The sequence below is a fragment of the Psychrobacter sp. Ps4 genome (genome assembly GCF_022129285.1).
Lineage (GTDB): Bacteria > Pseudomonadota > Gammaproteobacteria > Pseudomonadales > Moraxellaceae > Psychrobacter > Psychrobacter immobilis_A.
On sequence record NZ_JADQAK010000001.1, the window covers coordinates 230685 to 288355 of the forward strand.

General features: G+C 41.9%; 44 protein-coding genes and 1 pseudogene (1 of these 45 only partly in view). 25 read left to right on the forward strand and 20 right to left on the reverse strand.

The window, feature by feature from the left end; all coding sequences use genetic code 11:
* The 3 genes in view from I3252_RS00925 to I3252_RS00935 are tightly spaced (at most 59 nt apart) and all read right to left on the reverse strand, a layout consistent with a single transcriptional unit that may run on beyond the window.
* Positions 1 to 1402 carry the beginning of an AAA family ATPase gene (locus I3252_RS00925; protein WP_238033927.1) on the reverse strand. Its footprint begins 2594 nt before the window's first position, so the window shows 1402 of its 3996 coding nt (coding positions 1–1402); the start codon lies at positions 1400 to 1402; its stop codon lies off the left edge, out of view.
* Positions 1403 to 1461: 59 nt separating this feature from the next.
* A complete protein-coding gene (locus I3252_RS00930) occupies positions 1462 to 2976 on the reverse strand; it encodes a hypothetical protein (RefSeq protein ID WP_238033928.1) in 1515 nt (504 codons plus the stop codon).
* Complete coding sequence (locus I3252_RS00935) at positions 2976 to 4523, reverse strand: exonuclease SbcCD subunit D C-terminal domain-containing protein (RefSeq protein WP_198329906.1); 1548 nt, start codon at positions 4521 to 4523, stop codon at positions 2976 to 2978. Before I3252_RS00935 ends, I3252_RS00930 begins: the two co-directional genes overlap by 1 nt.
* 274 nt (positions 4524 to 4797) lie before the next feature.
* Between I3252_RS00935 and I3252_RS00940 the strand changes: the two genes are divergently transcribed.
* Positions 4798 to 5463, forward strand: a complete 666-nt coding sequence (locus tag I3252_RS00940) for a DUF4377 domain-containing protein (protein WP_198329907.1) — start codon at positions 4798 to 4800, stop codon at positions 5461 to 5463.
* Between the two features lie 104 nt (positions 5464 to 5567).
* Here the strand turns inward: I3252_RS00940 and cysG are convergent, their stop codons facing one another.
* Both cysG and I3252_RS00950 read right to left on the reverse strand, forming a co-directional pair.
* Entirely contained in the window at positions 5568 to 7172 is a 1605-nt protein-coding gene (gene cysG / locus I3252_RS00945; RefSeq protein WP_198329908.1) for a siroheme synthase CysG, read from the reverse strand.
* Between the two features lie 258 nt (positions 7173 to 7430).
* Positions 7431 to 8381, reverse strand: a complete 951-nt coding sequence (locus I3252_RS00950) for an acetyltransferase (protein ID WP_198329909.1) — start codon at positions 8379 to 8381, stop codon at positions 7431 to 7433.
* Between the two features lie 390 nt (positions 8382 to 8771).
* Between I3252_RS00950 and I3252_RS00955 the strand changes: the two genes are divergently transcribed.
* A complete protein-coding gene (locus I3252_RS00955; protein WP_238033929.1) occupies positions 8772 to 9587 on the forward strand; it encodes a DUF817 family protein in 816 nt (271 codons plus the stop codon).
* A 156-nt stretch (positions 9588 to 9743) separates the two neighbouring features.
* Here I3252_RS00955 and I3252_RS00960 read toward each other — a convergent pair whose 3' ends face one another.
* The 3 genes from I3252_RS00960 to I3252_RS00970 are packed head-to-tail and all read right to left on the reverse strand — an operon-like array spanning position 9744 to position 12702.
* Positions 9744 to 10382 (reverse strand): phosphoadenosine phosphosulfate reductase family protein, encoded by a 639-nt coding sequence (locus I3252_RS00960; RefSeq protein ID WP_238033930.1) that lies wholly within the window; start codon positions 10380 to 10382, stop codon positions 9744 to 9746.
* 51 nt (positions 10383 to 10433) lie between these two features.
* The gene (locus I3252_RS00965) at positions 10434 to 11024 is read right to left on the reverse strand and encodes a DUF934 domain-containing protein (protein ID WP_238033931.1); all 591 of its coding nucleotides are present in this window, start codon (positions 11022 to 11024) and stop codon (positions 10434 to 10436) included.
* The gene (locus tag I3252_RS00970; protein WP_238033932.1) at positions 11017 to 12702 is read right to left on the reverse strand and encodes a nitrite/sulfite reductase; all 1686 of its coding nucleotides are present in this window, start codon (positions 12700 to 12702) and stop codon (positions 11017 to 11019) included. Before I3252_RS00970 ends, I3252_RS00965 begins: the two co-directional genes overlap by 8 nt.
* Before the next feature lie 250 nt (positions 12703 to 12952).
* Between I3252_RS00970 and sat the strand changes: the two genes are divergently transcribed.
* Positions 12953 to 14206 (forward strand): sulfate adenylyltransferase, encoded by a 1254-nt coding sequence (gene sat / locus I3252_RS00975; protein WP_201501253.1) that lies wholly within the window; start codon positions 12953 to 12955, stop codon positions 14204 to 14206.
* Positions 14207 to 14323: 117 nt separating this feature from the next.
* Here the strand turns inward: sat and I3252_RS00980 are convergent, their stop codons facing one another.
* Both I3252_RS00980 and I3252_RS00985 read right to left on the reverse strand, forming a co-directional pair.
* Positions 14324 to 14845 carry a hypothetical protein gene (locus tag I3252_RS00980; RefSeq protein ID WP_045456193.1) on the reverse strand — a complete coding sequence of 174 codons (522 nt, stop codon included), beginning with the start codon at positions 14843 to 14845 and terminating at the stop codon, positions 14324 to 14326.
* A gap of 176 nt (positions 14846 to 15021) precedes the next feature.
* Positions 15022 to 16330: pseudogene (locus I3252_RS00985) on the reverse strand (transposase).
* Between the two features lie 74 nt (positions 16331 to 16404).
* Between I3252_RS00985 and tnpA the strand changes: the two are divergent.
* The 6 genes from tnpA (at position 16405) to cysA (ending at position 22470) form a co-directional block, all read left to right on the forward strand.
* The gene (gene tnpA / locus I3252_RS00990; RefSeq protein ID WP_109589807.1) at positions 16405 to 16803 is read left to right on the forward strand and encodes an IS200/IS605 family transposase; all 399 of its coding nucleotides are present in this window, start codon (positions 16405 to 16407) and stop codon (positions 16801 to 16803) included.
* 346 nt (positions 16804 to 17149) lie between these two features.
* Positions 17150 to 18160 (forward strand): sulfate ABC transporter substrate-binding protein, encoded by a 1011-nt coding sequence (locus I3252_RS00995; RefSeq protein WP_238033986.1) that lies wholly within the window; start codon positions 17150 to 17152, stop codon positions 18158 to 18160.
* Positions 18161 to 18409: 249 nt separating this feature from the next.
* On the forward strand, positions 18410 to 19504 hold the full coding sequence (locus I3252_RS01000) for a sulfate ABC transporter substrate-binding protein (protein ID WP_201501254.1): 1095 nt from the start codon (positions 18410 to 18412) through the stop codon (positions 19502 to 19504).
* 283 nt (positions 19505 to 19787) lie between these two features.
* The gene (gene cysT, locus I3252_RS01005; protein ID WP_045448154.1) at positions 19788 to 20672 is read left to right on the forward strand and encodes a sulfate ABC transporter permease subunit CysT; all 885 of its coding nucleotides are present in this window, start codon (positions 19788 to 19790) and stop codon (positions 20670 to 20672) included.
* Entirely contained in the window at positions 20672 to 21628 is a 957-nt protein-coding gene (gene cysW / locus I3252_RS01010; protein ID WP_201501256.1) for a sulfate ABC transporter permease subunit CysW, read from the forward strand. The genes cysT and cysW overlap by 1 nt, the downstream gene beginning before the upstream one ends.
* A gap of 119 nt (positions 21629 to 21747) precedes the next feature.
* The gene (gene cysA, locus I3252_RS01015; RefSeq protein ID WP_083475763.1) at positions 21748 to 22470 is read left to right on the forward strand and encodes a sulfate ABC transporter ATP-binding protein; all 723 of its coding nucleotides are present in this window, start codon (positions 21748 to 21750) and stop codon (positions 22468 to 22470) included.
* A gap of 150 nt (positions 22471 to 22620) precedes the next feature.
* Here the strand turns inward: cysA and I3252_RS01020 are convergent, their stop codons facing one another.
* On the reverse strand, positions 22621 to 22950 hold the full coding sequence (locus I3252_RS01020; RefSeq protein WP_045456178.1) for a metalloregulator ArsR/SmtB family transcription factor: 330 nt from the start codon (positions 22948 to 22950) through the stop codon (positions 22621 to 22623).
* A 378-nt stretch (positions 22951 to 23328) separates the two neighbouring features.
* Between I3252_RS01020 and I3252_RS01025 the strand changes: the two genes are divergently transcribed.
* From I3252_RS01025 to bfr (I3252_RS01035), 3 genes are all read left to right on the forward strand, one after another.
* Positions 23329 to 23520, forward strand: a complete 192-nt coding sequence (locus tag I3252_RS01025; RefSeq protein WP_045447323.1) for a (2Fe-2S)-binding protein — start codon at positions 23329 to 23331, stop codon at positions 23518 to 23520.
* A 436-nt stretch (positions 23521 to 23956) separates the two neighbouring features.
* On the forward strand, positions 23957 to 24445 hold the full coding sequence (gene bfr, locus I3252_RS01030; RefSeq protein WP_045447320.1) for a bacterioferritin: 489 nt from the start codon (positions 23957 to 23959) through the stop codon (positions 24443 to 24445).
* Positions 24446 to 24512: 67 nt separating this feature from the next.
* Positions 24513 to 24992 carry a bacterioferritin gene (gene bfr, locus I3252_RS01035; protein WP_201553836.1) on the forward strand — a complete coding sequence of 160 codons (480 nt, stop codon included), beginning with the start codon at positions 24513 to 24515 and terminating at the stop codon, positions 24990 to 24992.
* A 191-nt stretch (positions 24993 to 25183) separates the two neighbouring features.
* Here bfr (I3252_RS01035) and I3252_RS01040 read toward each other — a convergent pair whose 3' ends face one another.
* On the reverse strand, positions 25184 to 26560 hold the full coding sequence (locus tag I3252_RS01040; protein WP_198329923.1) for a DHA2 family efflux MFS transporter permease subunit: 1377 nt from the start codon (positions 26558 to 26560) through the stop codon (positions 25184 to 25186).
* A 355-nt stretch (positions 26561 to 26915) separates the two neighbouring features.
* Between I3252_RS01040 and yghU the strand changes: the two genes are divergently transcribed.
* From yghU to I3252_RS01090, 10 genes are all read left to right on the forward strand, one after another.
* Positions 26916 to 27770, forward strand: a complete 855-nt coding sequence (gene yghU / locus I3252_RS01045) for a glutathione-dependent disulfide-bond oxidoreductase (RefSeq protein ID WP_045447313.1) — start codon at positions 26916 to 26918, stop codon at positions 27768 to 27770.
* A gap of 359 nt (positions 27771 to 28129) precedes the next feature.
* A complete protein-coding gene (locus I3252_RS01050; protein ID WP_227697648.1) occupies positions 28130 to 29401 on the forward strand; it encodes a DUF1176 domain-containing protein in 1272 nt (423 codons plus the stop codon).
* Between the two features lie 583 nt (positions 29402 to 29984).
* The gene (locus tag I3252_RS01055) at positions 29985 to 31640 is read left to right on the forward strand and encodes a DEAD/DEAH box helicase (protein WP_238033933.1); all 1656 of its coding nucleotides are present in this window, start codon (positions 29985 to 29987) and stop codon (positions 31638 to 31640) included.
* 175 nt (positions 31641 to 31815) lie between these two features.
* A complete protein-coding gene (locus I3252_RS01060) occupies positions 31816 to 33060 on the forward strand; it encodes a DUF819 family protein (RefSeq protein WP_201553838.1) in 1245 nt (414 codons plus the stop codon).
* A 192-nt stretch (positions 33061 to 33252) separates the two neighbouring features.
* Positions 33253 to 33801, forward strand: a complete 549-nt coding sequence (locus tag I3252_RS01065) for a peroxiredoxin-like family protein (protein ID WP_201553839.1) — start codon at positions 33253 to 33255, stop codon at positions 33799 to 33801.
* Positions 33802 to 34219: 418 nt separating this feature from the next.
* Positions 34220 to 35983: a hydantoinase B/oxoprolinase family protein gene (locus I3252_RS01070; RefSeq protein ID WP_238033934.1), complete on the forward strand. Its 1764-nt coding sequence runs from the start codon at positions 34220 to 34222 to the stop codon at positions 35981 to 35983.
* 49 nt (positions 35984 to 36032) lie between these two features.
* Positions 36033 to 38114: a hydantoinase/oxoprolinase family protein gene (locus I3252_RS01075; protein WP_238033935.1), complete on the forward strand. Its 2082-nt coding sequence runs from the start codon at positions 36033 to 36035 to the stop codon at positions 38112 to 38114.
* 168 nt (positions 38115 to 38282) lie between these two features.
* Positions 38283 to 39347 carry a helix-turn-helix domain-containing protein gene (locus I3252_RS01080; RefSeq protein ID WP_238033936.1) on the forward strand — a complete coding sequence of 355 codons (1065 nt, stop codon included), beginning with the start codon at positions 38283 to 38285 and terminating at the stop codon, positions 39345 to 39347.
* A gap of 87 nt (positions 39348 to 39434) precedes the next feature.
* Positions 39435 to 40445: a RhuM family protein gene (gene rhuM, locus I3252_RS01085; RefSeq protein ID WP_238033937.1), complete on the forward strand. Its 1011-nt coding sequence runs from the start codon at positions 39435 to 39437 to the stop codon at positions 40443 to 40445.
* Between the two features lie 96 nt (positions 40446 to 40541).
* A complete protein-coding gene (locus tag I3252_RS01090) occupies positions 40542 to 41285 on the forward strand; it encodes a M90 family metallopeptidase (protein WP_238033938.1) in 744 nt (247 codons plus the stop codon).
* A 151-nt stretch (positions 41286 to 41436) separates the two neighbouring features.
* Here I3252_RS01090 and I3252_RS01095 read toward each other — a convergent pair whose 3' ends face one another.
* Positions 41437 to 42102, reverse strand: a complete 666-nt coding sequence (locus I3252_RS01095) for a hypothetical protein (protein WP_238033939.1) — start codon at positions 42100 to 42102, stop codon at positions 41437 to 41439.
* 222 nt (positions 42103 to 42324) lie between these two features.
* On the opposite strand from I3252_RS01095, the gene I3252_RS01100 reads away from it, so the two are divergent.
* The gene (locus tag I3252_RS01100) at positions 42325 to 42810 is read left to right on the forward strand and encodes a hypothetical protein (RefSeq protein WP_238033940.1); all 486 of its coding nucleotides are present in this window, start codon (positions 42325 to 42327) and stop codon (positions 42808 to 42810) included.
* A gap of 1217 nt (positions 42811 to 44027) precedes the next feature.
* Entirely contained in the window at positions 44028 to 45296 is a 1269-nt protein-coding gene (locus I3252_RS01105) for an integrase arm-type DNA-binding domain-containing protein (protein WP_193836979.1), read from the forward strand.
* A 246-nt stretch (positions 45297 to 45542) separates the two neighbouring features.
* Here I3252_RS01105 and lldD read toward each other — a convergent pair whose 3' ends face one another.
* The 3 genes from lldD to I3252_RS01120 form a co-directional block, all read right to left on the reverse strand.
* Positions 45543 to 46685 carry an FMN-dependent L-lactate dehydrogenase LldD gene (gene lldD / locus I3252_RS01110; protein ID WP_193836978.1) on the reverse strand — a complete coding sequence of 381 codons (1143 nt, stop codon included), beginning with the start codon at positions 46683 to 46685 and terminating at the stop codon, positions 45543 to 45545.
* 127 nt (positions 46686 to 46812) lie between these two features.
* A complete protein-coding gene (dld, locus tag I3252_RS01115) occupies positions 46813 to 48519 on the reverse strand; it encodes a D-lactate dehydrogenase (protein WP_198329965.1) in 1707 nt (568 codons plus the stop codon).
* Positions 48520 to 48581: 62 nt separating this feature from the next.
* Positions 48582 to 50288, reverse strand: a complete 1707-nt coding sequence (locus I3252_RS01120) for an L-lactate permease (protein WP_238033941.1) — start codon at positions 50286 to 50288, stop codon at positions 48582 to 48584.
* 294 nt (positions 50289 to 50582) lie between these two features.
* On the opposite strand from I3252_RS01120, the gene I3252_RS01125 reads away from it, so the two are divergent.
* Positions 50583 to 51488 (forward strand): LysR family transcriptional regulator, encoded by a 906-nt coding sequence (locus tag I3252_RS01125; protein WP_201501268.1) that lies wholly within the window; start codon positions 50583 to 50585, stop codon positions 51486 to 51488.
* Positions 51489 to 51665: 177 nt separating this feature from the next.
* On the opposite strand, the gene I3252_RS01130 is transcribed toward I3252_RS01125, so the two are convergent.
* From I3252_RS01130 to I3252_RS01145, 4 genes are read right to left on the reverse strand one after another with little or no spacing between them, the layout of a single operon-like run.
* The gene (locus I3252_RS01130) at positions 51666 to 52292 is read right to left on the reverse strand and encodes a hypothetical protein (RefSeq protein ID WP_193007399.1); all 627 of its coding nucleotides are present in this window, start codon (positions 52290 to 52292) and stop codon (positions 51666 to 51668) included.
* Positions 52293 to 52333: 41 nt separating this feature from the next.
* Complete coding sequence (locus tag I3252_RS01135) at positions 52334 to 53701, reverse strand: hypothetical protein (RefSeq protein ID WP_193007400.1); 1368 nt, start codon at positions 53699 to 53701, stop codon at positions 52334 to 52336.
* Complete coding sequence (locus tag I3252_RS01140; RefSeq protein WP_238033942.1) at positions 53691 to 56726, reverse strand: hypothetical protein; 3036 nt, start codon at positions 56724 to 56726, stop codon at positions 53691 to 53693. Before I3252_RS01140 ends, I3252_RS01135 begins: the two co-directional genes overlap by 11 nt.
* Positions 56727 to 56739: 13 nt before the next feature.
* Positions 56740 to 57528, reverse strand: a complete 789-nt coding sequence (locus I3252_RS01145) for a hypothetical protein (RefSeq protein WP_238033943.1) — start codon at positions 57526 to 57528, stop codon at positions 56740 to 56742.
* Positions 57529 to 57671: the final 143 nt, after the last annotated feature.

Genomic DNA, 57671 nt, shown 5'->3' on the forward strand with positions numbered 1-57671 from the left:
GAGTCGAAAGTTGTTGTTGCAACTGGCTATTTGAGTGTTGATACGCCTGTTTATTGTCACTTGATTGAATATTGCTCTGTAGCAATGATTTCATACGAGTGCAATTATTATTAAAGGTAATAATATCGCTATCAATATTATTTAGCGCACTACGCTCGCCTAGATAGCTTGCGATACGAGTCAGCTCGCTCTTAATATCTTGCTCTGCTGTTTGATGTATCATTATTTCTTGTGATAAGCGCTGGATACTCGATGATAAGATGTTTTTGCGCTGATTATCAGCGGCTAACGTATGTGTGTGCTGCTGTATTTTGGTATCGATTTTTCGCACGCTATCGATGATGGGCTGGGTATCGCGTAGCTCATTTTCCAGTTGGGATTCAGAGGTATTGGCAACGTTAAAAGTCGTGGTCGCTTGCTCTAATAATGTTGTTTGAGTAGGGATTTTATCAAGTAAATCCTGTTGTTCATTGCTGAGTTGTTTGCTTATATCACGACTGTGCGTCAGTGCTTGAAAAGCGCCTTCAATCTCAAGCGCCTTATTGGCCGCATTTAGACGCAAAGCATTGGGAACAAAGTCTTGCTCATCTTGTGTGGCGTTGGTCAGTGCGGTGAGATTTTGCGCTAAGCTTTGCTTTAATTTCGCAACGTCATCTAGCCAGCCCAGTTGCTTAGTGATGGTATCAAAGTCTTGCTGCTGCGTTGTTTGTAAGCTTTGCTGCGTTTGTAGTTCTGTTATCAGTTGTGCTTCGTTTTCAGCACTCAATAAGGGTAAGCTATCCACACCAGCTTGCAATTTAGCAAGCTCATGCTCCTTATCCCGTTTTTTCTCAAAGACATTTTTAGATATTTGCGCATAAATATCAGTGCCAGTTATTTTCTCTAAAATAGCGGCTCTTTCCCATGTATCTGATTTTAAAAAAGCAGCAAAACCACCTTGCGCCAACATAATTGAGCGCGTAAATTGGCTAAAATCCATGCCAATGAGTTCTTTGATAAACGGCGCTGTTTTAGACTTAGCATCCTCTAAGATATCACCTGTTTCAACGTCACTGATCTCATGGATAATAGAGGCAAGCTTGCCTTTGGGTTTTTTATGCGCGCGATGCTGATACCAAAAGCAGCGATAATGCTTACCGCCAATTTCTATAACCACTTCAGCTGAACACTCGCCAGTACCTTGGGTCATCATCTCATTAGATGCACCTGTGATATCACCCAGTCTCGGAGTCTGACTGTATAGCGCTAAGCAAATCGCATCCAAAATGGTAGTCTTGCCAGCGCCAGTATGTCCGGTAATGGCAAAAATACCTTCGCTAATAAAAGCGGGGTCGGTGAAGTCAATAAGCCACTCGCCTTTGAGCGAGTTTAGGTTTTTTAGGCGTAATTCTATTAGGCGCATGGCAGGGTCTTATAAAATTTGGTAGTAAAATTAGGGTGTTTTATTTTTTGTCATCATTATTAAGCAGGGATTCGCTTAAAAGGCTTGATAAAAAAACGGAAAATAAAATTACTTATAGATTTGAATATAGAGGGTTTGTAGTCATCCAAGATGACAATAAGGCTGGGTAACTGAATTAATTTTTGAAAGCTTTTAGGTAGCACTTTAATATTATTGTGTTCAAAATTAAGTACACTGAGGTTAGTTAGCTGGCCAATACTATCTGGAAACTCATTAAGTTGATTGTTGTCTAGTGTCAGTTGCTCTAACTCTATTAAATCACCAATGCTATCTGGAAGTTCAGTGAGTTGATTGTTGTCTAGTAAAAGAACTGCTAATTGATGGAGACAGCCTATATTACTAGGCAATGTGGTTATTTGATTGTTTTCGAGTGCTAGAACAGTCAACGTCGATATATTGCCAATACTGTCAGGTAATATGGATATTTTATTACCACTAAGTGTTAATAGACCTACTTGAATGTCATTTGGAAACTCAGTGATTTTATTATTATTCAACGACAATCCGTATAACTCAGAAAAATCCCTAAAACTATTGGGTAATCGCTCAATTTGGTTGTTATTTACGCTAAGCAGTGTTACTTGTGTGCATCTTGGAAGTTCAGTGAGCTGATTAAAATCCAGATTAAGCGTGTGTAATTGTGTCAAATTAGAGATATTAGATGTGATATTTGATATCTGATTATTAGGCAGATGAATATTTACTAGTGAAGGAACATTATACAAAGCTTCAGGAAATTGAGTAAGATTGTTATCGCTAGCATTAATGATAGATAGCTCGGTAAGCTTACTAATCTCATTAGGTATGTGAGACAGGTTGTTTTCAGAGATTTCAAGATGCTCTAATAGATAAAGCTCAGTAATGATTTCAGGGAATTGACTGAAGCTGTTGTTACCAATACTCAGTAGTGAAAGCTGGGTTAATTTGTTCATACTATCTGGTAATTCTTTGAGTTTATTGTCAGATAGCATCAGCTCGTCCAGCGCGGTGAGATCACCAATGCTATCAGGCAGAGAGGAGAGGTTATTTTCATGTACACTTAGTGTTTTTAGTTGCTGTAGTGCACCAATCCAGCTTGGTAGTTCAAGTAATCCACAATCAGAAGCTTCAAGAACTTCTAGTTTAGTAAGGTTGTAAATACAACTGGGTAAGTGTGTTAACGTATTATTTGCAAAAGCTAACTGAGTTAGTTGTGTCAGGCTAGCTATACTATCAGGCAGATTCTTCAAACTATTAAAATTCAGGTTAAGCTTAGTGAGATTAGTAAGGTTGCTAAAATTATCAGGTAAGGTCGTTAAGTTGTTAAGGCTCACATCAAGCGTAGTAAGGTTAATAAGATTGCCAAAACTATCGGGCAGATCATTTATTTGCTTGGACGCCATATTTATTTCTGTGACTTGATCCAATTGTCTGACGCTTCTTGGAATAATGTCTTCTGAAATATTATTTTTAATAGCCCAATCAATAATCGGTTTTAATTTTTCGTACTTTGTATCCCAATTTTGTTCGGTCATTATTCTGCTCTACTGTCTGTATGATGAATGGCATGCAGTATTTGCTCATAAGCGTCGCGTAGGCTCAGCTTCTGCGCGTCTGTTACCTCATTAAGCGTCAGACAGCGTTCAAATACTTCTAACTCATTTAAATCTTGTAAGGTTTCAGAGGCTGACTCTTGATTGAGCACCTTATCATAAGTGGAAAGGTTTTTGATTTTCAGTACCTCACATGGCAAGCCGTCTACTATAGCTTCTATTTGTTCACGCAGATTGGCAACAATGTCATCGCCAGTATAAATAACTTCAAGCCAAGTTGACTCTAACGATGAGCACGACTGCGTCAGCGTATGAATGGTTGTCTCAATGGTTTGCATATCACCTGAGACTTGCGCTAATGACTGAAAACAAGGAATGGGGACAGAGAGGACTTGCATGTCACGGTCAGTGTCGTGATGCAGCAATGTCGAATCTTTACTAGGGTTTTTATCTCTCGTAAGTTGAGGTAATAACTGGTGATTACTACTTAGAGGGTCGTTACTTTCTGATTCTGATAACGATATAATTTCCTCTTTAGAAGTATCTTCAAAGCCAAATAAGTCATCCATAAAGTCGTTATTGCTCTTAGTACTGCTCAAGGTTTTCTTATTTTCCGCAGGAGTAACTTCCGTTTGTAGGTCTGAGCTATTAATAACACTATCATTCATGAATTTTTCATTACCAAACTGTACCAGTAATACTTGCTTTTGTTGCTTAGCCTCACCAAATCCCATCGCGATTGGCGAGCCTGAATAGCGAATGCTCTCACGACCACCGACGCGTTGCGGTACGTGCAAATGTCCAAGTGCAACGTAGTCAAAAATTTCATCGAACATGTCAGCAGAAATTTTACCGAGTGAGCCGACATAAAGCTCACGCACACCATCATCATCAGTGGTGGTGCCACCAGCTGCAAATAGATGCCCTGTGGCAATGATGGGAATGTGATGCTGGTATACTTCAACTAATTGAGCTTGCTTCGCTTTAGCAATGCTAGCTACTTCATCATAATGGGCACGAATGCCTTTAATGACATTGGCGTCTTTGCTATCAGCCGACTCGCCAGCACTACTGCTACGGACATCACGATCACGCAAATAGGGAACAGCCGCAATAATACAATGCGGGTTTCCATTTGTATCGTCTAACACCAATACTTCATCGTTTAAGTCTTCACAAGCAGTACCAATAACATGGACGTTTAAAAACTTGAGTACGTTACTTGGTGCATCTAAAAATGTCGGCGAATCGTGGTTACCTGCGACGATAACGATATGTTGACAGCATGATTTTGAAACCTTACCTAAAAATCCATAATATAGCGCTTGAGCTCTATTGCTTGGGGTCATGGTGTCAAAGATATCACCAGCAACGATTAGTATATCCACTTTCTGTAGGCTAATGGTGTCTTGCAACCAATCTAAAAACGACTCAAATTCGGCATAACGCATTCGTCCATAAAGCCTGCGCCCCAAATGCCAGTCGGAAGTATGAAGGATAGTGAGAGGTTTGGTAGTAGATACAGGCATAATTGAGTTTCATGATGGATAAAAGACATCGATTATTCTAGCAAGAATTGGTGCGATTTGCTTTGTTATAAACTTACCAGTAAAGCAAAGTAGATAAGAATGAGTAGTGACATTTAGCCGTAAATGAAACGATGATCGTTTATTAAAAATAATGGCTATTTAAAAAAGCTGATTAACAAAGCGGATTTTTAATAGTATTAAGTAACAAATGAATGGTACTAGAAAAGGTCCATATTTAGTAACATCCAAGCCATTATTAATATAAGGGTATGTTATGTCGTTGATCAGATTATGCACATTGGCTTTAATTGCCACTTCCTCTTTGGCTGCTTGTAGCAGTTATGAGCAAGCAAATATGAATAATAAAACCAGTGTGAGTCAAATAAAAGATAGCACCGCGTTTTTCCATTCGATCAAACCGAGTCATTCTGACGCAATCATTGGTCAAGTGATTGACGTCATCTCGCAAGACAGAGAGCAGCAAAAAGTCACTATCGTCGCTCAGGATGGACAGACGTATACCGCAGAAATCAGTAAAGCCAACTTTGCTCAGAAAAACGCCCATCAAATGCAGAAATTAACCATAGGCGATTATGTTGAAGTGATGGGAGAGCAATCGACATCACAATCAGAGATAGATAGTAAGCGCCACATTACTGTCCATGCGATGCCTTATATTTTGCGTAAAATTATCATCGCTGACCATCAAGTAGACTGTGTCGGTGTTGCGCCGCAATCATGCTTACTGACTAAGCCTGCTGAACAAGCTAACGCCGACTGGGAGTATCGATATAGTGGTATAGAAGGTTTTGATTTTGAACCTAATTATGAATACACTTTGCTCATTAAGAATACACCTATTAGCAATCCGCCTGCTGACGCATCATCAATTCATAGCACGCTAATAAAAGTCATTGAGAAACAAAAGACCAAATCTTAATTGTTAAAAATGAATAGCTCATAAAAGATCAATAGCGTTATACTAAATACTAAAAAGCCCTACTAATCTACTGGCAGGGCTTTTTAGAAATTGAAGATCATACGTCAACCAATCACTAACTGCTCCAAACCATCATCAGCCGTTGCCAAATTAGCCACCATAGATAACGCATGGGCTTGCTGGCTAGTATGATTTGCCTTTGGTGTAGCCGCTGTGCCACCACGTAGCCAGTTACTAGCTGTGGTGTCACTATTGTTGTTTTTCTGCTGATTTTGCAAATTATACCAAGCCAAATCATGATGGAGTGCGACCACGTCTCCCATAATGAGCAAGGCTGGCGTGGGTAGCTGGTTTTTTTCTTGCAACTCAACGATGTCGGCAAGCGTTCCCGTTAATACCTGCTGATTGGGCATGCTGGCATTGGAGACAATGGCAATCGGGGTATCACTACTGCGCCCTGCATCAATCAAGCCTGTCGTCAAACGCGCCAGCGAATGCAATCCCATATAAAATACGACTGTTTCATCCGTATTCAAAAAGCTCTTAAAATTACTATTGGGCGCGCCAGCCTTTAAAAATCCAGTGACAAAACGTACCGACTGTGAATGGTCACGATGGGTCAGCGGAATGCCAGCATAGCTTGCGGCGGCATTGGCAGCGGTAATGCCGGGGACGACTTGATAAGGGATACTGTGCGCACGCAAGCTCTCAATTTCTTCGCCGCCCCGCCCAAAGATGAAGGGATCACCGCCTTTCAGACGCACCACACGGCGACCTTCTTTAGCACTATTGACCAACAATTCATTAATGCCTAATTGCGCTACTGCATGATTGCTGCGTTTTTTGCCAACAAATACTTTATCAGCATCACGGCGGCATAGATCTAACACTTGCGGTGAGACGAGCGCATCATAGTAGACGATATCCGCTTGTTGCATCAAACGCAGCGCTTTAAAAGTGAGCAGCTCTGGGTCACCTGGGCCTGCACCAACGATATAGACTTCGCCTACATTATTTTGTAGGGTTTGAGGTTCTGTGGATATATCATTCTCTGTATGTTTTTCAGTGATAATTGATGCTGTTTTATCTAAATCGGCTTGTAATTGTGCCGCCGCTTCATCTTCATTACCAGCAAACATCAGCTGACTGACTGGACCTTCAAATGCTTTTTCCCAAAACTGCCTGCGTCCTGTCAGCGTAGGTATTTTAGTTTTCACTTCGCTACGAAAATCCCCAGCAAGCTTTGCCAATTTACCATAGCCTTGTGGAATCAAGGTTTCGAGGCGAGCGCGTAATAGACGTGCCAACACTGGCGCTTTGCCGTTTGACGATATGCCAATCACGATTGGATTGCGATCAACAATCGCAGGGAAGATAAAATCGCATAAATGTGGCGTATCGACGACGTTTACAGGGATATTTAATGCCGTAGCATCGGCATGAATTTGATGGTTCAGCGCTTCGTCATCCGTGCCAGCGATAATGACGCGTGCGCCTGTCATATAAGTTTTATTATAATTCTCATAAATGAGTGCGTGCTTACTGTCACTGAGCAAGGCTTGTAGTTCAACACAGATATTTGGCGCAAGAACAGTGATGCACGCGCCAGCACGGCTGAGCAAATCTGCTTTACGTAGCGCCACATCACCGCCGCCAACAATGAGTACTTTACGGTCTTCTAATTTAAAAAATAATGGAAAGGTGTTCATAGGATTACCTGTAATTCATTCAATGTAAGGTATGTCGCTATTATGAGGTATCACAGGCATACGCTCACGTAGCGAATTGGCATTAGCATATTCGTTTTTGTCATGTTGGTGAGGGTTTTTGGTGTAAAAGGGAATAGGTAAGGCGTGAAATACAGAACTAAAAAAGCCACAGGCTTACGTCAAAGCTTGTGGCTGTCATGTAGATTAGATTTTTGCATTAGATATTAGCAATAATGAGATTTGACCACGTACAAAAACCTACTCAAACTCACTCAGCATCTTAGTCATACGGGCATCTTTTTGTTGCCAGATATCCTCTAACCAGTCAAACATCATTTTTTTGGTGGTTTCATCACGGTCATAGCCGCCGTCCATGATGGCAGCAAATAATTCATCTGGTATCTTTAAGCGAGTCACATCGACGCCCAAACGGCGAATATTACCTTTCCATAAATCATCATAGTCAGGCGCGCCGTCTGGGTAGACAATGGTCACGTCCAAGATAGAATCCAACTCATTGCCTAACGCATTAATGGCTAATGACAAACCGCCAGCCCGTGGTTTTAACAAATGCTGATAAGGGGATTTTTGCTGGTCGTGTTTTTCTGGGGTAAAGCGCGTGCCTTCCAAATAGTTTAATAGCGCGAAAGGTTTGTTTTTTAATTGACGACAGGCACGCTTAGCCTCAAGCAAGTTTTGTTTTTTAAGCTCTGGATTCTTGGCCATCGCTTTGGCAGAAAAGCGCTTCATCATCGGAAAGTCTAAGAAATAAAAGGCTTGACCGATAACAGGAATATAAATCAGATTAAACTTGGTAAAAAACCGTGTCAGAGGCAACGTATCTTGGCTGATATATTGCACAATGCTGGTATCAACCCATGATTGATGGTTGCTTACCAATAGATACTGTTTGTCTTCGCTCAGATCGTCAGGCAGGTTAATGCGCCAGTCTTTGTGAGGTAGGGCATGATCAATGACGGCGTTATTACTATTAATCCAGTATTTGGTAATCGCAATCAGCGCATCATCCGCAGCTTTTGCTCCTGTCAATACTTTTGCCGCTCCCAAAGTCCAGATGGGCAAGCCCACCATTGCACTATTGGCAGTAAGAACACTCGTACCAGTTAAAAAAGAGGCGGTCTTGCCTACCGCTGGTAGCTTATCGTGCAGTTTTTCATAGAGTGAATCGATTTTTTTTATAAAAGACATAATAAATATCCATATTAATGAGCGCGAGTGCCTATAAGGAAATAAAAAAGGATGAGTAACTTTGTCCATGATGTGGCTTTATAGCGTCGGTTTAATGCTGAGCAGCCACTGAGGCAAGCCATAGAATACCGCAATGTTAGACAATAAAACGTTCAAGAAACGTTAATTATTCAAATACTGACTTCTTTATACAGATAGAGATATTCAAAAATAATAGAAAATTGTCTATTAAGCGGAGTATTTGCTATAGTTTGGCGGCCTCTAATGAATACTTTATATAATAAGCTATTGTGAGGAATAGGAGGATGTATGTCATGGTTCACCATAGCGTATTAAGCGAGCTGTTAAAGCAATAAACGGTAGTCAATATGATTGTAGTGCTAATCTAAGGTGTTGAACATTATTCCGCGTGGCGCCGCGCTGAGTTTAGCGTCTGCTTTGTTTGGCATACTTTTATTATTGGCTTTTGTACTGACTCATCAAATAAGTTGGTCAATTTCTGGTATCTATCGCTATGATCTGTTGTTGGCTTATGCTTTGATTATTCAGGTTTTTTTGGTTTATTTCAAATTAGAGACACCGCGTGAGGTATGGGTCATTGCTATTTTTCATATTATGGCCATGGCAATGGAGCTGTTTTTAACCCATCCCAAAATTGGTTCTTGGTACTATCCTGAACCAGCAATTTTTAGAATTGCCACTGTGCCACTTTTCGCCGGATTTATGTATTCGGCAGTAGGTAGTTTTTTAGCGCGTGGCTTAAGATTGTTTAATGCCTCTTTTACCGACTTACCACGTTTACTATGGGTGAGTTTATTGGTTATTTTTTCTTATGCCAATTTCTTTACTAAGTTTTTTGTCCCTGATATTCGCAATATATTGTTCATCGCTTCAGTAGTTTTATTTTGGAAAACCAGAGTATTTTTTCAAATCCATCACAAAAATAATCTTCAATTGCGTGATACCAAGCAATATCAATGTCCATTTTTACCATTACTGTTGTTCCTCGCTTTTTTGGTTTGGTTGGCAGAAAATATTGCTACTTTTACCAATATTTGGCGTTATCCGTCACAAGCGAATGCATGGCATATGGTAGGTTGGGGTAAGCTGGGCTCTTGGTACTTATTACTGATGTTAAGTCTAGTGTTGGTTTTGGCAGTCATGGGTAAAAGGGATGAGAAAGGCGGTTGGCAGTTAGCTCGATAATTTTGATACTTGCGTGTGTTCTCATTGTTTTGGCAGTAGCGCTAGCACTTGGATTATAGATTCAAATTTTGTGGGACTGAATATTGAATCTACTATGACAATAAAAAAACACCTCTTATATCTAAGAAGTGTTTTTATCGTAAAGCTACGAAATACCTAAAGCTGCGTATGCAAGCCACACTCACGGCTTTCTTCTACCTTAGTTGGATCAAAGTAGTCATGCTCGTTTGGTAAGTTATGCTCTTCTAGATATACATCCAAATCAGCATCTGTTTTTTCAAACAATGGGGCTACTTTTAGTACGCCGTCTTTTGACAAGCTAAGTACGTCAAGACCTTGGCGGAATTCGGTTTGGTCTTTACGAATAGCATTGAACCACACATCTGGCTTTAGCTCATCTAAGGCACGGCGGAATGGCTCAAGTTTAACTTGCTCTGTGAACTCGTCATGCTGTGGGTTATCGATACCTGGGATGCCATTCATCGTCGCGTCACGGTGTGCAGCGGTCTGCTTAGGGATATAAGTCACAACGTTGAGATCAAGATCACGAATCAATTTGTTGGCAAATTGATAGGTCGCATCGGTGTTATAACCTGAATCTACCCACAATACCGTGATGTCAGGGCGCTGCTTGGCAACCAAATGCAAGATCGCTGACTCATAAGGACGGAAGTTGGTGGTGATGATTGGGTTTTTGGCTTGCGTCAGCGCCCACGCTACAATCTCTTCTGGTGATTTACCTTGCAAATCTTGGTTTGCTTGGTCGATATCTAGGTTTGGGTGTAATTGGCTCATAATACATTCCTTAATAATTGTTAATATAAAAATGGTTCTTTAATATCGAGTTTAGGTTTTTGAGAACATCGGTAATGCTGAAGCATCTCGACCATCATAGCTACTGGCTAGGGCAGTGAAGGCTTGGCTAATATCAGATTTAGCATCATGCTCATTGAGTACAAAGCTAGTAGCACCAGCGCGCAGCAAATAAGCGATTTGATCACGACCAAACGCGCCTGCCATGCGAATATCACCTTCATAACCAAGCTGACGCAAGGTCTGTGCAAAACTAAAACCGCGACCATCCACAAAACTTGGGACATGAATGACGATCAAGTCTTGCGTCAATAAAAAGTCTTTTACATCAGACAGATCATCAGCATCGGTGTTGGATGTGATCCACACACCCAATCGGCTGCTGTGCTGCTTGAGGATATCCAATACTTGCGCGAGCAAACCGTTTGCCAGTTTTCCATCAGCATTTAATAAATCTGCTAATGGGACAAGTACATCAACTTTTTCTTGTTTGTGTAACAGCTCAAGTAAGGTCAAGCTTGATAACGCGATACCGTCAGGCAGCTGCGCTGTCGCTAGCGCTTGCCAAGTATCTTCGCCACTGATGTCTGCGCCATGGCTATCAAGCACATGATGATTAGCCATAGACCTTCTCCTTAAAGGAGGCGATACCAACGCGGTCAATCACGTCACCAAAACCCTCAACATCTTGTTCGTTAGTGCCGCGTATATCGAGATACACATCTAAAATGGTTTGTAGCGTGCTGGCCACATCATCCGCTGGCACCGCTTTTCCTAAGATTTTGCCCAACTTGGCGTCATTACTAGAGTTACCGCCAAGGCTAATCTGATACCAGTGCTCGCCTTTTTTGTCCACACCCAAGATGCCGATATCACCTGTGTGATGATGGGCGCAAGCATTCATGCAACCTGACATGTTTAGGCGAATATCACCAAGATCATACAAGTAATCTAAATCATTAAACTGCTTTTCGATTTGCTCAGCGATATTGTGCGTAGTCGCATTGGCCAGTGAGCAATAATCCCAACCTGGGCAGACAATCATGTCGGTTAAGGTGTTGATATTGGCGCGTGCTAAATGCAAATCTGATAGCTGCTGCCACAATTCATAAAGCTCATTGGTTTGCACATCAGCGAATACTAGATTTTGCTGATACGTACCGCGCAATTCACCAAAGCTATAACGATCAGACAAATCGGCAAGCGCATCCATTTGCGCATCACTCAAGTCACCTGATGGCACATAACGACCGTCCACCAGTCCGGCTTTTAAAGAGATTACTACCGCACGGTAACCGTCCACCTTATGTGCCACGGTGTTTTGCTTATACCAATCAGCGAAATCTTTATTGTCTGCCAATTGTGCTTGCAACTCTGATTGTACTGCGAGCGCATCAAATGACTGATAATCAGGCATGCTAAAATAGCTGGCAGCGGTGTCAAAATTGTCATCCGTCAAGGTCAGCGGACCGTCTTTGGTGTGCGCCTCCCACTCAGCCTCCACCAATTTGCCAAACTGATCGCCGCCTAAGCTGTCGACCAAAATTTTAATACGGGCTTTGTATTTATTGTCACGACGACCATGCAAATTATAGACGCGCAAAACCGCATCAAGATAACTGAGTAAATGCTCGCGCGGTAAAAACTTGCGAATCGTTTTACCAATAATAGGCGTACGTCCTAAGCCACCACCAACGATCACTTCAAAGCCAAGCTCGCCTGCGTCATTGGTAACGACGTGCAGACCCACATCATGTACTTGCGTTGCCGCACGATCCGCTTCGGTACCGATGACTGCAATTTTAAATTTACGTGGTAAAAAAGCAAACTCAGGGTGGAAGGTTGACCACTGACGAATGATTTCGCAATAAGGACGTGGATCAGCAATTTCTTCTTTATGGATACCCGCATAAGGATCCGTTGTGGTGTTACGGATACAGTTACCTGAGGTTTGGATGGCATGCATCTGTACCGTTGCCAATTCTGCCAAAATGTCTGGCACTTCTTCTAGTTTTGGCCAGTTCAGCTGAATATTGGTACGGGTGGTCATGTGCCCATAACCTTTATCATACTTACGGGTAATCTCAGCCAATTTGCGTAGCTGATAGCTGGCAAGCAAGCCGTAAGGAATGGCGATACGCAACATCGGCGCATAACGCTGGATATAGAGGCCGTTTTGCAAACGCAGCGGCAAAAATTGCTCTTCTGGCAGCTCGCCTGCCAAAAACCGTTCGGTTTGGTCGCGAAACTGGGCGACTCGTTCTTCTACCAAGGTTTGGTCAGCGTAGTTATATTGATACATGACGTAATCTCAATTTTTTAAACATAAAAGCAGCGACGAAAATGATTGGCGTGTGTAATCAATCTTATTGCCAGTCGCAAGGTAAACAATTCAGAGTCACATCATATAAGCTTGCGCCTGCAAACATAAATTCCTTTAAGACATATGTATATCCAAAGTCAGCATAAATTTTCATAACGAAAGTTAGGTAGCCTATGCTTATCAAATTTATCACGACTTATTTCATCACTACCTATAAAGGTTTCAAAAAATGACATCTACCACTGCTAACCAACAGCCATCAAAACTTGTTCCGCCACATGGCAGCAGCGAGCTTAAACCATTACTATTAAAGGGTGATACCCGCAACCAAGCATTGAAACTTGCCAGCAGCTTGCCGACGATTACCCTGAGCTCGCGTGAGCGTGGTGATTTGATTATGCTCGGTATCGGTGGCTTTACGCCGCTAAATGGCTTTATGAACCAAGCGGATTGGCAAGGGGTGGTTGATGATATGCGCCTGCAAAGTGGCAACAATGCTGGCTTGTTTTGGCCAATTCCCATCACTTTATCAGCGCCGAAAGAAACTGCCGACAGCCTAAACCAAGGTGATAAAGTCGCGTTAGTGGCGCAAGATGGTGAGATTATGGGCATCTTGACGGTAGAAGAGACTTATATCATTGATAAAGAGCATGAGTGTCAGCAAGTTTTTACCACCACTGATAGCGAACATCCGGGCGTGCAGCAAGTACTTAACCAAGGTGAAGTAAATATCGCAGGTAGTGTCGAAGTATTGAGCGAAGGCGAGTTCCCAACCTTATATCCGGAAATTTATAAAACCCCTACTGAAACGCGGGAAATACTGGATGCCAAAGGCTGGAAAACGGTTGCCGCTTTCCAAACGCGTAATCCAATGCATCGCTCACACGAATACCTTGCCAAGATTGCTATCGAGATTTGTGATGGAGTCTTGATTCATTCATTGCTCGGGGCATTGAAGCCAGGCGATATCCCAGCCGAAGTGCGTCAAGAAGCCATCAAAACCTTGATTGATAATTACTTTAGACAAGATACGGTTATTCAAGCCGGTTATCCGCTAGATATGCGCTATGCCGGTCCACGCGAGGCATTACTACATGCCGTATTCCGTCAAAACTATGGCTGTAGCCACTTGATTGTTGGTCGTGACCATGCTGGTGTCGGCGATTATTATGGTGCCTTTGATGCACAAACGATATTTGAACAGGTTGGTAAAGATGATCTTATCACTCAACCACTAAAAATTGGCTGGACGTTCTGGTGTAATGCTTGTAATGCCATGGCATCAGATAAGACTTGCCCGCATGAAGCGTCTGAACACGTTAAAGTATCAGGTACGAAGCTGCGTAAAGCGCTATCAGAAGATGAAGAAGTACCAGACAACTTTAGCCGTCCAGAAGTATTACAAATTTTGCGTGATTATTATGCTGGTATCGCAAGAGAGGAACGTGCTGAAGTGAAATTGGTTGGTGCCTCTGCGGTGTAAACCAAGATTATCAGCATACAAACCAGTATCAAAAAAAGGTGTCAGACTTATCATCTGACACCTTTTTTTTGATACTGGTTTTCAACGCCTGTTATCTAAGCTAGCGTTCGTTATCTATTAAATCTCTAAATCTGTTGTCAGCTTTTGATAGTCACCAATCAATGTGCCACCGCCAGAGCAGAAGTAGTTAAGCGCGTATTTATCTTGACTATCAATAGTCAGCTTATCATCCTTAAATTGAAAGAATGCTGTACTGTCATTGACTTTGCTTTGGAAAATAATGCCGTGCGCGTCGTCTTGACCCATTAATGTCGCCTTGCTATCAAACTGGCAACTGGGCTTTTTAATATCGCTACGGGCGCGAACCTTTATGTTGATTTGCTGATCACTCTCTGCCCGTACCATGACGCCAACCCAATCATAGCCTTGCGCGCGCTTTTCATAACCTTCATCAGCATAATCTCCAACGACTGCTTGCACAGCTGGCATGACATCGGCTATAGGTTGTTTTATGGCTTGGTGATTCACGCTAGGTGTCATGTTATTACAGCCACTTAAGGCAAACAGAGCCGCCGATGTGGTGAAAAATACCGAAAAAAAGCGTGAGTGACGAGCGGCACGAGGTGGAGACATGATCATTTAAGTACCTTTGATAAAGGAGTGATTAAGAGGAATGGTCGTTATCTAAACGAAACGCCTAACAGCATGGCTGTAAGGATATTAGAGATAGTATCGTTTACATAAAGGCTCGTCTATTTGACATACTCCCACCACTTTCGCCAAGCTCAAGTGGGGGATTCTAAAAGCAAACGCTCTTAGGCAACATTCTCACGAATATCACAAGTTTTCTGTTTCAACGGGCGACCCTTTACCGCATCTTCCCTCCGCAGACAACACGGCATGCCCTGCCGCTAATATGTTGCGAGCCGCGTTAACATCTGCGTTCGCAACATAACCACATTGGACGCACTCAAATTTTGATTGAGTTTGTCTATTTTCTTTGGCGACATGCTTGCAGTTAAAGCAGGTTTGGCTGGTGTAACGTGGATTGATTTTCACTAGCAGCCCACCTTGCCATTGCTGCTTGTACTCAAGCATATTGACCATCATGGCCCAGCCTTGATCCAAAATTGATTTATTCAATCCTGATTTGGCTTTGACATTATAACCTTTTTTCTCCATCGACCCGCTTGCAGACTTCGACATATTGGTTACTTTTAAGTCCTCACAAGCAATCATAGCGTGGTTTTTGCTGATGCTGGTGGTGATTTTATGCAAGTAGTCATGACGAATATTGGCGATATGATGGTGCAATTTCTGTATCTTACGGTTTTGCTTTTTCCAGTTTTCACTGAATTTTACTTTCTTGATTAATTGACGCTGTAATCTAGCAAGCTTGAGTTGATTGGCTTTAAAGCCGTTTTTAGGTTTGATGTATTCACCATTTGAGGTGGTGAGTAGTTTGCTGATACCCATGTCTAATCCAATAGCGCTTATGGCAGGATGCCGAGGGTTCTCAGCCAGTTCAAGTTCACACCCAAACGACACGTACCAGCGCCCTGATTTCTTGCTGATGGTGACGTTTTTGATGGTGCCGATAATGTTTTGGGATTTTCTAAACTTCACCAAGCCAATACCGTTGGGTAGTTTGACTCGATTGTCCTCAACACGGCAATATTTATCAAACTGAACCAAGCGAATTGAGTCGCAGCCATCGGACTTGTGCTTAAATCTTGGCATCAGTGGACGTAGTTGGATCTCCGATCCATCAGCCAATTTAAAGAACTTGGGTTTACGGGGTTTCTTTTTATTTTCTTTTAACCTGGCATGGACTTTGGGGTCAAAAAAACGTGACCAAGCAGAGGCGAGATCACGTACTTTTTGTTGTAAAGCCACCGCATTTGAACTGGTTTTTAGGAAGTCAAAATCAGGATTACTTTTTAAATCTATAATTTTATTAACCAGATTGGTGGCATTAATAAACTCGTTGTTAGCAAACATCTCAAATGAGATTGCCAGCATTTGATTCCAAACAAAACGCGCAGAGCCGACAAGATTATTTAAAATAACCGTTTGCTCCGTATTAGGCTCAAGCCTAAATTTATACGCTTTGTTGATCTTCATAAACACTTTCTTTATTAATGAGTGTGTATTTGATATTATGATTATAATTCTAGTACTTAAGGGTTTTTATTACAATGAGTGAGATATATAAAAATCGCTATGCCGCCTTTAACCTACACGTTCATTTGGTTTTTTTTACCAAGTACCGAAAAAAAGTTTTAGTTGAGTTGCATCATGATTATTTTAGTGAATGTGTTGCTGAGCTCTGTAAAATTTTTGACGCTGAGCTAAAGGAGTGTAACGGTGAGGCAGATCACATTCACATGCTTATTCAGTATCCGCCAACGGTGCAGTTAAGCAAGTTGGTTAATAATCTAAAGTCAGTCACAAGTAGACGAATGAGAGGCGATTTCATTGAGTTAAGAGCAGCTTATGCCAAGCCGGTGCTTTGGTCCCGATCTTATTTTGCAAGCTCTTGTGGTGGTGCGCCATTAGATATTATTAAGCAATATATTCAGAATCAGCGAGGCTAGCCTAAGCCTTGTGAAATAATTAATAAAATGACTTATGCCAAGTTAATCACTCGATAAGCGCATTTGTCACTAAGCATTTGACTCACATGCTGTTAGCATATTTCTCATTATCCATAGAACCGCATCCAAAGGATTATGAGCATTAATAAGATTGTTAATGCTGTGAAAAACGCTTCTATCAACATTATCGAGAGCACCCATGCAACCAGATAACAAAAGTATTCAGCAAATATCTCAAAATCTTCGTTTTGCGAACATACATACACTTGTTGAAAATAAAAATACGCAGACGCCGCTCGCCAATATCAGTGTTAAAGTTAGTAGCGTACTGGCGTTTGCCATGCTGATGACAGGCTGTAATCCTACCGAAGCCACTCAGCAAGACGGCTCGAACGCAACGGGTGATGCAAAAAATATCAGTTTATTAAATGTCTCTTATGATGTATCACGCGATTTTTATAAAGATTATAACGCTTTATTTAGCGCAGATTATCAACAAAAGCATTCAGACAGTCAGGTCAATATCAACCAATCACATGGTGGCTCAAGCAAACAAGCGCTGTCGGTTGCCAATGGTCTGCAAGCAGATGTAGTCACCTTAAACCAAGAAAGTGATATGAATCTGTTGGTTAAAAAAGGCTTGGTTGCCTCTGACTGGCAGCAAGCGTTCCCAAACAATTCGGTGCCTTATACCAGTACCATGGTGTTATTGGTGCGCGATGGTAACCCCAAAAATATCAAAGACTGGTCGGACTTGGCGCGTAATGATATCGACGTGGTGATACCAAACCCGAAAACCAGTGGCACCGCGCGTTATGCGTTTTTGGGTGCTTATGGTTACGGATTACATCAATTTAAAGAAACGGTGCAAAGTCCTGCCAAAACGGATGATTTTATAAAAAAGCTACTGGCAAACGTGGTCACTTATGACAATGGCGCACGCGCCGCAACGACTAGCTTTACTCAGCGCGGACTGGGCGATGTGCTCATCACGACCGAAAATGAAGCGCATTTAGCCGTCAAGAAATTTGCCAAAGGACAGGTCGATATCGTTTATCCCAGTTATTCTATTGTGATTGCCAACCCAGTAGCGGTCGTAACAGCCGTCACTGACAAGGGCGGCAAGACGGCAGCGGCGAATGCTTACCTAAAAGGCTTATGGGACACTCCAGCACAAGAGCTTATGGCAGAGATGTATATGCGTCCAAGTAACCCACAAGTGCTGGCAGCTCACAAAGCAACCTTGCCTGATATTGAGACTTTTGAGCCGGTAGCAGTATTTGGTTCTTGGGAGCAGATTATGGACACTTTCTTTGTCGATGGTGGGCGTTTTGATCAGCTGGCAAGAGTGAAGTAGGGAGCCTTTATCAAGAGATCGTCAATGACCTGATACATGCTCAAAGTGCTCAATTTGTATGAGCCAGAGCGGGTAGTTAGTAGGGTGTCAGCCTTATGTGTTAACGATACTATTTAAGTAATTGATAACCTTGTGTTTATCCCTTTGTTATTCCATTTTGGCAATAACATACGCATATTCATCATTAAACATAATAAGATGGCACTGTTAGCATACTTGCATTACTTAACAGATACCTTTGAGGAATTTATGACATACGCTTTGCACTATCAACAAAAAAGTAAAAAACGTCACGTCTTGAGCATTGCAGGCGTTGCATTAACCTTAGGGCTGGCTGGCTGTAGCAATAGCGAGACAGAAACGACTGCTAATGCAGATGGCACCGCTGCCACAGAAGGTCAAAATATTGAGCTACTGAACGTCTCATATGATGTGGCACGTGACTTTTATAAAGACTACAACCCATTATTCGTTGAGCATTATAAAGCTGAAAATCCAAACAGCAATATTCTAATCAAGCAGTCACATGGTGGCTCAAGCAAACAAGCGCTGTCGGTTGCCAATGGTCTGCAAGCAGATGTCGCTACCATGAACCAAGGCTCTGATATTGAGCTGCTTGAGAAAAAAGGTTTGGTTGAATCAGATTGGGAAAGTAAATTCCCAGACAATGCCGTGCCTTTTACCAGTACCATCGTATTCTTAGTCCGTAAAGACAATCCAAAAGGCATCAATGACTGGGAAGATTTGACCAAAGAAGGCGTTGAGATCGTCATGGCCAATCCAAAAGTGACGGGTAATGGTCGTTATGCGTTCTTGGGCGCTTATGGTTATGGCTTACATGCTTTTGATAAAAACGAGGCCAGTGCCAAAAACTACGTGAAAGACATGCTTAAAAACGTCAAAGTTTATGAGAATGGCGGGCGCGCTGCGACCACCACTTTCGTTCAGCGTGGTATCGGTGATGTCCTAGTGACTTTTGAAAATGAAGCCAACTTGGCAGCGACTGATTTCGGTGCTGGTAAAGTAGACATCGTTTATCCTAAATATTCTATTAAATCAGAAAGCCCTGTTGCGATTGTCCAGTCAGTGACAGATAAAAAAGGCACAACGGATGCTGCAAAAGCTTATCTTGACTACTTATGGAGCGAGCCTGCTCAGCAGCTAGCAGCCAATCTATACTTGCGTCCTAGCGTCAAAAGCGTCCTTGATAAAAATGGTGATAAATTACCACCAATTGAAACCTTCCGTCCAAATGATGCCTTTGGCACGTGGGATGAGATTATGGGTACTTACTTCAGTGATGGCGGCGTATTCGACCAGTTAGCCATTAACGCCCCGCAGTAATCACCTGCTAAGTGCATAAGAGAAGCTACTGCGCTAGCAAATGCAGTCAGTCACACCGTTAGTCATGCAGAACCTCATAAAGGACATGGTCGTATACGCTATGTCCTTTATACCGTAAGCACACCAATAACTACCTGATAGCATGGTTTTATGGACGACATCATCGTTAAATGCTTTCTGTTAAGTGCTCTTTTTAAGTATCAATAGTGAAAACCCACGTTAAGCAATAACAATAAATAGTAATCATCGCTAAGTACGATTGGTTAGGCAATAGGACATCATTATGAGTGCAAAAACATCTCCTGCCAGCAAAGCCCCTGCAAAAAAAGGGTGGTTAACACGTTTGCGCCAACGCAATGTGCTGCCAGGGTTCGGCCTAAGTATGGGTATCACGGTCTTTAGCTTGTCGCTACTGGTGGTATTGCCGTTTGCCATGATGGCCTACACCACGACTCAGATGGGTTGGACTGGATTCTGGGAGACGATTAGTCAGCCGCAAGTCACTGCTGCTATCAAGCTAAGCTTATGGATGTCGTTTTTGGCGATGCTGACCAACATGGTGTTTGGCACATTGGTTGCTTGGGTACTCGTACGCTACGAGTTCTGGGGTAAGTCGTTGATTAATGCGCTAGTTGATTTACCATTTGCATTACCAACGGCGGTCACGGGCATTTCGCTTGCGACCCTTTATGCCCCTAATGGTTTGATTGGTCAGTGGTTTGATAAATTTGGCATTCAGGTCGCCTTTACACCTATAGGTATTTGGCTCGCCTTGGTTGTGGTCAGTTTCCCCTTTATTGTCCGTGCGGTACAGCCTGTACTCGCTGAGCTATCGGTTGAATTTGAAGAGGCAGCCGCGGTATTGGGCGCCAATCGTTTTACGACGTTTCGCAAAGTAATTTTGCCAGAGCTTTTGCCCGCTTTACTCATGGGTGCAGGCATGATGTTTGCTCGTGCCACTGGCGAGTACGGTTCGGTTATCTTTATCGCTGGCAATATCCCCATGCAATCAGAGATTTTACCGCTCATTATCATTAGTAAACTAGAGCAGTTTGATGTTCAAGGAGCTTCTGCGGTTGCATTATTTATGCTACTAATCTCATTTGTGATCTTATTAACTATTAACATCATGCAGTGGAAACTGTCGCGCCGTGTAGGAGCTCGCTAATGCAAATATCTAATAGCTACGACTACCAAAGCAACGCAGCGACTAAAGATACGCCATGGATACGCCTTACCTTTATCGTCATCGCAGTGCTATTTATGGTCATCATGTTGGTCATTCCTTTACTGGCTGTGTTCTATGAAGCTTTTAAAGGTGGCTGGCAGTTGTATATTGCCTCGCTGGTTGATCCAGAAGCCCTGCAAGCCATTAAACTGACGTTAATTACCGCGGCTATCGTCTTGCCGATTAATATGGTAATGGGTATCGCAATCGCATGGTTAGTGACGCGCTATCAGTTTAAAGGTAAGCAGCTGGTCACCACTTTGCTTGATCTGCCATTTTCAGTATCACCCGTCGTTGCAGGTTTGATGTTTGTTTTACTATTCGGACTCAATTCCACCATTGGCGGCTGGCTTGAAAGTATGGGATTCCAAGTTATTTATGCGGTTCCAGGTATTGTATTGGCGACACTGTTTGTTACTTTTCCTTTTGTAGCACGTGAACTGATACCGCTGATGCAGACGCAAGGCGACTCTGAAGAGCAAGCGGCATTGACCTTGGGCGCAACTGGTTGGCAGACGTTTTGGCATGTGACACTACCGAATATCAAATGGGCACTACTCTATGGTTTGATTTTGACCAATGCGCGGGCAATGGGTGAGTTTGGGGCGGTGAGTGTGGTATCTGGTCATATTCGCGGCGAGACCAATACCATGCCACTACTGGTTGAGATTGCTTACAATGATTATAACTTTACCGCCGCTTTTGCCTTATCGAGCCTACTAGCTGCATTGGCATTGGTGACGTTGCTTATTCAACAAGTCATGACTAAGCTACAAGAGCGCAAATTTGCCAAGTCCGAACGGCTGGCAAGTGTGCCTGAGTTACTGGTAAGTGCCAACGCTACTAAGGCTACCAATACTACTGATGCAACAACCGCTGAAAGTTCGGATAAATGATAAGCAAGATTATCTACACTTGGTCTGAACAAAGGCTGGCATTAGATTTAATTTAATAATATAAATGCGGTAACCAAAAAATCTGCCACGATACCAAAGATATAATAAGAGAACCCATTATGAGCATCGAGATTCGCAACGTTAATAAAAAATTCGGTCAGTTTACCGCCTTAGATAATATCAATATCACCGTGCCGACTGGCAAGCTGACCACTTTACTGGGACCATCAGGCTGTGGCAAAACGACGTTGCTACGCATTATCGCCGGCTTAGAGTATGCTGACTCAGGGCAGATATTGTTTGATGAGATGGATGTGACCAATACGCCAGTACAAAAGCGCCATATTGGCTTTATGTTTCAGCATTACGCATTGTTTCGTCATAAAAATATCGCCGATAATGTCGCCTTTGGACTGACCTTGTTACCAAAGAATGAGCGACCGAGTAAGGCAGATATCAATAAGCGCGTTGCCGAGCTATTAGACTTGGTGCAGCTGCCACAAGTGGCCAATGCTTATCCGCATCAATTATCAGGCGGTCAGCGTCAACGGATTGCGCTGGCTCGTGCCTTAGCAGTGAAGCCGAAGTTATTGTTGCTCGATGAGCCTTTTGGTGCCCTCGATGCCAAGGTACGTAAAGAGCTGCGCACGTGGTTAAAGAACATCCACCATGAGCTTGGTATTACCAGTATCATGGTCACTCACGATCAAGAAGAAGCCCGCGCCGTCTCAGATGAGATCGTGGTCATGAATCAAGGGCGGGTAGAGCAGGTAGGCACATCGGAGGAGCTGATACACCAGCCAGCCAATGCGTTTATCAGTGATTTTTTAGACTTAGCATAGTGAAATTTGGTGCAGTTCTTCTGTTATAACCCATAAAAAAAGACCTATTTATTGTAGGTCTTTTTTTTATAGGTTAAAGCAGGTCTCAATTTCATTTGGTATCTAGCGTTATTGAGATCAAATGTTGATAGCAATAATGCTAGATAGTTATCATATCTCAGCAGGCTTGGACATATCGATATCTTTGCTAGATATTTGCTTATAAGTAATATCCAAAATCTCTTGGCACCATTCTGGCAAGTCGTCAGCGACTTCATACCACATCCACGTACCGTCGCGAACACAGCTTAAAATACCGAGTTTCTTTAAATGGTTCAAATGACGCGATATCGTTGGCTGTGGTTGATCTAGTATTTCTACCAACTCACCAACACAGCGCGATTCTTTGTTAAATAGAATTTGAAATATTTTTAAGCGCGTCGGGTCAGATAAGACTTTAAATAACTCGATAGGTCGTATCGTAAAATTATTATCAGACATAGAACAATTCCAATTGGGCTTTGTTAATAGGGGTTCAATATAACAGCAGTTATCTACAAAATCGATTAAAAAATGGGCTAAATTACAGTTCGTCGTTAATTTACTACCTTTCATCATATTCGGTTACACGCACGCTTATATTCACTTACATCAATTAACTGTGTGCAATATAACTCTACTTTGATGACTGGACTTTTATACCAATAATATATCAAATGCTATTGCAAATGATAATAGTTATCGTTATTATACATCAAGCTATAAAAATGACCGTGAATATCAAGACAGACACTCTACTCACCATTTTTATCATCAATGCACTAAATTTATGAGCAATAAAAGCAGTTACCGAATAGCGGTATTCAGAGGAGCCAGACCATGTACGTATGCATCTGTAATGACGTAAAAGAAAAGCAAATAAAAGCAGCCATTGCTTCAGGTATTGATACCCTTGACGGTCTAAAAGATACCCTAGATGTTGCGACTTGCTGTGGCTGCTGCGAACCGATGGTTAACGATTACTTAGATGAGCATCATGCTAGACTCGATGTCTTGGCTTACGCTGTTTAAACGTTATCAAACCAGAGATTTACTACCCAGCTGTTCATCACCTCACTACACCAATATCACTAGTACGCCTCGATACCACATACATTCAATATTCTGCACTTATCCTTTGGCCATTATACATAAAGGGTAAGTTGCGAGCATCCGTATAACTTTACTCATACACCTACTTCAATGATATTGAGCATCATTAGCAGCCATCGTTGTGATAAACCAGTGGTTACTAAAGCTAGCTAATTATGATTCTCAATTAGCATCTTATTCTTAGTTCATAACATTACAAGCTGTATAGAGCCTATATGCTACTATATCTGTCTCACGTTGTAAGACGTTTTGTTGATTTTGATCTTTACTGATCAGTTTACCAATAGTACTATCCTTATATGGGTAATTATGAATGTATGGTGATCTGTAAAATATAAATAGGGGAGTATAGGTTATGATAGGTAGCCCAAAAGTCATTGATTATTTGAATTTTTTGTTAGGCGGTGAGCTTGCTGCCCGTGACCAGTATTTTATTCACTCAGAAATGTATGCTGAGTGGCATTATGGTAAATTGTACGACCGTATCCATCATGAGATGGCAGATGAGACGCTACATGCCCAATCTATTATTCGCCGTATCCTAATGTTGAGCGGCACACCGAAAATGACGGTCAATGCCATCAATATCGGCGCGACAGTTCCTGAAATGCTGCAACTTGACCTTGAGCTAGAGTATCAAGTACAACAGCACTTAAAAGACGGTATTGCTCTTTGTGAAGCAGAGCGCGATTATGTCACGCGTGAGATGTTGGTAGAACAACTAAAAGACACTGAAGAAGATCATGCGCATTGGCTTGAGCAACAGTTGCGCTTAATTGAGATGATCAGTCTGCCCAATTATCTGCAAAGCCAAATGGCTGAAGTCACTCCCAATCTTGTTTAATGTCACGAAGATATGAACAATAACCATAGTATTTAGCATAAATAACGACATGAAAGGGAGAGAGATAATGAAAGGGGATAAAGAGGTTATTCGCGCTTTAAATAAAGTGCTCGGACAGTCATTGATTGCCATCAACCAGTACTTTTTACATGCGCGCATTGCGCGCCATTGGGGATTAGAAGCCCTTAATGAGAGTTTCTACAAACAATCCATCGCTGAGATGAAATGGTCTGATGAGCTGATTGCCCGAATTTTATTGCTAGGCGGTTTACCAAATTTGCAAGATTACGGCAAGATGTTCATCGGTGAAGATGTGCCAGAGATTATCGAATGCAATTTGCGCTTAGAAAAACAAAAGTTCGAGATCATTACCGATGCTATTACTCTATGTGAAACAAAGTCTGACTATGTGTCACGCCAGCTATTGGTGACGCTAAAAGATGGTAATGAAGAGTATCAAGACTGGTTAGAGACTCAAGAAGACTTGATCGAAAGCGTTGGGGTTGAGCGCTATATCCAATCACAAATGGATGATGACGCGCCTTAATGGTTCATTATTGATGCAATGAGCCGTACTGTGCTCTAAAAATGCCAGCGTGTCTTGTGGTTTATAATCACTTACATGTTGGCATTTTTATGTCTCATATTTGACAACGCGTGCTATCAGCACTGCTGACAAAAGCAACGCTTAATCAATATTTTTTCAAACTCTTTATTCAAAATCTAAATATCAGCGGCTCAGTATAAGCCGCGCCCATCTTCGGGCTTAAGTCGTAAGAAGTACAGCCCCGAGAGAATGGTCAAGACCCCAAGTATCCAATAGGTGGTTTGAAACGCTGTCAGCGTATCCATTTGTAGGCGCTCACGTAACAGCGTCAGTACCGCTGCCCCAAAAGCAATACCGAAACTAATCGCTAACTGCTGATTGACCGCCATCAAGCTATTGCCGCTACTGGTTTGAGCGCCTTCTAAATCACCGATAGTAATCGTATTCATCGCGCTGAATTGCATAGAATTACAAGCGCCCATTATGGTCAAAATAGGGATAAACCATAACCACTGTGAGGCATCGGTAAACTGTGCCAACACAATGATGAGAGTGCCCATCAAAAACGTGTTGAAGACCAGCACTTTGCGATAAGTATAACGCTGAATAATTTTACTGACCCAGGGTTTAATCCCGATAGCACCGACTGCGATGGGCGCGAGTAGCCAACCTGCCTGCGATGGTGAATATTCAAACACCACTTGCAGCAACAGCGGCAGCAAAAACGGTACAGCGCTAATACCTAAGCGCGTGAATAGGTTACCAGTGATGCCAATACGAAAGGTGCGAATGTCAAACAAACTCAAGGGGAACAACGGTGCTTGACGACGCTTGGCGTGCCAGATATAAGCGCCGATCAATAAACTGGCCACCAAACTAAGCAGCAACCCATAAAACCCTCGACCAGTCTGTGAGCCGAACTCTACAGCAAGCGTAAACCCACAAGCAGCGGCGGCAAACAATAAAAATCCTGTCCAATCAAGCCGCTTGGTATCCTCAAATAGTGCGGGAACCAGTTTTTTGCCCATGATAAAACCAAAAATGCCCATCGGTATATTGATCAAAAATATCCAATGCCAACTGGTATATTGTACGATATAGCCACCTAAGACCGGTCCTACTAGCGGTGCTACCAAAGCAGGAATTACCGCAAAGTTCATGACGGTCAGCAGCTTATTGCGTGGGTAGGATTTGACCAATATTAAGCGAGCCACAGGCGTCATCATCGCCCCGCCAATACCTTGTATAACCCGTGAACCAATCAAAAAATCCAACGTTGGTGACGCAGCACATAGTAGTGAGCCAATACAAAAGATAATAATCGCTGCCAAAAATACTCGGCGCGTGCCGTATTTATCCGCCAAAAAACCACTGATGGGAATAAATATGGCCAAAGTTAGCGCATAACTGATCACCGCCCACTGCATTTTTAATGGAGACTCACCCAGCGCCTGTGCCATCTGCGGTAATGAGGTATTTAGTATAGTGGCATCCAAAATTTGCATAAATAGCGCCACCGCTAGCACATAGGGCAAGTATTTATCTTGTGTCGGGGTTAGCGTTACCATGTAAATCTCATTAGATATCCCATCATAAAATGAACAAAATAGTCTATTGACGACTAATTCGCTATACCAACCGAGTAGTATAAGAAAGACTCAATCATAATAAAAGGGAATCAAAGTAACGGCTGGCGGTTGAGGTTATAAAATTCTGTGCTTAGAGGTAATAATATTAACACTGCTTACAAGAGAGGGCTTTAATATCAGGGTTGGTTATCGTTATAGTAAACCCTCGCTAACGACTTAAGCCAATAGATAAGCAATACAGCCAATCTCATCTCAATCATATGAGATGGAATTGACTACCGACGATATAAGTAGAAGCATCAACAATACGATAAAGATAAACTGAGGATATATTATGAGTCAGGAAAATAACAAAGCTTGCAATCATACCGATGGGCAAAACGATAAATATGTCCCGCCAAAGGTTTGGACGCAGGACAAAGAAAACGGTGGTAAGTTTGCCAGTATCAATCGCCCAACAGCGGGTGCGCGCTATGAGAAAGCGCTGCCAGTAGGCGATGCGCCATTACAGCTGTACTCATTGAATACGCCAAATGGCGTCAAGGTTAATATCCTGTTAGAAGAGCTTGCCGAGATTGGTGTTAAAGGTGCTGAATATGATGCCTATAAAATTGATATCTCTCAAGGAGAGCAGTTTGGTTCTGGCTTTGTAGCAATAAACCCTAACTCAAAAATTCCAGCCTTGGTTGATCATTCTGCCGATATAGCTGGCGAGCCGATAGCGCTTTTCGAGTCTGGTGCTATCTTGATGTATCTGGCAGAAAAATTTGACCAATTTATGCCTTTGTCACTTGGCAAAGCACGGGCAGAGTGTTTGTCTTGGGTCATGTGGCAGATGGGTAGTGCGCCTTTCTTAGGTGGCGGCTTCGGACATTTTTATGCTTATGCACCTGAACCGCTAGAGTACCCGATCAACCGCTATACCATGGAAACCAAACGCCAGCTCGATGTGCTGGATACCCATCTAAAAGACAGCACATATATGTGTGGCAACAACGAAGCCGATTATAATATTGCAGATATGATTATTTGGGCATGGTATGGACAATTGGTGCTTGGAAAGCTTTATGACGCTGCCGAATTCCTGCAAGTTGACGACTACAAGCATGTAAAGCGTTGGGCACAGGCAATTGCTGAACGTCCAGCCGTTAAGCGTGCCGTAGACTTGTCATTAAAGCCTATTGACTAAACCTATCGATAACATACGCATTAATAAAATCAAGGCTGATAGGCTATTTGCTTATCAGCCTTGATTTTATCCGACATCTTGCTATTCTATATTCATATATGGTTATATTAAAATAGAGATATACTTACCTGTTTACACAATGATACATTAGTACAACAGATAGAAACCTTAGTACGTTAAGATAGCTTGAGTGCCTCAAGCAGATAGCACCTTAATAAGCGGGTATTTGTACTGCTCATTTAATTGGCTCAATACCATTGGGATACCAGTAAGGCGAATAGAGCGACTTATAATAGACTGAGTAAGTCACACAGAATATTTGATTGAAATAAGATTGACTATATTGATGGATAATGATTATGAAGGATGATAACCGTAAACGGATCAACTTCTCACGACAGGCGATGGCTAGCGAATTAAAAGTTATTAATACTAAACTCAGCGCCATTCATAACGATCAACAGATAGATGCTAATCGATACTCAATATTGCAATACAAAGCCAACTTAACCACCCATCCTAAAAAAATAAAAAAGATACTCTTATTGATGATAAAAAATAAAATACGATTACCTATGTTTGCTGCTATCAGCGCAGCTTTATTTAGTACAGCGACGATGGCCAGCAATGGCGTTGAATTTACCAATCAAGACTGGCAAGTAGTCTGCGACAATACCCGTACGTGCCGGCTGGCAGGCTATCAAGCAGAAAACAATAGTGAATTTCCTATATCGGTATTGCTCATACGCCGTGCAGGCGCAAATGCTGGTGTGGATGGCAAGGTAAAGCTGGGCGGTGCTAAAGAAAGCTCATCTAAAGCCTTGATGCAACTTGGCAATCGTCATCGTATATCATTGTTCATCAATGGTAGAGACTATGGCGAAACCAAGCCGTTTTCAACTGCAGCAGGTAATGCTGATCTGACCCCAACACAAGTCACAGCGCTACTAGAAGCACTGACTAAGTCAAGCAAAATTGAGCTAGTGCTACGTAACTCACGCTGGCAACTCTCTGATAAAGGGGCTAGCGCCGTCATGCTCAAAGCAGATGAAGCCCAAGGTCGAGTAGGGACATCATCTGCCTTTATCAATACTGATGGTGCCGCCAAATCAAATAGCACTGTATTGTCACCCAAGTCCGCACCAAAACTGCACTTTGTGGCGCCCAATCCGAAAGCCGTCGCTAGTGACAATAGAAAGTTTGTGATGAAATCGTCGCAGCTAGCGGCGCTGATGAAAAGTACGATGAAAGATGCGGATAGTGACTGTCCCAATCTATCAGATAAATCACCATGGCGTGTGAGCCGACTGAATGGCTCACAGCTGTTGGCACAACACGATTGCTGGACAGGTGCTTATAATACTGGTGCAGGTATCTGGGTCATCAATGACAGTAAACCTTATAAACCGACATTGGTAACCACCAACGCCACTGGCTATGATAAGGGTAAAATCACTTCCGTACAAAAAGGTCGCGGCATTGGTGATTGTTTAACCAAGACTGATTGGGTATGGACAGGTAAGGCATTTGAAAAAAGCCATGAAAGTACCACAGGACTTTGCCGTATGATTGAAGCGGGCGGTGCGTGGCAGCTGCCGACGTATGTCACTGAAGTTAAAATGGTGCGATAGCCGCCAATAATACTGCTGATTGTCTTATTACTCAGCATATTGAATGCGTACATCTATAAGTAATTTTGCTTTATTTACCGAGAAATTTAATAAATAGCTACATATAATATTTTATTGTGCTATACTGCGTCGCCACGTTAGCTTAGGCTTTCGTGAATTATGAGATTGATAACATCGCCTGCGATTTTGGGTCTAGGATGACCATAAGTAATTGTTGCCGATGATTTTGTGTACTTGAATAACCTGTCATGAAAATAGCAGTTATTTTTGACTCATATCTTATCTACCGAACCATAAATGTGGTTTAAATTGGTTGTTATTCGCGATTATTTGCTTTGGACAAAGCATTAATAATACGCTTATATCAAACAAGGATGAGACACTCGGCACTACCACCAAAATACGTCAGACAGCACGAACGCATTTATTGTAGAGGCTCTAAGCTTTATTGGCTTGGCTTCTGATTATCGACACTTACATGTGGTCCGGTAATTCTTTAATAAAGGCAGCGTGGTGAACGGTTATCAGTGGTATGCATCAAGCTTGCTGAATTTACAGCAACTTATACTTACCAAGGATTCTCATGACTGATATTTTATCTGCAATCGCCGCTGAAAACGGCATCATCGAAAACACTGACACTCCAAATACTGATACTAATAATCAAGCGGCTACTACTGACGCGACTGATGAAGATCAAATTACCTTTGCTGAACTAGACATTGCCAAGCCGATTTTGACCGCGCTTGATCGCAGTGGTTATACCAATCCAACACCTATTCAAGCACAAGCGATTCCTTTTGCTCTAGCAGGTCGTGACTTACTATTGTCTGCGCAAACCGGTAGTGGTAAAACAGCGGCATTCGTTATCCCTGTACTTGACCGTTTAAGCCGTGCCACTAGCTTTGATAAACTAACTAAAGCCCTTATCTTAACGCCAACGCGTGAACTTGCTCAGCAAGTACATGATAGCGTACGTACTTATTCTAAAGATATGCGTGGTCTATTCTGCGTACCTTTAGTTGGCGGCGCACCATACAATGGTCAGATCACTGCGTTGAAAAAAGGCGTTCAAGTTATCGTTGCGACCCCAGGTCGTCTACTTGACCATATCAATGCTGGTCGTGTTGACTTATCAAGCCTAGAAATTTTGGTCCTTGATGAAGCTGACCGTATGCTAGACATGGGTTTTGCTGATGACATCAGTGACATCCTTCGTGCCGCACCAATTGATCGTCAAACGATCATGTGTTCTGCAACTTGGGATGGCCCAGTAGGTAAAATCGCTGCCAGCTTCACTAAGAACCCTGAGCGTGTATCAATCAAAGTAGAATCTGCACACATCGAAGAAAAAGTGTACTACTGTGATGATTTTGATCATAAAAACCGTTTGCTTGACAAAATCGTTTGCCAGCAAGATATGGAACAGATCATTATCTTTGCTGCTACCAAACGTAGCACTGAAAAACTGGCCAAACAGCTACAAGAAGCAGGTCATAAAGCCAGCTTCCTACATGGTGATTTGCCACAAAGCAAGCGTAACCGTATCGTTCAAGACTTGCGTAATGGTAAAGTTAAAATCCTAGTAGCGACTGACGTTGCTGCTCGTGGTCTAGATATCCCAGCTATCTCGCACGTTATTAACTATGATCTTCCACGTCAGACTGAAGATTACGTCCATCGTATCGGTCGTTGTGGTCGTGCTGGTCGTACTGGTATCGCTATCAGCTTATGTAGCATGGATGATCGTCCACAGCTAAACGCTATCAACCGTTATTTAGATCGCAAAATGGAAGTATGTATCATCGAAGGCATGGAGCCTAAGAAGACTTATGTACCTAGCGAAAATAAAGGTAATGGTCGTGGCCGTGGTCGCGGTCGTTCAAACGGCGGCGGTGGTAATGGTCAAGGCCGTGGTCGCGCGGGTGGTGGTTATCAAGGTAATCCTGCTAATGCTCGCGGTCGTTCAAGCGACAGCTCATCAACTGGTCAACGCGCTAGCAATGACAGCGGTTATCAAGGTAAGCCACGTGACACGTCAGGCAAGCCAAATGAGCGTTCAGGTGGCAAGCCGTATCAAGGCAAGCGCACTGGTGCTCCTAGCCGCGGCGATAGCACTGGCGTTCCACGTGGTGAGCGTGCTGCAACAGGTCGTGGTCGTCCAAGTGGCAGCCAAGGTCGCCCTGACAGCCGTGGTCAAGGTCGTCCAAACGGCGGCAACCGTGGTAACAACTCGTAATACTGTTATATTTGGTGATTAAAATTATTAATTACTTGATCGCCTAAAGATAGCACTAAAAAGCCAGATACTCGTTATCTGGCTTTTTAGTGTTTATTCGATCGCTGCTTGCGCGTTTTTTTCGCCTTGTCTATACTAACAAGCTTTTATTCATCGTGTGCTGCGGAGCTATTTGATGCCCGATATTTCTCATTTAACTATTGATAGCCTGCCATTGGCTTTTGGCATCATTATGGCCATTATCGGTTTGGTTTTTTATACCCAAGGATTACCCGGTAAATTCTGGCAGCGCTTTTATGCGGTATTGCCGGGTATTGTGCTGTGCTGCTTTATCCCTGCAACGCTTAATAGTTTAGGCGTCTTCGCTGACGGTATCGGCTCACAGATTTATGGCTTTACTGCCACGTATCTGTTGCCAGCAAGTTTGCTGTTAATGACCTTATCGATGGATGTACCGAAGATATTGGGGCTAGGCTGGAAAGCCATCGCCATGTTTTTTGCTGCTAGTATCGCGATTATTATTAGTGGTCCAATAAGCTTAGGTGTCGCTAAATGGATATCGCCTGAGATGTTTACTGATGACACGCTATGGCGTGGGTTTTCGGCGGTGGCGGGTAGCTGGATCGGCGGCGCGGCAAATCAAGCAGCGATGAAAGAGTTGTTTGGCGTCAGTGATGATTTATTTGGGATGATGATTTTGGTCGATACCACCAATGCTTCATTATGGTTATTGGCTATCTTGGTATTGGCGAAGCATAGCGATAAGATAGATAGGCTATTGAGGGCAGACACCAGTAGTATTGATAAAGTGATTAAGGCGGTTGAGAATTATGAGCGTGACAATGCTCGTCCAGCAACTTTAAATGACTTGATGGTGATGTTTGGCTTATGCTTTGCTATGGTGGGTGTCGCACACTTTGTTGGTGGGCAAATTGCAGGGTTTTTTGCGCCCTATAGCTGGGCAGTACAATATAGCTTTGCCAGCTCATTCTTTTGGATGGTTGTGATTATAACCTTGATAGGGGTTATTTTTTCCTTTACCAAGATTCGTAGGCTCGACCATGTGGGCGCTTCCAAAATTGGTACGGTATTTATCTTTATCTTAATTGCTGCCATTGGTATGCAAATCAATCTTGCGGGTATCGTTTCGCAATGGCGACTGCTCCTTATTGGTTTATTATGGATGAGCATTCACGTTGTCATTATCTTTGCTGTGGCTAGGATGATTCGTGCGCCGTTTTTCTTTTTGGCAGTCGGCTCCAATGCCAATACTGGCGGTGCCTCATCAGCACCCATTGTCGCAACAGCGTTTCACCCATCGCTTGCACCTGTGGGTGTGTTTTTGGGCATTCTGGGCTATGCGGTAGGCACTTTCGGTGGCTATATTAGTACCCAACTGATGCGCTTGGTAGTAGGGTGAGCGCGAATATAATGCTCAGCATTGACCAGTCATATATCTACAGAGAGAAAAACTTTCAATTTATACCAATTTAATAACAAAAAGCCGACTTCACCGTCGGCTTTTTGCTTGTAGTATCAATACATACCAAATTGAGCAAACACTCAAATTTGATATTAAATGTTTTTGACTCAAAACTATAAGGATAAAACAATGCAAGCAAACTACAACCCAAAAATCATTGCTGGTGCAACATTCCCCAATATCGAAGTACCCACTTATAATGGTGACATGACGCTATTAGGTAAGCCCGAAAATGGTCATGACTGGAAAATGGTGGTTGTTTACCGAGGTCAACACTGTCCCATTTGCACCAAATATCTCAATCAGTTAGAAACATTAAAATCAGCATTTAATGAAACGGGTGTCGACGTCATCGCTGTTTCAGGTGACAGCAAAGAGCAGGTAGAAAGTCATTTGGAAAAAATAAATGTAAGCTTTCCTATCGCCTATGATCTGACCGTTGAACAAATGAAAATGCTGGGTCTTTATATCTCCAACCCACGTTCAGAGAAAGAAACCGATCATCCATTTGCAGAGCCCGGCTTGTTTGTTATTAATACAGAAGGGGAGATTCAGATTGTAGATATCTCCAACGCTCCTTTTGCTAGACCTGAGCTGGAAGCCTTGGCAAATGGTCTAGCCTTTATCAGAAATCCAGAAAACAACTATCCTATTCGTGGTACACACGATTATGCTTAAGACTGTATTATTGACGACGGCATTTTTTCTTGATGTCAGACATTTAATACGCTTAAGTGTGGCTGTAAACTCAAAACTAAACTAATAAATAGTCAAAGACGTAAATTCATAGGGCAGTGCATCATAACCGATGCATTGTCTTTTTTATTGCAAACGCTCTTTATTGTTAACATTCTCTCCAAAAGCTGAAATCACAAGACTTATTCATACAGGTGTGCACTCACAGTCAAAAACTCTGCACTGTCAGTCAATTAATTTACCAAAAACCTCGCTATAGTAAAAAAGCTTCGTCATTAGGATAGATGACGACCAGACAAAGAATGAGTGTAATTGTGAAGTATTGACGGCCACATTGGGCGCTATATTTTACAGAGCCACTCATATCTTCTGATATAAATTTCTAGACAGGGAGTCTCACATGAGCAACGCTCACACTTCAATTGATCCTATTACTTTGTCCGTCGTACGTGGTGCCTTAGAAACGGCGCAGCGCGAGATGACGACAACCTTAGAAAAAACCGCACGCTCTAGCGTCTTTAACCTAGCTCATGATTATAGTAATGCCTTGTTTGATCATCTGCCTGAGATGATTTTGCAGGGTCAGGATATTCCTATTCATCTAGGCTCGCTCATGCCAGCCATGAAAGCCGTTGCCGAATATTATGGTGATGATATTCATGAAGGCGACGTTATTTATCACAATGATCCCGTGATGATGGGCAGTCATATCCTAGATTGCTGTATGTATAAGCCAGTGTTTTATAAAGGCGAGTTGGTGTTTTGGACAGTATGCAAAGGTCACGTCACTGATATCGGTGGTCCCGTGCCAGCAGGATATAATCCAGACGCTAAAGAGATATACGCCGAAGGGTTGCGCATTCCGCCTATTAAAATATGGGAAAAAGGCGTTCGACGTCGTGATGTCATTAATTTGATTCATAGTAATATGCGCTCTCGCCGTAACCAAGAAGGCGATCTTAATGCTCAATATGGGGCTTGTGCGGTTGGTGAGCGTAATATGATTGCGTTGCTAGACAAGTATGGGGTAGAGACCGTCCGTGCGGCGATCGAAGAGCTAAAGAATATGGCTGATACCCATATGCGCTCATTAATTTCATCTATTCCAGATGGCCAGTATCATGGTGAAGCGGTATTAGAAGATTCAGGTCATGGTTTGGGTGATTTGCCCATCAGCGCTGATATTGAGATTAAAAACAGCGATGTACATATCAAGATTACCAGTCCACCGCAAGTACCTTACTTCATTAACTCCTATGCAGGCAATTCGATGTCTGGTGTACTGCTAGGTCTGATGATGTTTGCCCAAGTAGACCCGCCGTACAACGAAGGTTTATACCGCTGTGTCACAGTAGACTTGGGTGAGCATGGCACGCTATGTAATGCCAAAGAGCCTGCCCCTCATGTCAACTGTACCACCACGCCGATGGAAACCTTGACCGATGCCGTGCGTATGGCATTTGAAGATGCCGCGCCAGATCGTGTGATTGCTTCTTGGGGTCATGCTTCTGGTATCAACATCTCAGGTATTGACCCAAAAACAGGGGAACAGTACGTCACTATGATTCTAGCTTCGATTATCTCTGGTGCTGGCGCGACTCAGCAAATGGACGGCTGGCATGCTTGCGGTCCTTTATGCTGCTTTGGCGCGTTAAGCTCTGGTGATATTGAACTATTAGAGTATCAGTATCCTATCTTAATTCATAAGTATGGCTTGGCAGAAGACAGTGGCGGCGCTGGTGAGTATCGTGGTGGTTGCGGCACCGTATGGGAAGTTGAGCCTTTAGGTCATGAGATGACAGTAGTGGCGTTTGGGGAAGGTCGTGAGCATCCGACAATGGGCGCTGCAGGTGCAGAACAAATCTCACCTGAGCTGAAATTAGGGCGCTTAGAGATTATCCATAAGGATGGCGTCACCGATCTGCACAAGCAAAATATAATGACTGAAATTCAACCAGGCGACCGTGCGCGTAATACCAATCCAGGCGGTGGCGGCTACGGCAGCTCGTTTGCACGGTCGGTACTCGCAGTATTAAAAGATGTAGAAGAAAGAATCATATCAGTAGCAGCGGCTAAGACTGAGTACGGGGTGGTTATTGATCCACAAACGCTCGCAGTCAATGAAGCAGAGACGGATGCTTTACGTCGTAAGCTGACAGCATAAAACCCAAAACTAACTGATGATATTAAATAATTTGAGTTAAGGATGACTTATGAAAAATGATTTCCGTATTGGAGTCGATGCTGGCGGGACGTTTACTGACTTTGTTTTGGCCGAAAGAAGTGGTTATGTTCATCTATTTAAAGCACCTTCTACCCCTGAGGATGGTACCTTAGCCATTGCCAACGGGTTACAGCAAATAGCCAGACAGTTTGACCGTCCTATTGAAGAGATTATTCAAGCCTGTGACCTATGTATCAATGGTACTACTGTTGCGCTAAACGCCCTGATTCAGATGAAAGGGGTAAAGGTTGGCCTGTTATGTACGGCAGGCCACGAGGACAGTATCGAGATACGCTTAGGGCATAAAGAAGAAGGGTATCGCTATGATGCTAGCTATCCGCCAGCACCGCAAATTGCTACCCGTGATCGTCGCTTCCCTATCCGTGGTCGTATCTTAGCTGATGGCACTGAACACGAGCCGCTAAATGAGCAAGATATCCTCGATGCGATTAAAGTGTTAAAGCAGCAAGACGTTCAGGCTGTTGCTATCTCCTTCGTCTGGTCTATTCGTAATACTCAGCATGAGCAGCGCGCCAAAGAGCTTGTTGAGCAGCATATGCCAGGGGTGTTCGTCTGCTGTGGTAGTGACGTATATCCACAGATTAAGGAATACACCCGTACCTCAACGACCCTAGTAAATGCTTATTTAAGCCCAGTTATGGCATCTTATGTCCATAAGATTGACGACTATTTTAAGGCGTTAGGCGCTGAGCAGCCCGTACGTTATTTCCAGTCTAATGGCGGGCTTGCAGTTGGTAGTATCATGCGAGAGCGTGCGGTAAATGCCATTAACTCGGGGCCAGCATCTGCACCACAAGCGGGTCTGTATATTGCCAGCCCTTTTGGAATTGACGATATTATCACGGTCGACATGGGCGGTACTTCTTTTGACATCACCATGGCGAAGGCAGGCAGAACCAGCCTCAACCGCGATATTGATTTCTTACGTAATCGTATTGGCGTACCTATGATTCATGTAGAGACATTAGGGGCGGGCGGTGGCTCTATTGGCCATGTTAATACCTTTGGTATGCTAGAGGTCGGCCCTCAGAGTGCTGGCGCGACTCCTGGACCGGCATGTTATGGTAAAGGTGGTGACTTGCCAACCGTCACAGATGCAAACTTAGTATTGGGTTATCTACAGCCGAATGCGGTGTTAGGTGGTAGTGTGACTTTAGACAAAGACAAAGCGGTACAAGCGGTGCAAACACACATCGCTGATCCGCTAAATATCGAGTTAGATCATGCCGCATTTGGTATCAGTACTATCGTTAACCAAAACATGTCTAATGCCATTCGCCGTATTACTATCGAAAAAGGCTATGACCCTCGGGATTTTGCGCTAGTCTGCGCAGGCGGAGCAGCTGGCATGCATATTATTGCTCTGGCTGAGGAGATGGGCATTGGAACTATTTTAATACCAAAAATCGCATCCTGTCTCTGTGCTTTTGGTCAGATTATCTCTGATATCAAGTATAACTACTTAGCGACACAAATGATGATTCTCGCACCAGATGTAGAATTGCAATCACTCAATGCTAAGCTACAAGAGCTTGAGGAGCAGGGTGTACAAAAACTGCTAGAAGATGGCTTTACAGATGAAGATATCACCATCGAACGTACCATGGAAATGCGCTATGTTGGTCAGGTGCATGAATGTAACGTGCTGATACCGAATGGTAAGCTCGATGCTGATAGCGTCAGCACCATTTTAGAATTGTTCCATCATCGCCATCGTGAACTTTATACTTATGATGAGCGTGATAGTCACGTCGAGCTGGTCAACATTGAGGTATCGGTAATTGGTAAAATAAGTAAGCCAAAACTACCGAGCCTTGTGCCGCAGGAAGGGGATATCAGTAATGCTAAAACGGGTAGCCGCGAGATGCTGTTTGATCAGTCCTATGACTGGATTGATACGCCTATCTATGACGGTGAGAAATTCGGTGCTGGTGCATTGGTCACAGGCCCTGCGCTTATCCAAGAGCCAACCACTACTGTGGTCATTAAAAATGGCTGGCAAGCAGAGCTGCATGAGACTGGCACTTATAAGCTGACTCGAGCAGCATAAAGCAAGTCTATAAAAGCAGGTTATAAAGAAAAACCAACTCAAGGCTTCAGGCATTAAGTACTCTTTAATGCCTGAAGCCTTTTTTATTTTATGATATAAAAGAGGATTATTGATGAATAACTGATAGGATATCAGTACAGTTGTATACCATATATTGAGTGTTCAAGGATGAATGCAAATCAAAAGCCAAATCGTTATCAAAATACTTCTCATAAAACCTTGCTAGCAGATAAGACAAAAGACATCGCTGCACATGATTTATCAATGAATAAAAATCTTCTAAGCTCCTCAGGGTTAGAGATGCCAGCAACGGAGCGCATGCAAACCTTAGGTGCCTTCGATTGGAAACATACCATCAACGAGACTTATTTTGATCTTGATGTGAGTTTCAGGCAACCGAATAAGTTTTCTGGTTTTTTGCAACATGCTAAGCTTATGGAGATAGGTGTTTCGCACTATCATGCTAATACTGTGCACTATAATCGCGGTAGACAGAGCTCCGGCTATAGTGATGACAGTATTTTAATTACTTTTCCTATGACAGGCGACGTTCGTTTTACCCAAAAAGGACGGCAGCTGACCTCTAAACCCGGTCAATTCTTTATTGAACTGTCCAGCTTACCTTATGAGTTTTATCATTTGCACGAAGCATCACTGTATGTCATCAAAGTGCCGCTCGCATTACTTACTGCGCAAATGGGCACCATAGAGCGACAGTTCGCACGCAGATTAACTATTGATGAAGGTGCTGGCAGGTTGCTAGTATTTCAAATTGGTCAAATACTGGCGCTTATTCATAACAATCAGCTGGGTGATTTAGAGATAAAAATATTAGAGCAGCAGCTGCTTAGTCTTATTGTATTGACATTAAGCGCCCCGAAAGAGGTGATGATGAGTACCAGATCCTCCATACAGTCGGTGCATCTAAAGCGCATCGAGCACTACGTCTATTTGCATCTAGAGAACCCTGATTTAACCCCAGCGATGGTCGCTGCTGCTTGTCATATCTCTGTCAGATACTTACACAAGCTGTTTTCCGAACTACCTTATACTTTTTCAGACTGGGTCAAAGAATTGCGTTTAAAGCAGGCCAATCATATTTTAAAAACCAAAAGCTATGTAACTATAGATGAGGTCGCTCATAGAGTAGGCTATACCGATCAAGGTTATTTTTCACGTATTTATAAGCAGCACTTCGGTTATTCGCCGCGAGATACACCAAGCACAGGATAGTCATTATTATGTACTCTGTTATGCAGTCGCTGTATGATTTATACATTGAGCATTAGCGCATATATTTATATTTAAGGAAAAACCAAGATGACTGGTGCTACGAATGATAAAACAGCAAAAGTAGAGATATATGAAAGCGCTGATGGGAAGGCGCAGATAGAGATACGCTTAGAACACGACACACTATGGCTCTCACAAGCCCAATTGGCGACGCTGTTTGAAAAAGACTCGGATACCATAGGATTACATCTAAAAAATATTTATAAAGAAGGTGAGTTAGACCCAGAAGCAACTACCGAGCAATCCTCGGTAGTTCGTCAAGAGGGAAATCGGCAGGTTCGACGTAACATTCGCTTTTACAATCTAGATGCTATTATTTCTGTGGGTTATCGGGTTAATTCTAAAAAAGGTACTCAGTTCCGTATATGGGCAACCCAGCGTCTACGTGAATACTTGGTTCAAGGCTATACACTCAATCAAGAGCGCTTTGATAAAAACTCAAGCGAACTACAACAAGCATTAAATTTAATTAGGAAAACCGCGCAAAGTCCCGAGCTTAAAACCGATGAAGGACGCGGCTTGGTTGAAATTATCAGCCGTTATACACAGACGTTCTTATGGTTACAGCGTTATGATGAAGGCTTGCTTGATAATCCTTCAGGGGAGGATGGCGGTATCTTACCCAGTCCGACTGAGGCGATGGCAGCGCTGACGGATTTAAAAGCGCAGCTGATAAATAGAGGCGAGGCGACTGAGCTATTTGCTAAGCCTCGCGGTGATGGTTTGGACAGTGTGTTGGGTAATTTACAGCAAACCGTCTTTGGCGAGCCTGCATACCCGACCATCGAGAGTAAAGCGGCGCATCTGCTGTACTTTATGGTCAAAAATCATCCTTTTACCGATGGTAATAAACGTAGCGGCGCTTTTTTGTTTGTAGATTTTCTGCATCGTAATAATCGACTGCTCAATGATAAAGGTGACATGGTTATTAATAACACGGGGCTTGCCGCACTAACCTTATTGGTCGCTGAATCTGACCCCAACCAAAAAGAAACCTTGATTAAATTAATTATGAATATGCTGTCGTTAGAATCTTGATAAATAGGCTTATTGTCAGCATTATTTAACATCATAAAACGCATAACGCTAATAATAAAAAGCACAGTCCAACGATAAAATTAAAGGAAATTCAATATGTTTAGCATGATAAAAGACTGGCGCGAGCAGCGCATACTGGACAATAGCGAGTTTACCCATGCTGACTGGATGCAAGCAGCTCAGCGTATTGTCATACTTGATAGGTTAAATAAGGACGAGCTAACACACTTGTTTGAGCTGGCGATGCTGTTTTTGGCGGATAAGTCGATTACTGGCGCGCAGGGTTTCGAGATTACCAATGCGGTGCGGCAATCTATCGCCTTACAAGCTTGCCTGCCTATCTTAAACCTTAGCCTTGAATGGTATGCTGGCTGGTCAGCCATTATCATTTATCCTGGTTCCTATAAGAGTGAAACTACCACTGTCGATGAGCTGGGCATTGTCCATGAAGGTAGTCAGCACCGTAGCGGAGAAGCGTGGCAGCGCGGGCCGGTCATATTGTCATGGAAGGATGCCAAGCACTCAGGCGAACGTGATGGTCACAATGTCGTCATTCACGAGTTTGTGCATAAGCTCGATATGCTTAATGGCCGTGCTAATGGCTTTCCACCGCTACAAGCGGATATGAATCCTGCGCGCTGGACTGAAATTATGACACGAGATTTTGAGGATTTTCAAAGCCATCATAAATCAGGTCTTGATCGTTATGGCGCGACTAATCCAGCGGAGTTTTTTGCAGTGCTCAGTGAGGTATTTTTTGAGACGCCGCAAAAGCTGGTCGATGCTTACCCTGATATTTACGACATAATGGTGAAGTTTTTTCACCAAACACCACTTTAATCAAAATCATTAATAGTCACTATTAAGGATTGATAATGAATATATAGACATGAAAAAGCAATGAAAAAGGGCAGTGTGTTGATTTAATAACACTGCCCTTTTTTTTGGCTTATTTTTCCTTTAAGTCTATGTTTTTATAGATAAAAACTATTTAAGTTGTCCATTGCTCATTCACAATAGCGACCAAATAACGTTTACCTTGATATTCTTCAAACACTAAACGCATGATGCGCCAATCCATACCAGCGTATTCCTCCGAGCCTTTATGATAAAACTCGACAACCTCTGAATTGGGATAAATTTTCTTCAGGTTATTAATCATATTCCCACTGTGTTGGAACTCATTAATACTGATACTGGCATTGTTAAATTTGCTAGCATCAATCCACGTGTCTAAATATCTAGGTAGTGGCGTGACGAGTAGATCGCCCGTACCGTCTTTTTCACCCCAAGTAAAACGAATTTTAGACTGTTGCAAATATTGGGCGAATTGTGCACGGCTAAAGACTTTATCTGTCTCAGGACGCACATAGGCATACATCGAAAAACGGACGCCACGGGTTGGATGAATATCATTGGTGATGCGAGCGAAGTCTTTATTTACAAGCGCGCGCTGAATACGTAAGGCTTGCTGCTTAAGGGTTTGCTGACTGATATCGGAGACAACGGGCGTTGATGAATGGCCGTTAGATTGATTTGGAGTGGCTATATTGGATTCAGCAGAAGATTGACAGCCAGTTGCTGCTAGCGCCAAAGCCAATGCGCCGCCAACGGTTAATTTAGATGAACGGTCTTTGAAGGTAGATAATAGGGTCATAAAGTATCCTTGTCGCAGTGGTTATCGAAATATACGTTACTGTGAATATAATTAGCAAATTTCACAAGATTACTGAGCAAAAAGTTATTATTTAAAAGTTATTAAGTAATAGATCGTTTTTAGTAGATAAACCGGAATGATACGATAATACAGCAGAGTCATAATATGGTTATGATGTAATGGTTTATAACACTTATATCATTGAAGCTCGTAGAGAACGCCATGCCAACACATTATTCACTGACGCTGCTAGCTATGGGACTAATAGCAACCAATTCTGCTATAGCTGATATAGCAGAGTCAACTCAGACTTATGCAGCCATAAAAATAGCGACCATTAGCAACATGTATCAGCAAGACGTCAGTAATCAAGGCATGGATAATCCGGTCGTATTGCAACAGTATGCCGACCCAGATCTACAAGCCGCGATGCAGATTGAGCAAGACTATTTTGATAGAGAGCAAATATCTTGTCATGTTGATTATGATGTATTGTGGGATTCGCAAGATCCTGATTATACCCAAGACAAACAGTTTTCGATGACTGACCAAGGATTGGTGCAAGTGAGTTTGGCACATGGCAGCAATGTTTATTATGAGTTGTCATGTAATGGTACCGATGACGATGCTGATTGCCGAGTGGCAGATGTGATTTTAGATGAAGATGGCAAGTCTTTGCGCAAGCATTTACTAGAAACCTGTCGCTAGCCAATGCTGAGTATTACTTTTATTAATACCTAAATATAAAAAGTTATAAACCCTAAATAAAAATCACAGAAACAATCATGAGAGCTTATAAATGACACTGTATAAAACTATGAGCCTAACTTCTAAAGCCATTGGTTTGTTTTCGCATAATGTATATTATGTTAAATAAGCAGTACCTGATAGTAAATTCATGGGGTTATGTTTATATCATAAACAACTAGTCAGCTTAGTTAATAACCGTTTCACATGTATTGCAATCATCACTATGGTAAACCTTAACTAAATCTTCTTTATCACTCATAGAAGCTTTAAAGCTAAACTGTTTGATGATTTTGTTCTATGTGTCACCATCATACTGGCTACATCTGCCAGAATATCTAATCAGTACTTTATCCAATTCCTAATTACTAATCATCACCCAATAGCCAATTTCGCTATCATTTTTCAATTGTTAGCATCTTAATCATCTGGCTCTTTGGTACGAATGCTCTTGCAATACGTTAGGCATATAAAGATATCACTACCTATAGATTATTAGCTTAGCTCAAAAATCATAAATCTTTTTGATATCTGTTACTTCATATCAATTCTAATAGCGCAGGTATGATCTTACAATGCTCCTACTTAGCCTGTCTGCAAGTCTGGTTTGGAACTACCTTATAGTGGCGAATATCATGACCAACTAAGCTGTAATACTTTTTGTTTTAAGTTATCAAAAACCCCTCACTATTCGTAATATAATTTCATCTAAAGCACTAATTTGACAACCGCCAAATTTGCACAGAACAGTACTATGCCCATAATTTTTATATTCTGTGCACGTACAGGAGCATGGTTTTTTTCAAAAATATGCTCAATCAAATGCTAGGCAAAGCATCCATCTTATATTAACTCCAATTATTTGACCAAAATAACCAGTAATAATAACCTACAGCTCAATAAACGCATAGCCTACTCCTCCTTCAGTCGTTATACTACAATCATCCCCAAGTGAAGTTTGGGGATGATTCTACTTTACAACCTTCCATTTAAAGGGTTTTGTAAACTCACTAATGAATAACAGTGTCCATGTTAGTGTCCAATAGCTATCTACGTTTCCCAGAAGACGCTTCTCAGGATTTATAAAACGTGCGCAAAGATTGCTCTAAATCTAAGTATAGAGATAATAGATTAACATTCACAATTTACCTAGCTTATAAAGCTGACGGATGTACATCATGGCTGTCGATAATTTAAATGATATCAATAAACTTGAATGCCGAGATAAAGATTACTCGGTCAGTGTCTCAGGTATCGCGGGTTTAAGTATTCGTATTTATCCAAATGGTAAAAAGGAATACTACTTACGGTACGCTCATCCCCATATCGATGGTAAGCGCCCTAGAATGATGCTAGGTAAGGTCGAAGATATCAGTCTATATGAAGCTAAGTATAAAGCAGAAACTATACTTAGCATGGTCGCACAAGGCTCCGACCCTAAAGCCATTCATAAAAAAGAGCAAGTCAATAAGTATGCTCATCTAAAGAACGCCACATTTTCTGAAATCACACAAGCGTGGCGAGATCACAAAACGTCAAGTCGTCACCATAGTAAATCTAGAAAGCGCGCGTTTAGTGACTCAACCCTTAAATTTTGGGATTTGTGTCTAGGATACATGTGCCAAGAAATTGGCGACTTAAGAATGAATGATATCACGAGCGAGATGATATTGAGTGTATGTGAGGCGATTCAAAACAATGAAAATCAAGCAACCTTCGTTGGTGCCAGCACTCGGCTTTATACTGAAAAAGTCTTCTCATTTGCTGTCGCAAGAGGATTATGCGATAGAAATGTAGCTATTGATACACGTGGCGAGCTCGCACCTGCCAGTTCAGGCAACCACTTACCAGCCATTACCAAGCCTGATCAGTTTGCTACCCTCCTGAACGATATGTCCCATTTCAAAGGTGCAAGTAAAACCACATTAGAAGCGATGAATTTACTACCGTATGTCTTTGTGCGTAGTATCGATTTGCGGTCTATGCGTTGGCAAGATATAGATTGGGATAATAAGCTATGGGAGTTTTCTCCTACTAAAGGCGAAGGTCGTGATGACATGGTATCTCATTTAGTTGTACCACTAGCCACTCAAGTAATTGAGCGCTTACGAAAAATACAAGCAATCACAGGTCACAAAGAACATGTATTTGCATCGATACGTGTCTCAAGCAATCCTTATATTAGCAAAGCAACACTAGTACAAATATTTCATAGGCTTGGCTACAAAGATGTGCAATGCGCTCATGGCTTTCGAGCATCAGCTAAAACCTTACTTATGGAGCAACCTGAGTTGCGTTATTCAGATATCGTGACCGAGCTGCAATTAGGACATCGAATAAAGGATACGCATGGCGGCGCTTATAACCGATTAGATGAAATTGATACTCGAATACTGATGATGCAAGATTGGGCTGATTATATAGATAAGCTCCGGGGTTCAACGTAATACTTACTTTACGTTAATAATATACCTATTAGCATTCACAATGCACAATAAGCCCTTTGCATAGCATCTCATTCCCAGTCATCACATAACAACCAAAACACCCTAACATTCTATTGTTGGTAGCCTAGATATTGGAATTTCTGCAACCTCGCGCTTGTGATCAACGACCAATCTGACGGCTTCTAATCTCCGGTATCTTATCTGCATGAGCTCACTTCATGTACTGACAAACTCTATAGCCTCAGTTTAATTATCCAGTTTTACCAAACAGTCAGAATTAATATCAGCAATCGTTTTGGCACCAGTCAAGGTCATTGCGACGCGTATTTCTTTATCTAGCAGTTCTAACAAATTGCTTACCCCTGCACCGCCATCCGCTGCTAAAGCATAAATAAAAGCGCGCCCTAGCATGCAAATATCAGCGCCCAAAGCCAACATACGCACAATATCTAAGCCATTACGTATGCCAGAGTCGGCTAAAATTTTAATCTCTCCTTTAACCGCATCGGCAATAGGAGGCAGCGCCCGTGCACTGGATAAAACACCGTCCAGTTGTCGCCCACCATGATTGGATACGACTATGCCGTCTGCCCCAAAACGCACCGCATCTTTGGCATCTTCTGGGTCCAAAATACCTTTGATGACCATAGGCCCATCCCAGTACTCGCGAATCCAATCTAAATCTTTCCAAGAAATAGAGGGGTCAAAGTTATTACCTAGCCAGCCTATATAGTCTTCCAATCCTGTTGTCTTGCCTAAATAAGTAGAGATATTACCCAGATCGTGCGGACGGCCATTCAGTCCTACATCCCATGCCCATTGCGGATGCATCACAGACTGGAAGTAACGGCGCATAGCGGCATTTTTACCGCTCATACCAGAGTGCATATCTCGGTAGCGTGCCCCTGGTACCGGCATATCCACCGTGAAAACCAAGGTCGAACACCCCGCCGCTTTGGCACGCTCCAAGGCATTTTTCATAAAACCTCGGTCCTTTAATACGTAAAGCTGAAACCACATTGGACGGTTAATTTTAGGCACTACTTCCTCAATCGGACAAACCGAAACTGTCGACATGGTAAACGGAATGCCTTTTTGATCGGCTGCCATAGCGGCCTGCACTTCTCCGCGGCGGGCATACATACCTGTCAGACCTACGGGTGACAACGCGACAGGCATAGACAGAGTTTCATTAAATAACTGCGTCTCGAGACTAAGCTGTGACATATCATTCAGTACACGTTGTCTAAGGGCAATTTTTGATAAATCTTCAACATTATGTTTTAAGGTATATTCCTCATAAGCACCGCCATCTATATAATGAAATAGAAATGGTGGCAGTCGGCGCTTGGCAGCAGCCCTGTAGTCGTTTGGAGATGAAATAATCATACGCTTGCCCTTATTCTGTTAGATATCTATGTAATATTTTTGAATCTCTAATTATTTATTGATTAGTGCTAAACGATGGATGCAATTGGCTTGTTTTTGAAGCAGCAAGCTTAGCCCAAACTGCCTATTACAAACAGCACGAGCAGTTACGTTTGGTTTTTGACATTTTACCGATGCCGGGATTAAAGCTATTGGTTGGGTCTAGACTTTTATAGAAATTCTGCAAATCAGGCTCTGCTTCGTATAGATGACCGACATTATGCTCAGCAGGATATTTGGCTCCGCGTGCGCTCAATAGCTCTAACATCATCTTTTTAACAAGCTTGGCATCACTGCCCTTCTTTAATATATAGTCTTGATGAAACACATAACAAAAGAAATGTCCGTAATACAGCTTCTTTTCTAAGTGTTTTTCAATGTCTTCAGGCAAGCTTTCAAGCCACTCTAGCTCGTTACGTGGTATGGCAATATCCAGCGCTAATATCTCACCGACCTCTTTTTCATGTATAACTTCATAGCGTAATGCGGCACCGGCTGCGGCAAAACGATTTAAAAGCGCGCTTTCTGATTCTTCCTGACTACATTCAAAATAGTTACCCGTGTCCGACGCATCAAAAAACGTCTTCAGAAAATCTTGAGCCTCTGCTATACCTTCATCACTCATTTTTATGATGAGGTGATGCTCGTATTGATTACGGTACTCCATCATGCGCTTGGGCAAATGCTTTGGAAATAGAGTAGCGATAAACTGCATGACTTTGTCAGTGAAATGCTTTGGCATCCATGACCACTTATGAAATTTTGCATCCATAGCGCCTTTGATAGAGAACAGTCTAGGTAAAGCATTTGTACCGAGATGCTTGATACTCAAGAACGTGTCTTTACCGTATTTAGCGGAGACATCAAATATATCACGATGCATATACTCGCCCACTTCAGGGATATTGTCGAAGCGGGATAGTATCTGTCTTCTGAGCTGTGCAAGCTCACTCACACTGTTGGTGCCTATGTAGAAAGTTTGCTCTTTTGCCGCTATTGGATAAGTGTCAAGACGTACTGCAAATACGGCAAGCTTGCCAGCACAGCCGCTTGCTTCATACAGTCTGCGCTTGTCCGCATTAAAGCGACTGGGCGTGCTTGCATCAACATCTTTTACTCGGGCGATGTACTCTCTGTCAGATGCGAGCTTACCAGTGTCAGGTAATTCTCTTCTATCAAAATGACCGTTTTGCAAATTCGTTAATATTTCTTCAGGAGTATCACCCAACTTGACGTCTAGATGATTGACTAGCACCAGTTGACCGTGTTCATTTATTTGGGCAAACAATGCAAGCTCGGTGTAAGCAGGCCCTCTTTTAACCAGAGCTCCACCAGAGTTATTAGATATACCACCAATAATAGACGCACCTAACGTCGAGGAACCGATGACAGAGTGAGGCGCTCTATTGACAGCATTAAGCTGACTTTGCAACTGATGCAATGTCGCCCCAGACAAGCTAATCACTTGCTCGCCATCATTCACCAAATACAACTGGTTTATGGCAAGCGTATTAATCACCACAACGGGTCTATCGTAGTCATTACCGCTTGGTGTTGAGCCTTCAGTCAGGCCTGTTTTTGCCGCTTGCATAATGATAATACAGTCGCCTTCAACGCACACTTCTAGGCTACGCCAAATGTCCAGCAATGTTTGCGGAAACAAAACCGCTAAGGCACTGCCGCCACCAGAGCGCCACCCCATTCTATAGTGCTCATTTTTCTCTGGATCAGCTTGTACATTACTCGCGCCTAGCAAGTTGGTTAGTTTATCTAACACCTGATCAGGACTAAGCATGCCTTGAGAAGCTTGATTTGACGAAGATATATGACGCTCCTTATCTTGTAATGGTGTGTCACTCATGATGCCAAGGGACCTTGAAAACCAAAAATATAAATGGCGGCCATGACGATGATGCCACAGAACAACACATAGTATATGGTGGGTAAAATAGTACGCCTAAGTGTGGCGCCCTCCATACCAAGTAAACCCACCGTTGCTGATGCAGCCACCACGTTATGTATGGCAACCATATTACCGGCTGCGGCACCAACCGCTTGCGCTGCGATGATTAGAGAAGGTGAAATATGTAAGCTCATGGCGGCTTCATATTGGAATTGACTGAACATCATATTAGATACGGTATTAGAGCCTGCGATAAATGCACCTAAAGCACCAATGGTTGCACTAATCAATGGAAAAACATTGCCAAAAGTACCTGAAAACAACTCTGCACTGGCGACTGGCATACTCGCCACATCTGATAAGTTTATGCCTGAATTAATAAAAATTCTAACCATTGGAATCGTAAAGATAAGTACAAAACCTGCCCCTAACACAGTCTTACCTGATTCTTTAAAGGCACTGTTTAGTGCGCTGACGGGCTTTCTAGTTTGAAAAGCGGCGGCAACCAAAGCACTAATTAGTAACAAGCCGCCCGGTAAGTATAAAGGACTAAAACTGGCACTGATATCTGTCTCACCTAAAATCGAGGTTAGGTCTACTGCTACACTGTTAAGTAAAGACTGAAAGCCTGTAAATACTCTTGAAAACACCAGTAAAAGGGCAACCAATAAATAAGGGAACCACGCCATAAGGGTGGACATCTTCTTATCACTCAAGGTTAGCGTAATATCTTCTTTACTGACCACTAACTTACCAAGCCATTCACTCGGCCAGTTTTTTTGCGGTTCAAAATCCCATGTGGTTTTTGGTACCAAAAACCCTCTTTTAGCAGCATTAACAACGACAGTAATACTGACCAAGCCACCGACCAGTGACGGAAACTCTGGCCCTAAAAAAACACCGGTTATCATATAAGGGATTGTAAATGCCAAGCCTGCAAAAATTGCAAACGGCCAAATCGCAAAGCCTTCCCGCCAGCTTTTGCTTTTACCAAAGAAGCGAGTGAGCATCATCACCATAAAAAGTGGCATAAACGTACCAATGACACCGTGAATAATGGCGACTTGACTGGTAATCAGTTGTAAAAATTCGCCCCACTGTACTCCTTGTTGTGCCAGTTGAGCACTAATGGCAGCTTTATCTAACCCATCATTTACCCCTATCACAATAGGCGTACCGACCGCACCAAATGATACAGGTGTACTTTGTATCATCATTCCCATCAACACCGCACCCAGCGCCGGAAATCCTACTGCCACCAGCAAAGGCGCTGCAATAGCGGCAGCTGTACCAAAACCAGAGGCGCCCTCAAGAAAGCAACCAAAGCACCATGCAATAATAATGGCTTGCACACGCCTATCTGGCGATACATTAGTAAACCCAGCACGGATAACGGCGATTGCACCAGTATGTTTTAATGTATTCAACAAAAAAATAGCACCAAAGACTATCCACAATACCGAAACCGTAATGACCAAACCCTGAATAATAGATGATGACACTCGGTTAAGCGTCATATCCCATATAAAAATGGCAAGCGCAGCGGTAACCACTAAAATGATAGGCATTGTTTTTTTAGCTGACCATTGCAAACCTATCAGAAAAATACCACAGAGAACGATTGGCAGTAATGCCAAAAGCCCATATATTGTTTGATTCAAAATTACATCCTTTTGATTGTGTGATCTTCCTTGAACTAAGTCATCGAAGCCTTTATTTTGACGAATCTATGATGACTAAGTTGTATTAAATATTCACAAATAGGGACTGCTTATTTACTAAAGCTGTCTTGTAGACAAAGCCGAGCACGACTTGCGACAGTTTATGTCCCAATGTTAAAAATGCCCTGAAATAGTCTACGCCTTGTTAATTCATTGATATATTGCATCAATGGACAATGTTATTTTCCTTTTTTGCTATAATTAGAAACACATTACTAAAATTGGAGAACAAGTGTGACCAAAGCTGACGACATGATTTTATTCGTTCAAGTTGTCGAAGAAGGGTCATTCTCTAGAGTCGCTGAAAAATTATCATTGACGAACTCGGTAGTGAGCAAGCGCATTGCGAGATTAGAAGAGAACTTAAATATACAACTGCTTTATAGAACCACTAGAAAGTTGAGCTTAACCGATGCAGGCAGGGCGCTTTATAACAAAGCTAAAATTGCTAAATCCGCCTTTCAAGAAGCTGAAAATGCTGTCACGGGTTACGGCGAAGATATGAAAGGTCATATACGTATAACCATGCCTGTGGTCTCTGCGAATTTCATATTTAGCGAATCTATTGCCGAATTCTGTAAACAACACCCTGAAGTATCAGTAGAGTTACAAATTACCAATCGATTGGTTGACTTGATAGAGGAAGGATTTGATTTGGCACTAAGGACTGCTGTGCTTGAAGATTCTTCACTCATTGCAAGGCGCCTTATAGATAGCCAGTGGATTATATGCGCGACTCCAGCCTATTTAGAGCAACATGGTGCGCCTCAAACTCCTGAACAGTTACAAAATCATGAGTGCTTGGTTTATAAGTTTGATAATACGGCTAACAGTACATGGCCGCTATATATAGACGGCAAAGAGCAATTAATATCTGTCCCTGGTCGGTTTCATAGCAATCATCTGAGTGCAATTAAACAAGCCGCGCTTAGCGATTTAGGTATCGCTTTTTTACCACAAGTGTTGATCTATGAGGAGATACAGAAAAATACACTCACGCAGATTTTACAATGTTTTACCAGCAAGAAGCTGGGGCTATATGCGGTTTATCCTAAGGCCAGACAACCGGATCAAAAGTTAAAACTGCTCGTTGCACATTTACGAGACTCATTACATCAAAAACAGGCTTACTACTACTAAGTAATAAGCCTGTTTTTGATGTATATAAAAAAACTAATAAAGCGGTCTTAAAATTAAAGAGATAGTGAAGAGTTTTTTATGGGCAATAAAAACTGATTGATGAGCCAAATATAATTATCATATTAGCTACATTGGCAAGTTAGGTAATCAAGTCATAACACATTGCTGTTCTGAATATTAACTTGCTTGCGTATCTATTGTCGTATTATCTTCTTCATTTGCTAGCTCAGACTCAGTGTCAAACTTACGCTGAATCTCCTGATAAAAAGAATGGCCTGGGTTGGTTAATATATAAGCTTTTTTGCTAGGTACTTCAATCATAATATCTCGATGAACCAATAGTTTCATAACCACGTCTTGTAACGTCCGCTCACCTTTTGTGATGAGTTTGGACTTCTCCAATATCTCTTTAACATGAGGCATGTCTGCCATTTTCAAAAAATCATCTTCAGTCAAGCCACCACTTTTTGCATTGGTTAATTTACTGAGTTTAAATTTATGGTGATTAATATATTGACCAATAACAAGCAACATAGTCATCGCTTTCATTGCTAGTTCAGTTTTTGTGCCATCTAGCGTGCCTGTAGCAACGATGCAAATATACTCAGGATCATTTATTGGTGCAATAACCAGATGATAACCGCTCATTTTATACTGTTTAACGTATTCATCTTTATTGTCTATTATCTCAATAAATAATGGATTAACGGTGTCATCACCTGCATTATCAAGGAGATGTTTATTGAGCATCTTTCCATTCATTAAATGGCTATATATCTCTTTGCTTAATGTGTAATTTGCCATAATAGCGTGCTACCTGTCTATTTGAAGTAACGTTAGGATGTTTAAAGTGAGGCTTCTGCATAATCCCAAATGATATAATCAAGATAATAAACACCATCATCAATCCTATCACGATCGTTGCGGCGCTGAGACACACATGCGTCATCCAGTGCACTTAAAAAGTATTCGAGCGCATACAAAAAATCTATTATGCCTGCATTAGGCAATAACTCCTGTAGCTTCTGCCACACATAGCGTTGTACATTCTCAATCATATTATCCACTGCTATCTCATATAACGTTATACTCAATATTTGTTCGCAGCGTTCCTCTTCAATGTCAATCTCTAGTGGTAACGCACGTAAGGGATTATCCAGCTTTTGCTTCAACGGACGTCTGAGCATCATCTCATAATAATTATTAAAATGATCCAGTCCCCTACTTGGTGAATAGTTAAAACGTTTCTCGTACTTTTTTTTATGATCTTCTAAACCATCAAAGGTTGTGGCAAGCTTGAATACCTCGCTGTCCGCATTTAAGTATTTATTCTGATGGCGTCCATGCCTTAAAGGCACTAGCGATTCAACCAACACCCCAAAAGCGCGCTCCATACTCAAAAAGAACTCTCTTTCTTGTGCTAAATTCACCAAATAAGCGTTTAAACGACTGGCAATGGCTCTGATGTCTTTGTAATAACAGAAGATAGCGCCAACGCGAAACTGTAGTGTTCTCGCCTTGTCTACTTCCCCTATTTCTTCAAAATAATGCTCAAGATCTTTTAAGGTTTCTGATAGATTTTTAGTCCCTTTTAATTCAAGGCTTGGGTTAATAAACTCAAGGCAAGGCGTGATGTTACGATGATATACATGCTGCGCTCTATGAAATAACTCATCTAAACCCGTCTCTAATGAGCCCATTTCACGGCTTTTATACATATCTGCAATTTCATCGACACGGTAATCTAGGACTCGCATATTTTCAGAGATATCTACTTGAATGTCGCTAAGTTTTTCATAGAAAAAAGCATAAGTCTCTTTAAAGTTAATACCCTCAATGGGCAAAGTCGTCAACTCATTTGCCAGTCGAACGACGTCTTGTCGATGCGATTCAAAAGGTTGAGAATCTAATTGTTTTTTGCGAGAAATATCCAGCCATACTAAGATGTTATAAATGTCTTTTGATAGCGTTACCATATTGGTTAAACCATCAATATTAACGAATACATTCGCCTGCAATAATGCCTCGACACTTAAGATATCTTTTAAGGCATAGTCATCATCTTGATAAATAACTTGTTCGTAAAATTTCAGATACGCTGTCATAGGAAACTGTAACGCTGTCTCGTTGGCATTAATCACATCAACGAATCTAAAAAAATGGGATTTATGCTTTAATATACCTGCTAATATCGCTTCTCGATTAATGACCATGCACAACCCTCCCCTGACGGTTGATTTGGCTCGGCATAATATGGAAGATACAATCACGAGATTTGGGCTTGCCATCGAGCAAGCTTTTATCAACTCGAATGTAATTAGGGATATAGCGTAGGGTGTCTGCATGCAAGCCCGGATTGGCGCATATAATAGTGAATCCAGCATTGCTTACCTGTTCAACAATGGTCTTGATATTATCTTTGTCAATGGTGCCCACTTCATCCACAATAATAGGCATGCGTAAGCTACTGCCTTTTTGGAAAGCTTCACTAAACAGCAATGTGGCAATTAAGGCGGTAATGGTACTGGTCGTACCGCCTGATTGTGACTTTTGTTCGATTTCACCCGTCGCCTGCGTATACTCGTAGTCAATACTATCAATCAAATTACGCATTTTTAAACGTTGACTGTTTGAATGGCTAGTCTTTTCAACATAGTTAATAAGTGATTCATAAAAGCGCTCATCTAAAAGACTGGTTTGATTGGCATTGTGTTTAGCATAGGTACGTTCCAAATTGGCAAAATCAGGTGCTAAGTTAAGCTTAAGAGAGACTTGATGTAAGTTAGATATCTTATGCTCATTCAATTTTTTATTGAGGGAGCTAATCGTCGTACGTAGTAATCCAGCCGAATCTGTAATTTCTTTTAATAAGTTATCAATCACACTATTATGGGTTTTTATTTTGTCATGATAATTGCTTTTTTGAAATTCAAGCGTATCAAAGGAGTTTTTGTATTGCTGAATTACCTCTCCCAGACTATTGATACCTTCAATACGCTGGTGCGGATTAATGCCCTCTACCAAAACAACTTCTGTAAAATCTGACACTTTGCTGACAAGCCTATTAATACGCTCACTTAGCCCGCCTATGCTATTGGCGATTGTAGATGCCTCATTTAAATTAATCTCAATATCATTATTTTCTAAATATGATGTTATCTCAGGGTCGTCTTCCGCTAGATAAGGCAATCCCTGCGATTTTCTCACACCTGCCAGCAGACTTGTAATGCTTTCAGCCTCTTTACCGAAGCTAATAATGTCATCGAACTGCTCTACGATTTGATTGTACTTACTGTCTGTTGATGCTTTAGATTGATCTTTAATGGCTCGCAGGTCTTGAGCCTCTGCCAGCGCCTTTTCTTTTTGGCTTATTTGCTGTGTTTTATCCTCTATCTGACTTTTGATCAAAGATAACCCTTCAAGTAGCGTAATCTTGGCATCAAGCTCTACTATCTGCTCCTTAAGGGCTTGTTTTTTCCCCTCAGCAATCTTTTTACCTATGTCTGTATCAAACTGAGACAGTGCGCTGTTTAACTCTCCAATCTCTTGGCTCAATGTAGACGCTTCTTTCTTATCTTGTGTAATAGTTTTTTCAAACTGGGAGCGCTGTTTATCAGCATCATAAGGGTGATAAAATGTATTAGGTAAAGTGAACGATAAAAAGGACAAATGATTAGCATCATCAACCGTAAACAGCGCCGTAAAATCACTAATTTGACGTAGCGCTTCCTCCGTCAATGGGCTATTAGCGGTAATATTTAAAAAATCCTCATTAATACTGCCTAATATATGAGCGCTATGGGAGGGTAACTGATTGGCAAGTAACAAGTCATGATTATCAAGTCCGTTTTGAGCGGATTTTATTTTTTCCTCTAAGTCCTGTTTCTGCTTATTCTTTTGCTGAATTAAAATAACTGTATTTTCTTTAGCTTGCATGGCTTTAAAAGTTTCGTCATACCTATGACGTTGGATAGTCATTTCAGCAATAATATCTTGTGGGCTTTTGTGAGAAAATTGACCTAATATTTTCTCAGCTTTGATTTTCTGTTGCTGCAGCTGTGCTACTTCCTCTTTTAATGCTTTGTGCAGTGTACCCAATCTAGTAATCTCATTTGCAACTTGCTTTACTTCTTCTATGGCATGATTGCGTTCTCTCTCAATGTCTTCCTTTCTAGCACCAATAGCGATTTTATCTTGAGCATACTGCTGCTGCTTTAATTTAAATTCTCGTAAAAATGCCGTGTACTCTAAGACCGCATGTTTTGCATCCAGATGTAGAGCATCAAACTGCTTTTGAATAAATTCATAGTCGTCTTTATTCTCCGTTAAGCTTTTAATCTTTAAACTTTCTTCAAATAGCTGCGCGCGCTCTATCTTAAGGTCATGTACATTTTCGTTCAGCTTCTCTTTGTCTCGTCCCCGCTGCATCTCGATAATAGTCGCAATAGCATTGGGCAATTTCTTTTTCTCATCCTTACCAGCATCAAACGCTAATTCATAAACTTTGACAAAAGAGCGAATAGACGCCTCTTTTTGGTCTTTAATCGGCACCACACAAAAATGGCTGGTCTTAGATCCTCTATTACCATACATCACATTTTGTAATTCTTGCTTGGTGGTGAGGTGTAATCCACCCAGTTTTTTCTGTATCTCTATCAGGCTTTTAATACCTAACTCATCAGCAAAGTAATTGGTCTGCTCATTCCATATGAACGGCTTTATCTCTTCATAAGGCACAGGGAAGAACAAACGATGGTATTTATAATCTCCAACACGGTATAGCAGCATCGTAAATAAACCAGCGTGGTTCTTTACTTCTACGGCGATAAAAGATTCACTGATTGGAAAATAATGTTTGTAAGACTCTTCCTTGCTGTAGGGATCATTTGCTTTGTTCGTAAAGTTAAATTTGCTTTCACAGTTATTAAAATTGACCTCAGGGTATAAAATAAGCTTAGTCGCGGCGAGACTAGAGGTTTTGCCGCGGTTATTTTTACCAAGTAGTACTAAAGGCTCGTCGATGGGTATCTCTGAGTAAGCATGACTTGCGGAGTTAACTAAAACAATCTTATTAAGAGAATAGTTGAGTCTAAAGTCATCATTCAAATAGTCATCAATACCCTGTTCTAAGTCATTGTCGATCAATGGACTATCTTTATGATCCATAGTAGGGGCATTTATATTGTGAGCCGTAAGCTCATTAAAAGACAGGTGATGAGTATTAAAATCAGTAGCCATACAAATATGCCTCTTATTCTAAGATAGTATTATGTTTTTTAATAATGCGTATGCAGGGGAGCAGTGCTTGAGGCATATTCTCATCAAGGTTGTATACCTTTTGCATATATTCGGGCGAACATTTATCAATAACTTGCTTAAGGCGAGACTCGACATCATTTGGAATGACAAAGTGAATCTCCATGCTTGATGGCAAGTTATTAATCAGTGAGGTTGCCGTTTTAATGCCGCCCAAGTCAAGATCTAGACATAAATACAAGGTGTTATAAAGACTTAAAAATGGAAGGTGTAAGCTATTAGTAATCTCTGTCCCTGCACCAAAGATGACGTCAATGTCTTTACGCATATCCTCAGTAATTTGGTAGTGCTCGCTCAAAAACTTAAATGTTTTATCGCTATGAATAAACAGCTCTCTGTTTTCTAATATTAACGCAGACTTATTGGTTTTATATTTAGGAATCCTACCGTCGTCTTTGAATATCAGAACGTCAGGATTGTTTTGGTATTTTTGGATAAGGAGTAGTGAGCCATTCACTTTAAATGCATGGCTATTATTTTGCATTGCTCCTGAGACTCTATCTTCACCTTGACTGTCAGCATAATGATGTAAAAAAGCCAACTTTTCAGGGTCGATATAACTTAGGATGTAAGTATGTGCACCCTTTTTAATCGATTGTAGGTCAGACTCAGCAAATCCATCAAAGGATGAAATAGACGCTATTAATTTCTGAAAAGCTCTAAGATTAACAGCTTCACCAGCGTCTATTTTTTCCAAATAGTTTTTTAAGGTTTTCGCAGCCATATATCAAATCTTTTTTAAAAGTCATATTAAAAACAGGTAACCGCAGATCATGCAAGTAGTACAATGAAGGGAGCATCATACCTAACAGTTTAGTGGTCCGCTGACTATATCATATCAGCACAGTTTCAGACATTAATAGAACA

What these genes read in the sequence shown, in the direction of transcription:
- I3252_RS01090 (WP_238033938.1), top strand. Translation starts at nt 40,542, where the DNA reads ATGTTTAGCATGATAAAAGACTGGCGCGAGCAGCGCATACTGGACAAT.
- I3252_RS01100 (WP_238033940.1), top strand. Translation starts at nt 42,325, where the DNA reads ATGCCAACACATTATTCACTGACGCTGCTAGCTATGGGACTAATAGCA.
- I3252_RS00965 (WP_238033931.1), bottom strand. Translation starts at nt 11,024, where the DNA reads ATGGCTAATCATCATGTGCTTGATAGCCATGGCGCAGACATCAGTGGC.
- bfr (WP_201553836.1), top strand. Translation starts at nt 24,513, where the DNA reads ATGAAAGGGGATAAAGAGGTTATTCGCGCTTTAAATAAAGTGCTCGGA.
- sat (WP_201501253.1), top strand. Translation starts at nt 12,953, where the DNA reads ATGACATCTACCACTGCTAACCAACAGCCATCAAAACTTGTTCCGCCA.
- I3252_RS01070 (WP_238033934.1), top strand. Translation starts at nt 34,220, where the DNA reads ATGAGCAACGCTCACACTTCAATTGATCCTATTACTTTGTCCGTCGTA.
- I3252_RS00950 (WP_198329909.1), bottom strand. Translation starts at nt 8,381, where the DNA reads ATGTCTTTTATAAAAAAAATCGATTCACTCTATGAAAAACTGCACGAT.
- I3252_RS00960 (WP_238033930.1), bottom strand. Translation starts at nt 10,382, where the DNA reads ATGAGCCAATTACACCCAAACCTAGATATCGACCAAGCAAACCAAGAT.
- I3252_RS01095 (WP_238033939.1), bottom strand. Translation starts at nt 42,102, where the DNA reads ATGACCCTATTATCTACCTTCAAAGACCGTTCATCTAAATTAACCGTT.
- tnpA (WP_109589807.1), top strand. Translation starts at nt 16,405, where the DNA reads ATGAGTGAGATATATAAAAATCGCTATGCCGCCTTTAACCTACACGTT.
- bfr (WP_045447320.1), top strand. Translation starts at nt 23,957, where the DNA reads ATGATAGGTAGCCCAAAAGTCATTGATTATTTGAATTTTTTGTTAGGC.
- lldD (WP_193836978.1), bottom strand. Translation starts at nt 46,685, where the DNA reads ATGATTATTTCATCTCCAAACGACTACAGGGCTGCTGCCAAGCGCCGA.
- cysG (WP_198329908.1), bottom strand. Translation starts at nt 7,172, where the DNA reads ATGAACACCTTTCCATTATTTTTTAAATTAGAAGACCGTAAAGTACTC.
- I3252_RS01080 (WP_238033936.1), top strand. Translation starts at nt 38,283, where the DNA reads ATGAATGCAAATCAAAAGCCAAATCGTTATCAAAATACTTCTCATAAA.
- I3252_RS01050 (WP_227697648.1), top strand. Translation starts at nt 28,130, where the DNA reads ATGAAGGATGATAACCGTAAACGGATCAACTTCTCACGACAGGCGATG.
- I3252_RS01140 (WP_238033942.1), bottom strand. Translation starts at nt 56,726, where the DNA reads ATGGCTACTGATTTTAATACTCATCACCTGTCTTTTAATGAGCTTACG.
- cysT (WP_045448154.1), top strand. Translation starts at nt 19,788, where the DNA reads ATGAGTGCAAAAACATCTCCTGCCAGCAAAGCCCCTGCAAAAAAAGGG.
- I3252_RS00940 (WP_198329907.1), top strand. Translation starts at nt 4,798, where the DNA reads ATGTCGTTGATCAGATTATGCACATTGGCTTTAATTGCCACTTCCTCT.
- I3252_RS01040 (WP_198329923.1), bottom strand. Translation starts at nt 26,560, where the DNA reads ATGGTAACGCTAACCCCGACACAAGATAAATACTTGCCCTATGTGCTA.
- rhuM (WP_238033937.1), top strand. Translation starts at nt 39,435, where the DNA reads ATGACTGGTGCTACGAATGATAAAACAGCAAAAGTAGAGATATATGAA.
- I3252_RS00995 (WP_238033986.1), top strand. Translation starts at nt 17,150, where the DNA reads ATGACAGGCTGTAATCCTACCGAAGCCACTCAGCAAGACGGCTCGAAC.
- I3252_RS01025 (WP_045447323.1), top strand. Translation starts at nt 23,329, where the DNA reads ATGTACGTATGCATCTGTAATGACGTAAAAGAAAAGCAAATAAAAGCA.
- I3252_RS01130 (WP_193007399.1), bottom strand. Translation starts at nt 52,292, where the DNA reads ATGGCAAATTACACATTAAGCAAAGAGATATATAGCCATTTAATGAAT.
- I3252_RS01135 (WP_193007400.1), bottom strand. Translation starts at nt 53,701, where the DNA reads ATGGTCATTAATCGAGAAGCGATATTAGCAGGTATATTAAAGCATAAA.
- I3252_RS01065 (WP_201553839.1), top strand. Translation starts at nt 33,253, where the DNA reads ATGCAAGCAAACTACAACCCAAAAATCATTGCTGGTGCAACATTCCCC.
- I3252_RS01055 (WP_238033933.1), top strand. Translation starts at nt 29,985, where the DNA reads ATGACTGATATTTTATCTGCAATCGCCGCTGAAAACGGCATCATCGAA.
- I3252_RS00980 (WP_045456193.1), bottom strand. Translation starts at nt 14,845, where the DNA reads ATGATCATGTCTCCACCTCGTGCCGCTCGTCACTCACGCTTTTTTTCG.
- I3252_RS00930 (WP_238033928.1), bottom strand. Translation starts at nt 2,976, where the DNA reads ATGACCGAACAAAATTGGGATACAAAGTACGAAAAATTAAAACCGATT.
- I3252_RS01105 (WP_193836979.1), top strand. Translation starts at nt 44,028, where the DNA reads ATGGCTGTCGATAATTTAAATGATATCAATAAACTTGAATGCCGAGAT.
- I3252_RS01000 (WP_201501254.1), top strand. Translation starts at nt 18,410, where the DNA reads ATGACATACGCTTTGCACTATCAACAAAAAAGTAAAAAACGTCACGTC.
- I3252_RS00935 (WP_198329906.1), bottom strand. Translation starts at nt 4,523, where the DNA reads ATGCCTGTATCTACTACCAAACCTCTCACTATCCTTCATACTTCCGAC.
- yghU (WP_045447313.1), top strand. Translation starts at nt 26,916, where the DNA reads ATGAGTCAGGAAAATAACAAAGCTTGCAATCATACCGATGGGCAAAAC.
- I3252_RS01060 (WP_201553838.1), top strand. Translation starts at nt 31,816, where the DNA reads ATGCCCGATATTTCTCATTTAACTATTGATAGCCTGCCATTGGCTTTT.
- dld (WP_198329965.1), bottom strand. Translation starts at nt 48,519, where the DNA reads ATGCTTAGTCCTGATCAGGTGTTAGATAAACTAACCAACTTGCTAGGC.
- I3252_RS01145 (WP_238033943.1), bottom strand. Translation starts at nt 57,528, where the DNA reads ATGGCTGCGAAAACCTTAAAAAACTATTTGGAAAAAATAGACGCTGGT.
- I3252_RS01075 (WP_238033935.1), top strand. Translation starts at nt 36,033, where the DNA reads ATGAAAAATGATTTCCGTATTGGAGTCGATGCTGGCGGGACGTTTACT.
- cysW (WP_201501256.1), top strand. Translation starts at nt 20,672, where the DNA reads ATGCAAATATCTAATAGCTACGACTACCAAAGCAACGCAGCGACTAAA.
- cysA (WP_083475763.1), top strand. Translation starts at nt 21,748, where the DNA reads ATGAGCATCGAGATTCGCAACGTTAATAAAAAATTCGGTCAGTTTACC.
- I3252_RS01020 (WP_045456178.1), bottom strand. Translation starts at nt 22,950, where the DNA reads ATGTCTGATAATAATTTTACGATACGACCTATCGAGTTATTTAAAGTC.
- I3252_RS00970 (WP_238033932.1), bottom strand. Translation starts at nt 12,702, where the DNA reads ATGTATCAATATAACTACGCTGACCAAACCTTGGTAGAAGAACGAGTC.